Source organism: Sphingopyxis sp. H115 (assembly GCF_001468465.1).
Classification (GTDB): Bacteria; Pseudomonadota; Alphaproteobacteria; order Sphingomonadales; family Sphingomonadaceae; genus Sphingopyxis.
This window is the reverse complement of sequence record NZ_LNSA01000005.1, coordinates 57,452-113,580: the sequence shown is the minus strand read 5'-3', so window position 1 is coordinate 113,580 and position 56,129 is coordinate 57,452. Positions and strand designations below refer to the sequence as shown.

General features: G+C 64.7%; 55 protein-coding genes (2 of these 55 running past the window's edge). 18 read left to right on the top strand and 37 right to left on the bottom strand.

The genetic code is table 11. The annotated features are described in order from the left end of the window. The 4 genes from ATE71_RS05645 to rph form a co-directional block, all read right to left on the bottom strand. Positions 1-824, bottom strand: partial view of a tyrosine recombinase XerC gene (locus ATE71_RS05645; RefSeq protein ID WP_058802503.1) — the 5' portion only. The gene continues 67 nt to the left of window position 1, outside the view; only the first 824 of its 891 coding nucleotides appear in the window; its start codon is at positions 822-824; its stop codon lies beyond the left edge, outside the window. A gap of 110 nt (positions 825-934) precedes the next feature. Then, positions 935-2,080 carry a radical SAM family heme chaperone HemW gene (hemW, locus tag ATE71_RS05640; protein WP_058802502.1) on the bottom strand — a complete coding sequence of 382 codons (1,146 nt, stop codon included), beginning with the start codon at positions 2,078-2,080 and terminating at the stop codon, positions 935-937. 11 nt (positions 2,081-2,091) lie between these two features. After that, on the bottom strand, positions 2,092-2,715 hold the full coding sequence (gene rdgB / locus ATE71_RS05635; RefSeq protein WP_058802501.1) for an RdgB/HAM1 family non-canonical purine NTP pyrophosphatase: 624 nt from the start codon (positions 2,713-2,715) through the stop codon (positions 2,092-2,094). Then, on the bottom strand, positions 2,715-3,431 hold the full coding sequence (rph, locus tag ATE71_RS05630; protein WP_058802500.1) for a ribonuclease PH: 717 nt from the start codon (positions 3,429-3,431) through the stop codon (positions 2,715-2,717). Before rph ends, rdgB begins: the two co-directional genes overlap by 1 nt. Before the next feature lie 102 nt (positions 3,432-3,533). Here rph and hrcA point away from each other — a divergent pair, with 102 nt between their 5' ends. Both hrcA and grpE read left to right on the top strand, forming a co-directional pair. Next, positions 3,534-4,577: a heat-inducible transcriptional repressor HrcA gene (gene hrcA / locus ATE71_RS05625; RefSeq protein WP_058802499.1), complete on the top strand. Its 1,044-nt coding sequence runs from the start codon at positions 3,534-3,536 to the stop codon at positions 4,575-4,577. Positions 4,578-4,581: 4 nt separating this feature from the next. Beyond that, positions 4,582-5,130: a nucleotide exchange factor GrpE gene (grpE, locus tag ATE71_RS05620; protein WP_058802498.1), complete on the top strand. Its 549-nt coding sequence runs from the start codon at positions 4,582-4,584 to the stop codon at positions 5,128-5,130. Positions 5,131-5,236: 106 nt separating this feature from the next. Here grpE and def read toward each other — a convergent pair whose 3' ends face one another. From def to recR, 3 genes are read right to left on the bottom strand one after another with little or no spacing between them, the layout of a single operon-like run. Beyond that, positions 5,237-5,770, bottom strand: coding sequence for a peptide deformylase (gene def / locus ATE71_RS05615; protein WP_058802497.1), 534 nt, complete (start codon positions 5,768-5,770; stop codon positions 5,237-5,239). A gap of 31 nt (positions 5,771-5,801) precedes the next feature. Then, entirely contained in the window at positions 5,802-6,227 is a 426-nt protein-coding gene (locus tag ATE71_RS22025) for a hypothetical protein (protein ID WP_152998655.1), read from the bottom strand. Next, positions 6,224-6,820: a recombination mediator RecR gene (recR, locus tag ATE71_RS05610; RefSeq protein WP_058802496.1), complete on the bottom strand. Its 597-nt coding sequence runs from the start codon at positions 6,818-6,820 to the stop codon at positions 6,224-6,226. Before recR ends, ATE71_RS22025 begins: the two co-directional genes overlap by 4 nt. A 35-nt stretch (positions 6,821-6,855) precedes the next feature. Here recR and fmt point away from each other — a divergent pair, with 35 nt between their 5' ends. Both fmt and truA read left to right on the top strand, forming a co-directional pair. Next, entirely contained in the window at positions 6,856-7,776 is a 921-nt protein-coding gene (gene fmt / locus ATE71_RS05605; protein ID WP_058802495.1) for a methionyl-tRNA formyltransferase, read from the top strand. Between the two features lie 95 nt (positions 7,777-7,871). After that, positions 7,872-8,612 carry a tRNA pseudouridine(38-40) synthase TruA gene (gene truA, locus ATE71_RS05600; protein ID WP_058802494.1) on the top strand — a complete coding sequence of 247 codons (741 nt, stop codon included), beginning with the start codon at positions 7,872-7,874 and terminating at the stop codon, positions 8,610-8,612. A 171-nt stretch (positions 8,613-8,783) separates the two neighbouring features. On the opposite strand, the gene ATE71_RS05595 is transcribed toward truA, so the two are convergent. After that, positions 8,784-9,311 carry a CarD family transcriptional regulator gene (locus ATE71_RS05595; protein WP_058802493.1) on the bottom strand — a complete coding sequence of 176 codons (528 nt, stop codon included), beginning with the start codon at positions 9,309-9,311 and terminating at the stop codon, positions 8,784-8,786. Between the two features lie 314 nt (positions 9,312-9,625). Here ATE71_RS05595 and ATE71_RS05590 point away from each other — a divergent pair, with 314 nt between their 5' ends. After that, positions 9,626-10,444, top strand: a complete 819-nt coding sequence (locus ATE71_RS05590) for an SDR family NAD(P)-dependent oxidoreductase (RefSeq protein WP_058802492.1) — start codon at positions 9,626-9,628, stop codon at positions 10,442-10,444. Positions 10,445-10,512: 68 nt separating this feature from the next. Here ATE71_RS05590 and ATE71_RS05585 read toward each other — a convergent pair whose 3' ends face one another. The 6 genes from ATE71_RS05585 to ATE71_RS05560 form a co-directional block, all read right to left on the bottom strand. Then, a complete protein-coding gene (locus ATE71_RS05585) occupies positions 10,513-11,238 on the bottom strand; it encodes a rhodanese-related sulfurtransferase (protein WP_082665096.1) in 726 nt (241 codons plus the stop codon). 28 nt (positions 11,239-11,266) lie between these two features. Beyond that, positions 11,267-13,282 (bottom strand): GMC family oxidoreductase N-terminal domain-containing protein, encoded by a 2,016-nt coding sequence (locus ATE71_RS05580; protein WP_058802491.1) that lies wholly within the window; start codon positions 13,280-13,282, stop codon positions 11,267-11,269. A gap of 81 nt (positions 13,283-13,363) precedes the next feature. Next, positions 13,364-13,987: a DJ-1/PfpI family protein gene (locus ATE71_RS05575; protein ID WP_058802490.1), complete on the bottom strand. Its 624-nt coding sequence runs from the start codon at positions 13,985-13,987 to the stop codon at positions 13,364-13,366. Between the two features lie 27 nt (positions 13,988-14,014). Then, positions 14,015-14,377, bottom strand: a complete 363-nt coding sequence (locus tag ATE71_RS05570) for a hypothetical protein (RefSeq protein WP_058802489.1) — start codon at positions 14,375-14,377, stop codon at positions 14,015-14,017. A gap of 60 nt (positions 14,378-14,437) precedes the next feature. Next, positions 14,438-15,337, bottom strand: a complete 900-nt coding sequence (dmeF, locus tag ATE71_RS05565; protein WP_058802488.1) for a CDF family Co(II)/Ni(II) efflux transporter DmeF — start codon at positions 15,335-15,337, stop codon at positions 14,438-14,440. A gap of 215 nt (positions 15,338-15,552) precedes the next feature. Continuing rightward, a complete protein-coding gene (locus ATE71_RS05560; RefSeq protein ID WP_058802487.1) occupies positions 15,553-17,646 on the bottom strand; it encodes a malate synthase G in 2,094 nt (697 codons plus the stop codon). A 173-nt stretch (positions 17,647-17,819) separates the two neighbouring features. Between ATE71_RS05560 and ATE71_RS05555 the strand changes: the two genes are divergently transcribed. Further along, entirely contained in the window at positions 17,820-18,119 is a 300-nt protein-coding gene (locus ATE71_RS05555; protein ID WP_058802486.1) for a WYL domain-containing protein, read from the top strand. 11 nt (positions 18,120-18,130) lie between these two features. On the opposite strand, the gene ATE71_RS05550 is transcribed toward ATE71_RS05555, so the two are convergent. Beyond that, positions 18,131-19,276 (bottom strand): GGDEF domain-containing protein, encoded by a 1,146-nt coding sequence (locus ATE71_RS05550; protein WP_235587920.1) that lies wholly within the window; start codon positions 19,274-19,276, stop codon positions 18,131-18,133. Between the two features lie 282 nt (positions 19,277-19,558). Between ATE71_RS05550 and ATE71_RS05545 the strand changes: the two genes are divergently transcribed. The 6 genes from ATE71_RS05545 to ATE71_RS05520 all read left to right on the top strand — a co-directional run bounded on the left by ATE71_RS05545 (position 19,559) and on the right by ATE71_RS05520 (position 25,412). After that, complete coding sequence (locus tag ATE71_RS05545; RefSeq protein WP_058802485.1) at positions 19,559-20,740, top strand: hypothetical protein; 1,182 nt, start codon at positions 19,559-19,561, stop codon at positions 20,738-20,740. A gap of 48 nt (positions 20,741-20,788) precedes the next feature. Next, positions 20,789-22,000, top strand: a complete 1,212-nt coding sequence (locus tag ATE71_RS05540; RefSeq protein ID WP_058802484.1) for a hydrolase — start codon at positions 20,789-20,791, stop codon at positions 21,998-22,000. Then, positions 21,997-22,998, top strand: coding sequence for an arginine N-succinyltransferase (locus ATE71_RS05535; protein ID WP_058802483.1), 1,002 nt, complete (start codon positions 21,997-21,999; stop codon positions 22,996-22,998). The genes ATE71_RS05540 and ATE71_RS05535 overlap by 4 nt, the downstream gene beginning before the upstream one ends. A 3-nt stretch (positions 22,999-23,001) precedes the next feature. Beyond that, a complete protein-coding gene (locus ATE71_RS05530; RefSeq protein WP_058802482.1) occupies positions 23,002-24,252 on the top strand; it encodes an N-succinylarginine dihydrolase in 1,251 nt (416 codons plus the stop codon). 120 nt (positions 24,253-24,372) lie between these two features. Continuing rightward, positions 24,373-24,612 (top strand): hypothetical protein, encoded by a 240-nt coding sequence (locus ATE71_RS05525; protein ID WP_058802554.1) that lies wholly within the window; start codon positions 24,373-24,375, stop codon positions 24,610-24,612. 47 nt (positions 24,613-24,659) lie between these two features. Beyond that, positions 24,660-25,412, top strand: coding sequence for an alpha/beta fold hydrolase (locus ATE71_RS05520; protein WP_058802481.1), 753 nt, complete (start codon positions 24,660-24,662; stop codon positions 25,410-25,412). Here ATE71_RS05520 and ATE71_RS05515 read toward each other — a convergent pair. Genes ATE71_RS05515 through ATE71_RS05505 form a run of 3 tightly spaced genes read right to left on the bottom strand, consistent with a single transcriptional unit; the run spans position 25,366 to position 29,571 of the window. Continuing rightward, on the bottom strand, positions 25,366-26,406 hold the full coding sequence (locus ATE71_RS05515) for an alpha/beta fold hydrolase (RefSeq protein WP_235587919.1): 1,041 nt from the start codon (positions 26,404-26,406) through the stop codon (positions 25,366-25,368). The two genes, ATE71_RS05520 and ATE71_RS05515, sit on opposite strands and share 47 nt — an antisense overlap. A 54-nt stretch (positions 26,407-26,460) precedes the next feature. Next, positions 26,461-28,131 (bottom strand): MFS transporter, encoded by a 1,671-nt coding sequence (locus ATE71_RS05510; protein ID WP_058802480.1) that lies wholly within the window; start codon positions 28,129-28,131, stop codon positions 26,461-26,463. Between the two features lie 60 nt (positions 28,132-28,191). Then, entirely contained in the window at positions 28,192-29,571 is a 1,380-nt protein-coding gene (locus ATE71_RS05505) for a DEAD/DEAH box helicase (RefSeq protein ID WP_058802479.1), read from the bottom strand. A 358-nt stretch (positions 29,572-29,929) separates the two neighbouring features. On the opposite strand from ATE71_RS05505, the gene ATE71_RS05500 reads away from it, so the two are divergent. Further along, entirely contained in the window at positions 29,930-31,402 is a 1,473-nt protein-coding gene (locus tag ATE71_RS05500) for a glycerol kinase (protein WP_058802478.1), read from the top strand. 30 nt (positions 31,403-31,432) lie between these two features. Here the strand turns inward: ATE71_RS05500 and rpmE are convergent, their stop codons facing one another. The 12 genes from rpmE to rpsB form a co-directional block, all read right to left on the bottom strand. After that, on the bottom strand, positions 31,433-31,660 hold the full coding sequence (gene rpmE / locus ATE71_RS05495) for a 50S ribosomal protein L31 (RefSeq protein WP_058802477.1): 228 nt from the start codon (positions 31,658-31,660) through the stop codon (positions 31,433-31,435). Positions 31,661-31,815: 155 nt separating this feature from the next. Then, a complete protein-coding gene (gene fabZ / locus ATE71_RS05490) occupies positions 31,816-32,295 on the bottom strand; it encodes a 3-hydroxyacyl-ACP dehydratase FabZ (protein WP_058802476.1) in 480 nt (159 codons plus the stop codon). Between the two features lie 5 nt (positions 32,296-32,300). Further along, entirely contained in the window at positions 32,301-32,987 is a 687-nt protein-coding gene (locus tag ATE71_RS05485; RefSeq protein WP_058802475.1) for an OmpH family outer membrane protein, read from the bottom strand. After that, positions 32,987-35,680: an outer membrane protein assembly factor BamA gene (bamA, locus tag ATE71_RS05480; protein WP_058802474.1), complete on the bottom strand. Its 2,694-nt coding sequence runs from the start codon at positions 35,678-35,680 to the stop codon at positions 32,987-32,989. The genes ATE71_RS05485 and bamA overlap by 1 nt, the downstream gene beginning before the upstream one ends. 73 nt (positions 35,681-35,753) lie before the next feature. Continuing rightward, positions 35,754-36,887 (bottom strand): RIP metalloprotease RseP, encoded by a 1,134-nt coding sequence (gene rseP / locus ATE71_RS05475; RefSeq protein ID WP_058802473.1) that lies wholly within the window; start codon positions 36,885-36,887, stop codon positions 35,754-35,756. After that, the gene (locus ATE71_RS05470; RefSeq protein WP_058802472.1) at positions 36,880-38,043 is read right to left on the bottom strand and encodes a 1-deoxy-D-xylulose-5-phosphate reductoisomerase; all 1,164 of its coding nucleotides are present in this window, start codon (positions 38,041-38,043) and stop codon (positions 36,880-36,882) included. Before ATE71_RS05470 ends, rseP begins: the two co-directional genes overlap by 8 nt. Before the next feature lies 1 nt (position 38,044). Then, positions 38,045-38,719: a phosphatidate cytidylyltransferase gene (locus ATE71_RS05465; RefSeq protein ID WP_058802471.1), complete on the bottom strand. Its 675-nt coding sequence runs from the start codon at positions 38,717-38,719 to the stop codon at positions 38,045-38,047. Positions 38,720-38,721: 2 nt separating this feature from the next. Next, entirely contained in the window at positions 38,722-39,408 is a 687-nt protein-coding gene (uppS, locus tag ATE71_RS05460) for a polyprenyl diphosphate synthase (RefSeq protein WP_082665095.1), read from the bottom strand. A 118-nt stretch (positions 39,409-39,526) separates the two neighbouring features. Next, positions 39,527-40,081: a ribosome recycling factor gene (gene frr / locus ATE71_RS05455; protein WP_058802470.1), complete on the bottom strand. Its 555-nt coding sequence runs from the start codon at positions 40,079-40,081 to the stop codon at positions 39,527-39,529. A 14-nt stretch (positions 40,082-40,095) separates the two neighbouring features. Then, a complete protein-coding gene (gene pyrH, locus ATE71_RS05450) occupies positions 40,096-40,827 on the bottom strand; it encodes a UMP kinase (RefSeq protein ID WP_058802469.1) in 732 nt (243 codons plus the stop codon). Between the two features lie 114 nt (positions 40,828-40,941). Continuing rightward, positions 40,942-41,868 (bottom strand): translation elongation factor Ts, encoded by a 927-nt coding sequence (gene tsf, locus ATE71_RS05445; protein ID WP_058802468.1) that lies wholly within the window; start codon positions 41,866-41,868, stop codon positions 40,942-40,944. A gap of 136 nt (positions 41,869-42,004) precedes the next feature. Further along, positions 42,005-42,835 (bottom strand): 30S ribosomal protein S2, encoded by an 831-nt coding sequence (gene rpsB, locus ATE71_RS05440; RefSeq protein WP_058802467.1) that lies wholly within the window; start codon positions 42,833-42,835, stop codon positions 42,005-42,007. A 312-nt stretch (positions 42,836-43,147) separates the two neighbouring features. Between rpsB and ATE71_RS05435 the strand changes: the two genes are divergently transcribed. After that, entirely contained in the window at positions 43,148-43,408 is a 261-nt protein-coding gene (locus tag ATE71_RS05435; protein ID WP_058802466.1) for a hypothetical protein, read from the top strand. Here ATE71_RS05435 and ATE71_RS05430 read toward each other — a convergent pair. Both ATE71_RS05430 and ATE71_RS05425 read right to left on the bottom strand, forming a co-directional pair. Next, positions 43,392-44,165 (bottom strand): CDP-alcohol phosphatidyltransferase family protein, encoded by a 774-nt coding sequence (locus tag ATE71_RS05430; RefSeq protein ID WP_058802465.1) that lies wholly within the window; start codon positions 44,163-44,165, stop codon positions 43,392-43,394. The two genes, ATE71_RS05435 and ATE71_RS05430, sit on opposite strands and share 17 nt — an antisense overlap. Positions 44,166-44,167: 2 nt before the next feature. Then, positions 44,168-44,902, bottom strand: a complete 735-nt coding sequence (locus ATE71_RS05425) for a phosphatidylserine decarboxylase (RefSeq protein WP_058802464.1) — start codon at positions 44,900-44,902, stop codon at positions 44,168-44,170. Positions 44,903-45,053: 151 nt separating this feature from the next. Between ATE71_RS05425 and ATE71_RS05420 the strand changes: the two genes are divergently transcribed. Then, a complete protein-coding gene (locus tag ATE71_RS05420; RefSeq protein ID WP_058802463.1) occupies positions 45,054-46,268 on the top strand; it encodes an NADP-dependent isocitrate dehydrogenase in 1,215 nt (404 codons plus the stop codon). 63 nt (positions 46,269-46,331) lie between these two features. After that, complete coding sequence (locus ATE71_RS05415) at positions 46,332-48,113, top strand: cation:proton antiporter (RefSeq protein ID WP_058802462.1); 1,782 nt, start codon at positions 46,332-46,334, stop codon at positions 48,111-48,113. A gap of 3 nt (positions 48,114-48,116) precedes the next feature. Here the strand turns inward: ATE71_RS05415 and ATE71_RS05410 are convergent, their stop codons facing one another. Next, the gene (locus ATE71_RS05410) at positions 48,117-51,005 is read right to left on the bottom strand and encodes a M16 family metallopeptidase (RefSeq protein WP_235587918.1); all 2,889 of its coding nucleotides are present in this window, start codon (positions 51,003-51,005) and stop codon (positions 48,117-48,119) included. 160 nt (positions 51,006-51,165) lie between these two features. Here ATE71_RS05410 and ATE71_RS05405 point away from each other — a divergent pair, with 160 nt between their 5' ends. After that, complete coding sequence (locus tag ATE71_RS05405) at positions 51,166-52,032, top strand: carbon-nitrogen hydrolase family protein (RefSeq protein ID WP_058802460.1); 867 nt, start codon at positions 51,166-51,168, stop codon at positions 52,030-52,032. A 102-nt stretch (positions 52,033-52,134) separates the two neighbouring features. Here ATE71_RS05405 and ATE71_RS05400 read toward each other — a convergent pair whose 3' ends face one another. Then, complete coding sequence (locus ATE71_RS05400) at positions 52,135-52,362, bottom strand: hypothetical protein (RefSeq protein ID WP_058802459.1); 228 nt, start codon at positions 52,360-52,362, stop codon at positions 52,135-52,137. Between the two features lie 174 nt (positions 52,363-52,536). After that, complete coding sequence (locus ATE71_RS05395) at positions 52,537-53,334, bottom strand: NUDIX domain-containing protein (RefSeq protein WP_058802458.1); 798 nt, start codon at positions 53,332-53,334, stop codon at positions 52,537-52,539. A gap of 99 nt (positions 53,335-53,433) precedes the next feature. Here ATE71_RS05395 and ATE71_RS05390 point away from each other — a divergent pair, with 99 nt between their 5' ends. Then, the gene (locus tag ATE71_RS05390) at positions 53,434-54,087 is read left to right on the top strand and encodes a DUF4126 domain-containing protein (RefSeq protein ID WP_058802457.1); all 654 of its coding nucleotides are present in this window, start codon (positions 53,434-53,436) and stop codon (positions 54,085-54,087) included. Between the two features lie 22 nt (positions 54,088-54,109). On the opposite strand, the gene ATE71_RS05385 is transcribed toward ATE71_RS05390, so the two are convergent. Further along, positions 54,110-55,333, bottom strand: a complete 1,224-nt coding sequence (locus ATE71_RS05385) for an NAD(P)/FAD-dependent oxidoreductase (RefSeq protein ID WP_058802456.1) — start codon at positions 55,331-55,333, stop codon at positions 54,110-54,112. A 158-nt stretch (positions 55,334-55,491) separates the two neighbouring features. After that, positions 55,492-56,129, bottom strand: partial view of a DUF2339 domain-containing protein gene (locus ATE71_RS05380; RefSeq protein ID WP_058802455.1) — the 3' portion only. Its footprint extends 2,374 nt past the window's final position; only the last 638 of its 3,012 coding nucleotides appear in the window; the start codon falls outside the window, past its right edge — the gene reads right to left on this strand; its stop codon occupies positions 55,492-55,494.

Here is a 56,129-nt window from a genome sequence, read left to right as displayed (position 1 = left end):
TGCGTCGACGCCAGGCTCGCATGACCGAGCAATTCCTGCAGGCTGCGCAGGTCGGCGCCGCCCGCGAGCAGGTGCGTCGCAAAGCTGTGCCGCAGCGCATGCGGCGTCGTCCGTTCGGGCAGGCCGAGCGCGCGCCGCGCCGATCGCACGCTCGCCCGAACCACGCCCGGCTGGAGCGGGCCGCCGCGCGCGCCGAGGAACAGCGGCGTGTCTTTCGCGATCGGGTAAGGACAGGTGTCGGCATAGCGCGACACCGCTTTCGCCACGGCAGGCAGGACCGGCACGATCCGCGTCTTGGCCCTTTTGCCGGTTACGCGCAGCGTATCGCCGAGCGGCAGCACCGCGCCGGTCAGCGCCAGCGCCTCGCCGATGCGAAGTCCGGCGCCATAGAGCAGCAGCAGCAATGCGAAATCGCGCGCGCCGACCCAGCCCTCGCGCGCATTGTCCTCGACATCCTGCGCCAATTGCAAGGCCTCGGCGGGCGCGACCGGCCGCGGCAGGCCCTTCTTCACCCGCGGCCCGCGCATCTGCGGCACGCTGGCGTTCGACCCGCCGGTGAAACGCAGGAAGCCGCGCAGCGCCGAAAGCTCGCGCGCCGCCGACGCATTGCCCAATCCCTCGGCGCGCCGCGCGGCCAGATAGGCGCGCAGGTCGTTCGGGGTCAGGCCGTTCATCATCCGCGCATCGACCGCGCCGCCGCGATGGCGCGACAGGAAGGCGCAAAACCGCTCTGCGGTCGCGATATAGGCGCGGCGCGTATGCTCCGACCGGCGCTTTTCATGCGCCAGATGGGCATCCCAGTTGCGGATCAAGTCTTGCGCCAAATCACGTCCCCATTCCCGTTCGCATCGAGCGAAGCCGAGATGCCCATAGGTGCCGCGCGAGGTCGAGGGGTGTGTCGACTTCGCTCGCCACGAACGGGGCGAGAGAGAGCCTAGCCGGTCCGCACCACCTCGGAAAGGATCGAGTCGAGCAGCAATATGCCGTCGTCGGTCACGGCAAGCCGGTCGCCGTCGTGCCGTATCAGCCCCTGTCCCGCCAGTCGCGCCACCGCATCGGCATCGACAAACGCCGCGCGCTCCAGCGCGCTCCGCGCCTCGATCCGCGCAAGGTCGACTCCCTCGGTCAGCCGCAGCCCCATCAGCAGCGCCTCGGTCGCGCGTTCGTGCGGCGGCAGGTCGGTCTCGACCTTCAGCCCATGGCCGTTGCGTGTCACAGCCGCGACGAAATTCTCGGGCTTCTTGTGTCGTTCGGTCGCCTGCGCGAGCCGCCGCCCATGCGCGCCGGGGCCGACACCCGCATAATCGGCATAGCGCCAATAGGCGAGATTGTGCCGGCTTTCCTGTCCGATGCGCGCATGGTTCGACACTTCGTAGCGCGGCAGGCCCGCGGCGTGCGTCATCGCCTGCGTCGCGTCGAACAGGTCGGCGGCCGCATCGCCATCGGGGATAACGAGATCGCCTTTGGCCGCCAGCGTCGCAAAACGCGTCCCGGGCTCGATGGTGAGTTGGTAGAGCGAGAGATGGTCGGTGCCGAACGCCAGCGCGCCCGAAAGTTCGGCTTCCCATACGGCGAGCGTCTGGCCGGGCCGCGCATAGATCAGGTCGAAGCTGACGCGTGCGAAATGCGCCTGCGCGGTCGATATCGCGCGGCGCGCCTCGTCCTCGCTGTGCGCACGTCCCAGAAATTCAAGCACTTGCGAATCGAAGCTCTGGACGCCGATTGAAACGCGATTGACCCCCGCGGCGGCAAGATCGGCGAAATTGGCAACTTCGACCGAGTTGGGGTTCGCTTCCAGCGTAATCTCGACATCGTCGGCGAGCCCCCACAATGCGTCGGCCTCGGCGATCACTGCCGCGACGGTTGCCGGCGGCATCAGGCTCGGCGTCCCGCCCCCGAAGAAGATCGAGCCCACCGCGCGCCCCGGCAGCAATGCGGCTTCATGCCGCAAATCCGCCAGCAACGCCGCGCGCCAGACCTCCTGATCGACGCTGTCACGTACATGGCTATTGAAGTCGCAATAGGGGCATTTGCTGACGCAAAAGGGCCAGTGGACATAGAGGGCGAGCGCTTCGGCCATGCGGGCGTTCGCTAGAAGGCTCCCGCCACCAGCTTGGCGAAAGCATCTGCGCGGTGGCTGATCGCATGCTTTTCCGCGGGGTCGATTTCCGCGAAGGTCAATGATTTACCAGAGGGAATGAAGACGGGATCGTAACCGAATCCCAGCTTGCCGCGCGGCGGCCAAGTCAGGCTGCCCTCCGCGGCCCCTTCGTAAACATCGGCATGGCCGTCGGGCCATGCGAGTGCCAGCGTACACACGAAGCGTGCGCTGCGGTCGACATCCGGGCCCTGTTCGGCAAGCAGCCCTTCGACCTTGCCCATCGCCATATACCAGTCGCGGCCCGGATTGCCTTCGAACCACTGCCGCTCGGCCCAGTCGGCGGTGTAGACCCCCGGCCGGCCACCGAGCGCCGCAACCTCCAGCCCGCTGTCATCGGCGAGCGCGGGGAGCCCCGCCGCCGACGCGCTCGCATGCGCCTTCAAGAGCGCATTCTCGCGAAATGTCTTGCCCGTCTCCTCGGGCTCGGCGAGCCCGAGGTCGCCCGCCGACACCGGCTCGATCCCATAGGGTTCGATCAGCGCGCGAATCTCGCGCACCTTGCCCGCATTGTGGCTGGCGATGACGAGCTTGCCGGGGGCGAGCCTGCGCGTCATCAGCGTCCGGTGGCCTTGTCCTGCGCCGCGAAAATCTCGCCGCAGCCAATGCGCGCGAGGCGGAGCAGACGAAGCAGGCCCTCCTCGTCATAGGTCGCGCCCTCGGCACTTGCCTGCACTTCGACGATCTGGCCCTTGCCGGTCAGCACGAAATTGCCGTCGGCCTCGGCGGTTGAATCCTCGTCGTAATCGAGGTCGAGCACCGGCGTGCCCCGATAGATGCCGCACGAGATCGCTCCAACCTTGTCCTCGATCGGGTCCTCGGCCAGCGTCTTCGCCGCGAGCAGCTTGTCGACCGCGAGCCGCATCGCGACCCACGCGCCCGAAATCGACGCAGTGCGCGTGCCGCCGTCGGCTTGGATCACGTCGCAGTCGATGATGATCTGGCGCTCGCCGAGCTTCTTCATATCGACGACGGCGCGCAAGGAGCGGCCGATAAGTCGCTGGATTTCCTGCGTACGGCCCGACTGCTTGCCTTTCGCTGCCTCGCGGCTGCCACGCGTATGCGTCGCGCGGGGCAGCATGCCATATTCGGCCGTCACCCAGCCCGCGCCCTTGCCGCGCATCCACGACGGCACCTTCTCGTCGACGCTCGCGGTCACCAGCACCTTCGTATTGCCAAAGCTGACGAGCACGCTGCCTTCGGCGTGGATGGTGAATTCGGTTTCGATGGCGATGGGACGCATCTGGTCGGGCGCGCGGCCGGAAGGGCGCATATCGGGATTCTCCTGTAATGTGTGCGGCGCGCTTAGCCGCGCGGACCCGGCTTGGCCAGAGCATAGCTTGCCCCCGCCGCTTGCCATCCCTAAATCCCTCGCATGACCACGCCGCCGATCACCGAACTCACCACGCGCGCGCGCGATGTGTTCCGGCTGGTCGTCGATGCCTATCTGGAGACCGGACAGCCGGTCGGGTCGCGCACCTTGTCAAAGCTCGCGACGCTCAACCTCTCGCCCGCGTCGATCCGCAATGTGATGCAGGACCTTGAGGAATATGGCCTGCTCGCCAGCCCGCACACCAGCGCCGGACGCCTCCCGACCGAACAGGGGTTGCGCCTCTTCGTTGACGGGATGATGCAAGTTGCCGAGCCAAGCGCCGAGGACCGCGCGCAGATCGAGGCGAGCCTGTCCGAAGGCGGCCCGATCGAAAGCGCGCTCGCGCAGGCGACCTCGGCGCTGTCGGGCCTGTCGGCATGCGCCGGCCTTGTCCTCGTCCCCAAGCATGAGCGGGTATTGAAGCAACTCGCCTTCGTGCCTCTGTCGGCGAACCAGTCGCTCGTCGTACTTGTCGCCGGCGACGGAACAGTTGAGAATCGCGTGATCGAGATTCCCGCCGGACTCAATCCCTCGGCGCTCGTCGAGGCGGGCAATTATATCTCCTCGATGCTGTCGGGCTTGACGCTCACCGAAGCGATGGCGCGAGTGCGACGCGAGATCGAGGACGAGCGGATCGCGATCGACCGCGCCGCGCAGGACCTCGTCAGCCGCGGCCTCGCCATCTGGTCGTCGGACGGCGCCGACCGCCCCGTGCTGATCGTGCGCGGACAGGCGAATTTGCTAGACGACAGCGCGGTCGGCGACCTCGACCGCGTGCGGCAACTGCTCGACGAACTCGAGACGAAACAGGATATCGCGCAATTGCTCGACAGCGCGCGCGAAGGCAGCGCAACCCGGATTTTCATCGGGTCAGAGAATAAATTATTCTCGCTTTCGGGCTCGTCCGTGATAGCGGCGCCCTATCGCGGCGCGGACGGGCGCGTGGTCGGTGTCGTGGGGGTAATCGGCCCGACGCGCTTGAACTATGCCCGGATCGTTCCCATGGTGGATTTCACCGCACAATCGCTCTCAAGACTGATACGATAGGTTTATGACGAATATCGAAAATGATACGCCCGTCGAGGACGGCGCGACCGAAGACACCGCCGCCGAAACCCCGGCGACCGAGACACAGGACGAAACGGCGAAGCTTGCCGAACAGCTGGCCGCCTTGCAGCAGGACCTGCTCTATGCGCGCGCCGAGACGCAGAATGTCACGCGACGCAAGGACAAGGAAATTGCCGACGCGCACACCTATGCCGCGACGAAATTCGCGCGCGACATATTGTCAGTCGCCGACAATCTCGGCCGCGCGCTCGCCGCACTCAGCGACGAACAGCGCGCCGACGAGGGGATCAAGCCGCTGATCACCGGACTCGAGGCGACCGAACGCGAGCTGCTGAGCGTCTTCGAACGCAACGGCATCACGCGCATCGCCGCGATCGGCCTGCCGCTCGACCCGAACCAACATCAGGCGATGCTCGAAATCCCAAGCGACAAGGAACCCGGCACGATCGTGCAGGAGATGCAGGCGGGCTATATGATGAAGGATCGCCTGCTGCGCCCCGCGATGGTGGGGGTTGCGAAGAAGGCCGAATAATCGATTAGCGCTCCCCGGCGAAAGCCGGGGCCCATGGGACTAATCGAACATAGGTTGAGACATTATGGGCCCCGGCCTTCGCCGGGGTTCACATTTTGGCGAGCCCTCAAGCCGCTTTCCGTAGCTTGGCCAATTTCTTCAGCACCATCTCGCGCTTCAGCCGCGACAGATGATCGATGAAGAGAATGCCTTCCAGATGGTCGTGCTCGTGCTGGATGCACGTCGCCATCAGGCCCGTCATGCGTTCCCGATGCGGTTTGCCGTCCTCGTCCTGCCAGTCGACGGTGACTTCGGCGGGACGCGTCACATCGGCATATTGCTCGGGGACCGACAGGCAGCCCTCCTGATAGACGCTATGCTCCTCGCTCTCGTCGGAGAAGACGGGGTTGATGAAGACGCGCGGGGTGCGGATCACCTTCTTGCCCTCTTCGTCGTCGGGATCGGGTTCCTGCAGGTCGATGACAAGAATGCGTTTCGGCACCCCGACCTGGATCGCGGCGAGCCCGATGCCGGGCGCGTCGTACATCGTCTCGAACATGTCGGCGACCAGCGTCTTGAGCTCTGCGTCGAACGTCTCGACGGGCTTGGAAATGACGCGCAGCCGGGGATCGGGGGTCTCAATGATGGGTAAGATGGCCATGGGGTGCAGGTATGGTCGCGGGGGGCCGGGGTCAAGGGGGCCCGATATTGCCGCCACAGTGATAGAGATTCAGCTTTCTCGTTTTCAGATCGTAAGTTCCGAACACCATGCGGTATTTCCGATCATCATTGTCGGCCGATCCGGGCGGATAATCTGAATAGCTTCTCCGTCCGCTGCGGAACTCTCCGAAATTCGCTTCACGTAGATCAACTTCGATGAGCGAACGATCATAACCGGTCGGCCTAGACATCCTATCTTCTTTGAGGGCACGAGCGTTTTCTTCGTCCGAGAATTCGGGATGATAGAAGTAGCGTCGTTCCCACCCGTCCAGATCACCGACGCATGGTACTTGTTGAAGAACCGTCTCGACACGATCCATCTCATCGCTAGTAGGTTTGATTTCTGCCGATGCGCAGCCCGTTAGGCACAGGAAAGTGATGAGCCAAAGGCGGATCACCCCACCGGCCGCCGCGCCCTGAGTGCCTGTGCCAGCGTCCCCTCGTCGAGATAATCGAGCTCTCCGCCCACCGGCAGGCCATGCGCCAGTTGGGTCAGCCGCACCGGATAGCCCTCAAGCCGCTCGGCGAGATAGTGCGCCGTCGTCTGGCCCTCCAGCGTCGCATTCATCGCGAGCACGACCTCGTCGATCCCGCCCGCGGCGACACGCGCGACGAGCGCGTCGATGGTGAGATCCTGCGGGCGCACGCCCTCGAGCGCCGACAGCCGCCCGCCGAGCACATGATATTTGCCGGGAAAGAGCCGCGACTTGTCGAGCGCCCAGAGATCCGACACCTCCTCGACGACGCACAGGCTGCGCGCATCGCGGCGCGGGTCGGCGCAGATCGCGCACGGGTCCTGCGTGTCGACATTGCCGCAGATGGTGCAGGTGACGAGCCGTTCGGACACCGTCTGGAGCGCTGCGAGCAGCGGCGCGAACGCGCTCTCGCGCTTCTTCATCAGATGCAGCACCGCGCGCCGCGCGGAACGCGGACCGAGCCCCGGCAGGCGGGCGAGTTGCTGGACGAGCGCTTCAATCTCTTGCGATGCCATGACGGATGGTCTTAAGCGGCGCACGAGAAATGACAATGCGCATCGCCTTCATGGGAACGCCGCCCTTTGCGGTGCCGACGCTCGCCGCGCTCCACGCGGCGGGGCACGACATCGTGGCCGTCTATAGCCAGCCCCCCCGCCCCGCGCAGCGCGGCAAGAAGTTGCAGAAAAGCCCGGTGCAGGTTTGGGCCGAGGAGCATGGCCTGCCCGTCCGCACGCCGCGCAGCCTGAAAAGCGAGGAAGCGCAGGCGGAATTTGCTGCGCTCGATCTCGATGTCGCAGTCGTCGCCGCCTATGGGCTGATCCTGCCGCAGGCGGTGCTCGACGCTCCACGCGAGGGGTGCCTGAACGTCCATGGATCGATCCTGCCGCGCTGGCGCGGCGCAGCGCCGGTTCAGCGCGCGATCCTCGCGGGCGACGCCGAAACGGGCGTGACGATCATGCAGATGGATGCCGGGCTCGACACCGGTGCGATGCGGCTGGTCGAGAAGACGCCGGTCGCGCGCAAGAGTGCGGGCGCCTTGACGGACGAACTCGCCGAGATGGGCGCGCTGATGATGGTGAGGACGCTGAGCGAGCTCCACGCTTTCATCCCCGAAGCGCAGCCCGACGACGGCGTCACCTATGCCGCAAAGATCGACAAGAGCGAGGCGCGGCTCGATTTCCTGACCAGCGCGGTGCAGGTCGAACGGCAGGTACGCGCCTTCAATCCGGTCCCGGGAGCCTTTTTCGAACTCGACGGCGAGCGTTACAAGATCCTCGCCGCCGAGGTCGTGCATCCCGCCGACACCGTCGCCGGCGCCACGCCCGGGCTGACGCTCGACGACGCGCTCACCATCGCCTGCAACCCCGGCGCGATCCGCGCGACGCGCGTCCAGCGCGCCGGCAAGCCTGCGATGGACGCCGCCGAACTGCTGCGCGGCCGTGCGATCGCCAAAGGTACGCGCCTCGCCTGACTTCCGTTCGTGTCGAGCGAAGTCGAGACACGCGAAGGCGTGCATTGCCGATGGGCATCTCGACTTCGCTCGATGCGAACGGCTAAGGGGCGGCGATGACAAGATTTGCCCTCACCATCGAATATGACGGCCGCCCGTTCATGGGCTGGCAGCGGCAGGCGCACGGCCCGAGCGTCCAGCAGGCGATCGAGGAAGCGATCCACCGCTTTACCGCCGAGGAGGTGCAGGTGCTGAGCGCGGGCCGCACCGACGCCGGCGTCCATGCGATCGCGATGCGCGCGCATGTCGACATCGAAAAGCCGCTGACACCGTTCAAGCTCACCGAGGCACTAAACGCGCAGCTGCGCCCGGCGCCGGTCGCCATCATCGGGTGCGAGGTCGTTGCCGACGACTGGCACGCGCGCTTTGCCTGCACCGGGCGCAGTTACGAATATCGCATCGTCAACCGCCGCGCGCCGCTGACATGGGACAGGGGCCTGTCGTGGCAGGTTGCCAAGCCGCTCGACGTCGACGCGATGCACGCGGCAGCGCAGCAACTGATCGGCCTCCACGATTTCACCACCTTCCGCTCGGCGCATTGCCAGTCGCAAAGCCCGGTGAAGACGCTCGACAAGCTGATTATCAGCCGCCACGGCGAAGAGGTGATCGTCGAAGCCGCGGCGCGCAGCTTCCTGCATCATCAGGTGCGGTCGATGGTCGGTTGCCTCGTGCTCGTCGGTTACGGAAAATGGTCGGCGCGCGACTTGAAGGCGGCGCTCGACGCCGCCGACCGCAACGCCTTGGGGCTGAACGCGCCGCCCGACGGGCTCTATTTCGTGGGTGCAACCTATCCGTAGTATTCCCCACACTTCGTCACGCTGGACTTGATCCGGGGTCCACAATTTCAACGCCGTGATGGATGCCGGATCAAGTCCGGCATGACGAAAGAGAATTGGCGGACACCGAAGCGGCCCAAGAAAAAAGGGCGGCCCTTGCGGACCGCCCCTTTGTCTGTCGCTATGCGAAGCTTACACCTTTTCGGCGTAATAAAGCGGTGCATGCTCGTTGAGGATCTGGAGGATCTTCGCCTGCGCCGTCTTTTCGTCGCTTTCTTCCATCGCCGCGAGTTCGCGCGCGAGGCGGCTCGACGCCGCTTCGAAGATCTGGCGCTCCGAATAGCTCTGTTCGGGCTGATCGTCGGCGCGGAACAGGTCGCGGGTCACTTCGGCGATCGACACGAGGTCGCCCGAATTGATTTTCGCTTCATATTCCTGCGCGCGGCGCGACCACATGGTGCGCTTCACCTTCGGCTTGGTGGTCAGGACCTGCAGCGCTTCCTTCAGCGTCTTGTCCGACGACAGCTTGCGCATGCCCACGCCTTCGGCCTTGTTCGTCGGCACGCGAAGCGTCATCTTTTCCTTTTCGAAGCGCAGGACATAAAGTTCGAGCTGCATGCCGGCGATTTCCGACCGCTGCAGTTCAATGACGCGCCCCACGCCATGTTTGGGATAAACGACATAATCACCGACTTCGAACAAGAGCGTGTTCACGGACATGCAAATTCCTTTTCTTGTACCTTGACCCTAATCTGAAAGTGCGACAACACCACTGCATCCCGCCCTCCAAGGGGAGGTGGATTACCATTCGGTCGGCGCTAGCCAGTCAGAGTGACAAGGGATATGGCTCCATCGGAACGTCGAAAAGTGCCCCAGCCCAGTGACGGGAAGAGGCAAAAAACCGACGTGTTGTTAGCAATTATAACAGATTCGCAACAAAATTACCACCCCCGCGCCAAAATCCGCGGGTTGGTGCCTTGACGGCCCCTTGCACCCGTTTCAAGTTGAAACGAAACGACAGATGGGGAGCCGAAATGGAAAATCAAATCTGGTGGATCACGGGGGCCTCTTCGGGCATCGGAGCAGCGTTGGCACGCGCGCTGGGCGCACGTGGCGCAAAGCTGATTCTGTCGGGGCGCAATGTCGCGGCACTCGAAGAGGTCGCCGCCGCCTGCAGCACCGAAACGCTGATCCTGCCGTTCGAGGCGACCGACTATGCCGCCCTTCCCACGATCACCGACCAGGCCTGGGCGTGGCAGGGCCGGATCGACGGCCTCGTCAACAATGCCGGCATCTCGCAGCGCAGCCTTGCGGTCGAGACCGATTTTTCGGTGTACCAGCAGATCATCGCGGTCGACCTGCTCGCCCCCATCGCTCTCACCCAACAATTGCTGCCGCGCATGGTCGGCGCGGGCGGCGGGCAGATTATCGCTATCTCGAGCGTTGCGGGCATCGCGGGCGTGCCGCTGCGCAGCGCCTATTCGGCGGCAAAGCATGGCATCATCGGCTATCATGACGCGGTGCGTGCCGAGAATGAGCATCTCGGCCTGAAAGTGCTCGTGGTCGCGCCGGGATCGGTGCGTACCAATGTCAGCCGCAATGCGCTCAACGCCGACGGCAGCACACGCGGGGAAAGCGACGCGGCGATCGACAACGGCCTATCGCCCGACGATGCCGCAGCGCGGATGCTCACCGCCGTCGATTCCGGCGTCCGCGAGCTGGTGGTGGCCGAGGGCGCCGAGGCCGCGATCGCGGCGATGCGTCGCGGCGATCCCGACGCGCTGTTCGACCGGATGAGCGCGATGGTGCAGGCGGGCTATGCCCGACAGATGAACGCAACAACGGCGAGCTGAACGGGCGGTTTCGTTCGATAGCGCCCTATCCGTTCCGCGGCCACCGGCCCGGATGACGGAACGCGCGCTTATTCCTTCTCGCCCATTTCGACGAGCCCGTGCCCGACGCTCACCCGTTCGTCGAAGACGAAGCAACCGCCGTGCCAGCGGCTCTGCTCGGCGGGCACCTGCTCAAGATAGGCGAGGATGCCGCCCCGCAAATGCACCACATCCTCGACACCTTGATGGCGCAGAAAGGCGGTCGATTTTTCGCAGCGGATGCCGCCGGTGCAGAACATCGCGACGCGCTTGCCCGCGAAGCGATCGGCATTGGCGCGCCACCAGTCGGGGAAGTCGCCGAAGCTCTTCGTTTGGGGATCGATCGCGCCCGCGAAGCTGCCATAGCTAACCTCGAACCCGTTGCGCGTGTCGATGAGTATGGTGTCCGGATCATCGACCAAGGCGTTCCAGTCGGCGGGATCGACATAAGGTGCCGCGTCGCGCGCGGGGTCGAGCCCCGGCACCTTCATCGTGACGATCTCTTTCTTCAGACGCACCTTCATCCGCTGAAACGGCATCGCGGCGGCGGTCGAATATTTGACGTCGAGTTCGGCGCAGTCGGGAAGGCGACGGATATGATCGAGGATGGCCGCGATCCCGGCCTCGGTCCCGGCGATGGTGCCATTGATCCCTTCGCGCGCGAGAAGCAGCGTGCCCTTGATCCCCTCTGCCGCGCACAGGTCGAGCAAGGGCTGACGCAGCGCGGCGGGGTTGTCGAACGACGCGAAACGATAAAGGGCGGCAACCTGAAACATGCGCGCGCCACATAGGCGCGATTGAGGCTCAGCGAAAGGGATCGTGCCGCCCGGTCGCATATTGCGCCATCGCCATCGTCGTCCATTGCGCGTTGACGCGGATGCAGCTCGGAAAGACGCTCGCGTCGGTGACGAACACATTGGTCGTTTCATGGACGCGGCAATCGAGGTCGACGACCCCGTGCTGCGGATCCTCGTTCATCGCATTGCCGCCGTGCGGGTGGCTGCTCGACAGGGTGACATCATCCTGTTCGCGGATTGCGTCACGGAAAAAGGCATCGACATCCATGCCCGGCGTGACCTTTTGCCCTTTGGCCAGCGCGGGATAGCATTCGAGCGCGCCGGCGGCGAAATGGACCTTGGTCAGCGTCGCCATCGCGCGGCGCAGCATCGGCAGGTCGTCCTGCACATCGAGCCGGAAATTGAGCTTGCCATCCTTCACGCGACCGCGCCGGTCGGCGGGGAACAGGATGCCCGCCGAATGGACGCGGCCGAAATTTTTCATTCGCGCCGCATGATCGCCGAACCAGCCCGGCATCAGCGAGGCCATCGACATCGGTGGCTGAAAATGGCTTTCGAGCAGGAAGTCGCCGCAATCGACATAGCTCGACATCTGGTCTTCGTCCCACGCGTTGCCGCCGATGCCATCGGGCATCAGCGCGACGACCGGCGAGGCAACGTTGAGCGAGACCTGATAGCCGGTGCCGTCGATATCGCTGCGGTCGAGCAGTTTCGACGAGGCGATCGTCCCTGCCGCAACGACCACGCCGACACGCGCACGCACGAGCGCCTTTGACCCATCGGGCAGGATCAGCTTCACCGCCTCGGCCTCGCGCCGGCCATCGTAGGCGGTCTGCCAGACGATGCGGTCTGCCTTTGTATTCGGCAGGATGCGCGCGCCATGATCGCGGCACGCATCGGGCAGATAGGTCTGCGCGATCCCCATCCGCCGGCCATAAGCACAGCCCGAATTGCAATAGCCGCAATAGGCGCAGGCGTTGACCGTGTTCGGCGGCCCGAAATTCTTGGCGAACCAGTCGGTGACGGCACGGCGTTCGCGCGGATCGCTCGACGCCGCGGCATAGGCGCGCCACCCTTCGATCAGATGCGGGCCATTGTGACGGCCGCTGCGCGGTTCGATCGGCGCAATGCCCAGCCGAGCCTGCACCGCGTCGTAGCTCGCGTGAAAGGCGGCGGCGTCGACCGGGGCGCCGATGCTGGCCCATTTGGCGAGCACGTCCTGCGCGTCGGGGTGGGTGCGCCCCGCTTCATTGACGCGCAGACATATCCCGTTGTTGATCGTCGACGACCCGCCGACGCAGCGTCCCTGAAACACCACGAAATCGCGGTTGGTCGAGGTTTGCAACGCGCCATGCTTGTAAAGATTGGCGACCATGTCGAGTTCGTGATGCGTGATGGCGTGGCTGGGGTAGAAGGGGCCCGCCTCGACGATCAGAACCTTATAACCCCGCGCCGCGATATTATGGGCCGCGACGCCCCCGCCCGCACCCGATCCGATGACGATCACGTCATATTCGGCAGCGAGGCTGTTGGCATCGAGGATGTGCGCCGGGTCGATCTCGCGCCCGAGTACCGGCGTCAAGGGGACGTCATAATTGCCGCGCTGGCGAAATTTTGGCAGCGTGAAGCCGATCTGGCGATGCACCGGATTGGCGGTGTTGGCGTCCTGGTCGCCGGGCTCGAGCCCCGGCTGCCAATGACCATAGTAGCAGGCGTAGATGATGCCGCGCAGCCGGGCCATGTCCTGAAACAGGTCGATCTGGCTGTTCTGGAGCCGGTCGCGGAGCTTGTCGGCTCGTCCCGCGACATCGTCCTCGGTAAAGAAGGGTCCGCCGAGCACGACTTCGGTCGCGGTCAGCGACAGGCGAATCTCGTCCAGCTTCGTGCCGCCGACCTTGGCGAACAGGTCGCAGACATTGGTCACGACCTGATCGGGCGTGATCGCCATGTCGGCGCCGTGGAATAGCGCCTCGGTCAGCGCCTTCAAAAATCTGAGCTGCCCGAAATTGAACGGTGCCGTCATCGCCCTGCCCCCAGTTTGCGTATGTTGCAAAATGCCGGATTATGGCACGACGGAACAAGCTGTATTGTATGGTATCGCCAGTTATGCGGAACGGGCGGCCGCCTCGACCGGCAGGAAGGGCCGCACCGCCGCCATCGCGCGGCCGACGTATTCCGCCTTTTCGCCGACGGGAGCGACATAATGGAGGGCTTCTTCCGCCTCCACCGTGCCAGCGAGCCGCGCGATGATCCACGTCGCAAGATATTGCGACGCCAGGCAGCCGCCGGCGGTCGCGACATTGCCGTGTGCGACGAAGGGCGCGTCGAGCACCTCCACCCCCGCCTCGATCACCCAGGGCTTGGTGGTGAGGTCGGTGCAGGCCGGCAAGTCGCCCACCAGCCCGAGCTTCGCGAGCAGCAGCGTGCCGGAACATTGCGCACCGACAAGCTGGCGCGCGGGGTCGAGCCGGATGCGGCCGAGCATCAGCGGGTCGGCCGCGATCTCGCGCGTTTTGACACCGCTGCCGATGATCACCGCATCGGCCTTGGCAGCGAAATCGAGCGGTTGCTGGCGCTCGATCGTCACGCCGTTCATCGATGTCACCTGCGGTGTCGGCGAGGTGATATGCGCTTCCCAGCCCTGCCCCCGCAAACGGTTGAGGATCGCTGCAGCGACGAACGAATCGAGTTCGTTGAAGCCGTCAAAGGTCAGCACCGCAATCTGCACGTCGAAACTCCTGTAAACCAAGGCCGGCTATACCGCGCCTTCGAAACCATCCTCAAGCCAGCGCGAGCGCGCCGCATCGTCGCGTGGACACGCGAGAAAGCGGCCCCATGCCCCGCTTTCATGCGCGTCGATGCCGAGTTCCCATACGCAGAAGGTGGGCCGCACGACACCCGGTTTCGACGGATAGCCCGGATCGAAGGGCGCAAAGGCGGGCATGTTGCCCTCGCGATACCAGACCGCCTCCCACAGCTCGTTCAATCCGCGCCATACCGAGACGAGCAGGAAATAGAGCTTTAGCGCCACGCCGCCCACATCGATACGCGCATGATATCGGGCTCTTTTCGGGTAATGGCGATAGACGGGATCGACGGCGGCGAACGTGGCGGGCACTCCATTTTGTACCCTTTATGTTCTAGTCCCTTTTGCCCGCGCGGCAATCCCTGTCGTCGATCAGCGCAGCGCGATCGTCAGATGCGCGACCGTCACGATATCCTTCAGCCGGTCGCGCAACTCCTCGCACGACACCTCGCCTTTTACCTCGACGATCGCCGCGCGCGCTTCGGGGCCGACGCGCCAGACATGGAGATCGGTCAGCGTCGCGCCGGTCGATTCGACACGCGTGCGGATCGCCGCGGCGGCTTCGTCATCATTCGCGTCGAGCAGGATCGCCGCCGTATCCCGCATCAGTCCCCACGACCAGCGCGCGATGACGATCGCGCCGACGATACCCATCGCGGGGTCCATCCAGTGCCAGCCGAGATAGCGCCCCGCGAGCAGCGCCCCGATTGCGAGCAGCGAGGTCAGCGCGTCGGCGAGTACATGGAAATAGGCCGAACGGAGATTGTTATCGTGACCGTGGTGATGATGGGCGTGGTCATGGTCGTGCCCGTGATAGTGATGACCACCCATCAGCAGCAGCGCGCTGACGATATTGACCGCGAGCCCGAGTATGGCGACGAGCGTCGCGCTCGCAAAATCGACGCGCACGGGATCGATCAGGCGCAGGAAGGATTCGACCGCGATCCCGATCGCGAAGATGCCGAGGATCAGCGCCGAGGCGAAGCCCATGAGGTCGCCGACCTTGCCGGTGCCGAAGCTGTAGCGCGGGTCGTGGCGATGCTTCTTCGCATAGCGATAGGCGAGCGCTGCGAGGCCGAGCGCCCCCGCGTGCGTTGCCATATGAAAGCCGTCGGCGAGCAGCGCCATCGAACCCGTCCAGTAACCCGCCGCAATCTCGCCTACCATCATCACCGCGGTGAGCGCGACGACCCACAGGGTGCGTTTGGCATTCTCGTCGTGCGAGGAACCGAGGAAGTCGTGCAAATGCTGGGTGGGCGGGGATTCGGACATGCACCCTATCTATTTCGCATCGCGGCTTATTCGACAAGATGCGGCGGAGGGATGAACTGCCGGACGGCTGCTTAGGGGTGGGAAGCGGCCGTTCGTTCCGCCGCCTCGTCACCCCGGACTTGATCCGGGGTCCACGACTTCGACGCTGCGATGGATCCCGGATCAAGTCCGGGATGACGAAGAACAAGTGTCCGCTTCCGGTCGAAAGCCGCCGTTCAGGCCGCCTTCTTCATCTGCCGATATTTGTGCAGCAGTGGTTCGGTATAACCCGACGGTTGCGCAACGCCTTCGAAGATCAGCGCCCGCGCCGCGCGATAAGCGATGCCGCCCGGCGCCAGCTTTTCGTAGAGCGGATCACCGGCGTTCTGCGCATCGACCTTCACCGCCATGCGCGCCAGCGCGGCGTCGATCTGCGCCTCGGTGCAGACGCCGTGGAGCAGCCAGTTGGCGAGCGCCTGCGAGCTGATGCGCAGCGTCGCGCGGTCTTCCATCAAGCCGACATCGTCGATGTCGGGCACCTTCGAGCAGCCGACGCCCTGATCGATCCAGCGCACGACATAGCCAAGGATGCCCTGGCAATTATTGTCGAGCTCGCGGGTGATTTCCGCCTCGCTCCAGTTGCGCCCGGTGGCGACGGGGATGGCGAGCAGGCGATCGAGCGACGGCACCGCCTCGCCCGCGATGTCCTTTTGTCGCGCGAACACGTCGACCTGATGATAGTGGAGCGCATGCAGCGTCGCGGCGGTTGGCGACGGCACCCACGCGGTGTTCGCGCCCGATTTCGGATGGCCGATCTTCGCGTCGAGCATCGCTTTCATCAGGTCGGGCATGGCCCACATGCCCTTGCCGATCTGCGCCTTGCCGCTGAGGCCGCAGGCGAGCCCGATGCGGACGTTGCGATCCTCGTAACTCGCGATCCAGTCCGATGCCTTCATTTCGCCCTTCGGGATCATCGGTCCCGCGCGCATCGAGGTGTGGATTTCGTCGCCGGTGCGGTCGAGGAAGCCGGTGTTGATGAAGACGATGCGGTCCTTCACCGCGTGGATGCAGGCGGCGAGGTTCGCGCTGGTACGGCGTTCCTCGTCCATCACGCCGACCTTGATCGTATGGCGCGACAGGCCCAGCATATCCTCGACCGCGTCGAACAGGCGGTTCGTAAAGCCGCACTCTTCCGGCCCATGCTGTTTGGGCTTCACAATATAGATGCTGCCCGCACGGCTGTTGGTGAGCGTGCCGAGTCCCTGGAGATCGTGGAGCGAGCACAGGCTGGTGATGACGGCGTCGCACAGGCCTTCGGGTGCTTCGGCACCGTTCGGCAGCCGGATCATCGGCGTCGTCATCAGATGGCCGACGTTGCGCACGAACATCACGCTGCGGCCATGGAGCGTGAAGGCGTCGCCCGATGGCGAGGTCCATTCGCGGTCGGTCTCCATCGCACGGGTGACGGTCGCCCCGCCCTTGGCGAAGCGTTCGACAAGGTCGCCGCGCATCAGGCCGAGCCAGTTGGTGTAGCCGAGCGTCTTGTCCTCGCCGTCGACGGCGGCAACCGAATCCTCGAGGTCGATGATCGTCGTCAACGCGGCCTCAAGCAGGATATCGGCGATGCCCGCAGGATCGGCCTTGCCGATCGCACTCGAAGAATCGATCACCAATTCGATATGCAGGCCGTTGTGGCGGAGCAATATTCCGCCGGGCTTGCTTCCGACCCATTGCGCCGGATCGGCGAGGGTCAATTGCCCGCCCTGCCAATCGGCCCAGCTTCCCGTCGCGAGCGGCACCGTTTCGTCGAGGAAAGCCTTGGCGCGCGCGATCACCGCCGCGCCGCGGTCGGTGTCGTAGCCACCGGGCTTCGCCGGCGGCGCGTCGAGCGCGTCGGTGCCGTAAAAGGCATCGTAGAGGCTGCCCCAGCGCGCATTGGCGGCATTGAGCGCAAAGCGCGCGTTCAATGCCGGCACGACGAGTTGCGGTCCCGCCATCGTTGCGATCTCGGGATCAACATTTTGCGTGCCGACCTGAAACGGCGCGGGTTCGGGGACGAGATAGCCGATTTCGCGAAGGAAGGCCTGATAGGCAGCGGGGTCATGCGCCTGCCCCTCGCGGCCCTTGTGCCAGGCGTCGATCTGCGCCTGCAGATCCTCGCGTTTCGCCAGCAAGGCAGCATTTTCGGGCGCAAATTTGCCGAGCAGGTCCGCGAAGTCGCTCCAGAATTTGGCAACCTCGAGCCCCGTGCCAGGCAGCGCGCGCTGCTCGATAAAATCGGCCAGTCGCGAATCGACGGACAGGCCGGAGCGATCGAGAAATTCGGTCATCTAAACACCCTCTGGTCGGCGCGGCTGCGCCAGTGGATCCGGGGAGGAAAGGGCCGCCGCGCTATGCCGCGATTGGTTTTAATTGGCAATGGGTCCTTTCCAATCGTGGAGGTATACAATATGCTGCAACGCACAACATAATAATCCACTCCCCAAGAACGATCCTGGACACCATGGACGACACACGATTGAAACTGATGGAAGCCATCGCGCGCAAGCGGAGGGTAACCGCCCATTATAACGGCCAGGTGCTGACGCTGGCGCCGCACCTGCTGTTCGAACGCCATGGCGACCTGTTTATCAGCGCGCTGAATCTGAACAAGAATTGGCGGTCGGATGAGGATCCGCGGCTGGGCCACTTCAAGCTCGGCGGGCTTGCATCGATCGAACTGACCGAAGAGACGTTTGATCCGCTGCCCGGCTTTGAACCCGCAGCCCCCCGCGAAGAAGATACTCCGCTCCTCGCCGTGTGACCGCGGCTAAATCAGGCAGCACCGACGGCGGGCGCCGAAGCGAGCTCGCCAAGCGCGACGCGCACGCAGTTTCGGCCGCCGGATTTGGCGCGATATAGGGCGGCGTCGGCCCGGCGCGACAGTTCAAACAGTGAATCGTCCACGCCGCGCTGGGCAATGCCGAACGACGCGGTGAAGCCGCGGTCGATTCCGAGTACCGGGAGTTGCGCCGCAGCAAAGGCAGCCCGCACGGTTTCGGCATAGGCGCGCCCTTCCGACAACAAGCCGCCGGGGATGAGGACGGCGAATTCTTCGCCGCCGATACGCCCCACGATCGCGCCCGGTGGCGCGGCTTCGACCAGCATCGCCGCGAAATGGGCGATCACCCCGTCACCCGCCGCGTGGCCGAAGTTGTCGTTGATCGCCTTGAAATGATCGAGATCCGCAGCGACCAGCACGGCAGCATCGCCGCCGTGGAGCAGCGCCTGTTCGGCATGATGTTCGAAACCGCGCCGGTTGAGCACGCCCGAAAGCGCGTCGGTTTCCGAATGCGCGATCATTTCGGCGGTCGAATCGCGCATCATCACCAGCAACAGGACAAGCGCGATCGCCATCAGGGTTACGACACTTCCGCTTTGCGAAATCGCTGCATAAGTCGTCGCCATATAGCCCTGCGGGGCGCTCGCCGTACCGACGAGCGCCGCGATGAAAGGCTTGGCGACATAGATCGCCGCAGCAATCGCCTGCAACGCGATAAGCAACAGGTCGAGCGGCTGCCGGCGCCGGGATCGCCAGATGACAAACCCCAGCAAGGCCTGCATCGCGACATAGGGAAGCTGGTAAAGACTCAGCCGCAGGGTCGAACCGTAAGTCAGGCTGAAAATCACCGGCACCGCGAGGATCGTGAGCACCCATATCGCCGCCATCGCCCGCCAGGGCGGCGGGGCGCGATAATAATGTGCGACGCCGACCAGCGCAAAGCTGAGCGCGAGCAGAAATGTCAGGAAGATGCCGATGCCGACGGGCGTCGGATCGTCCTGCCATGTCAATATGAATTCCAGGCCGACATAGATGATCCCCATGCCGTAACCGAGAGCAAGCCACCACGCGCCGCGGGCCGTACGGTTGGTTGCGGCGACCACGGCAAAGGCGACGGCAAAAACGCCGGCCACAGACATGTTAATGCCAAGCACGAAGGCTGCAGTCATCGACCCACTCGTCATCGGTGAGAGAAGCGTAACGATTATGTCCCGAACTTTTGGTTAATGTTTTGCGATTCGGGACAATTTTCGCGCGTCCTTACCTGATTCCCGCACGCGGAACAGTGATTTACCGTATCGACGACGCGGGATTTTCCTGCAGGCGTTGCCCCGGACGGCGGCCATGCTATGCACTCTTCATTGCTTTCGACAAGGACATCGACCGTGCTGCGACGCGCCCTTTCGTGGCTGGCCCTTTTGTTGGCAAGCCTTCCGCATCTTGCCCCCGCGCAGGTCCCGCAAGATCGGGCGCGCATCGCGATCCTGGGCGTCGATCATGCCGCGCAGCTCGTCGCTGAAAAGGACCAGCCTGGGATGCTCGCGGCCTGGTTGGATCTCGTAAGGCCAGCCGCCGTCTGCATCGAGCGGCCGCCCGAACAGGCATCACGGCAGGACTATTACGAATTCACCTATGAGGTGCAGGGAATCATCCTGCCCTGGGCGGCCAGCAACCCCGCCGAGATTTGCCCGATCGACTGGATGCCGCCGCTGGACGACCAGTTACTCGGCTTCGGGGTCGACCTCGACGCGCCGCCCGAAATCCGCAAGCCACAGGGTTTTCAGGGCTTTCTGGCCTTTCCCGACCGCAAGATCCTCGACTGGAATTTTTTCGCCGCAGACGATCCCGCGACGCTCGCGCCGCCGCTGAAATGGGCGGCAGACCCCGCACCGCGCGCCGATCGCGACCTTCCGCGCCGGCTCTATCTCTATCGCACGTTCATGCAAGCGCAGCGCATCCGGGCGATCGCGCACAAACATAAAGGCGAGACGATGGTCGTCGTCGTCGGCTATTTCCACAAGGGCGACATCGAAGCGATTCTGGAAAATGATCCGGCGATCGAGTTGGTGCCCGCAGCGCGTCTGGGCAGCCCCGACGCCGCCGCGGTCCAAGCCGCCACGACCGCCGAGCATCGCGCGGCAATCCTGTCGTTCAACCTGCTGGGGATGCAGGCAGCCACCGGCGTCGTGAACTGGGGCTGGATCGATCGCATACTCGCCGAATTCACCGGCGCCGATGCCTCGCCCGAAGCGCAGCTGTTTCGGACGCGCTACGGCGTCCTGACGGGCAGGATGGGGCTCGCGGATGCGGCTCGCGCCTATCAGGCAATCGCCGACGACGCGCGAAGCGCAAAACCCTTCAGCTGGAACGGAGTCAAGGATCGGGCCCGGATCGATTCCTTTTTCGATCCTTTCGGCAATCTCGACGTGCATGAACGCGCCCGGGTCGAACTGGCGCGGACATTGTTTGCGCAAGGCAAGGATGCGCGGGCGCAGCGAACGCTCGACACACTCGCCGCGACACTATCGCCGCGCAAAGCCTTGCAGCTTCAAGGTTATACGCCGCTCCTCAAACCAGCGGGCCCGGTCGCGAAGACGCCGTAGCATCGTCGGGGGTGGCAAAAGGGCGGCCGCCGCGTCTATAGCCGGTGCATGACATCCATCACGACCGCCGAAACGCCCGCGCTCGAGCGCGCCGCCGACGCGCCAATGCTGCGCCAGGTCGAGCAATGGGCGGCGGTCAACAGCGGCACCGGCAATCTTGCAGGGCTCAGGACCGTCGCAGGCCAGCTCGCCGATGCCTTCGCCGCACTGCCCGGCGACATACGGCTCGTGACCCCCGATCCGGTCGAGAGCGTCGATGCCGCAGGACAGATCAGGACGACGCAGCGCGGCGACCATCTCCACCTTCGTGTGCGGCCCGAAGCGCCCGTACAGCTGCTGCTGACCGGGCATATGGACACGGTGTTTGCCGCCGACCATCCGTTCCAGACGCTCAAATGGCTCGAACCCGGCGTCCTCAATGGTCCAGGCACTGCCGACATGAAGGCTGGCATTTCGGTGATCCTCGCGTCGCTGACCGCGCTAGAGGCCTCGCCGCTCGCCTCGCGCCTCGGCTATGATGTGATGATCAACAGCGACGAGGAAACGGGCAGCCATGCCTCCGCCGGGCTGATCGCCGAACTCGCGAAAGGCAAGACCGCCGCGCTGACCTATGAACCCGCGCTGCCCGACGGCACGCTGGCTGGGGCACGGCCGGGAAGCGGCAATTTCTCGGTGATCGTCCACGGGCTCTCGGCGCACGCGGGGCGCAATCCCGACGACGGACGCAACGCCTTGCTAGCGGCCGCCGACCTTGCGCTGCGGCTCGCCGCACTCAAATCGCCGGCGCTGAAGGTCAATCCGGCGAAGATCGACGGCGGCGGACCGAACAACGTCGTGCCCGACAGCGCGATCCTGCGTGTGAACATGCGCCCCGCGACCCCCGAAGCGATGATCGAGGCCGAAGCGGCGCTGCGCACTGCTGTCGCCACCATCTCGCGCGAACATGACGTGCATTGCCATATCCACGGCAATTTCAACCGCCCGCCGAAGCCGCTCGACGCCGCCGCGACACGGCTGTTCGAGCTTGTCCGCGATTGTGGCGCCGCGCTCGGCCTCCCGCCGATCAACTGGAACGCCACCGGCGGCGTATGCGACGGCAACAATATCGCAGCCTGCGGCGTCCCGGTGGTCGATACGATGGGTCCGCGCGGCGGCGCCATCCATTCTGCGGACGAATTTCTGATCGTCGACAGCCTCGCCGAACGCGCGCAGCTGTCGACACTCACCATGATAAGAATAGCGGAACGGGGGACTGTGTGAATTATGTGATCCGGGCGGCCAAGCCGGGCGACCTGCAGAGCATCTATGAAATGGCGAAGCTGACCGGTGGCGGCTTCACTAACCTGCCCCCCGACAAAAAGGCGCTGCGCGCCAAGCTCGAACGCGCCGAAGCTAGCTTCGCTTCGGAAAAGGAATATCCCGCCGACGAGCTGTACCTGATGGTGCTCGAGGATCTCGACAGCGGCGAAGTACGCGGCACCTGTCAGATTTTTGGGCAGGTCGGCCAGCGCTGGCCCTTCTACTCATACCGTATCGGCACCGACAGCAAGCATAGCGAGCAGCTCGGCCGCACCTTTCACGCACAGGTGCTGATGCTCAGCAACGACCTCAACGGCGCGAGCGAAGTCGGCGGACTGTTCCTGCACCCAGCGGCGCGCGCCGGCGGGCTCGGGCTGTTGCTTGCGCGGTCGCGTTATTTGTTCATCGCGCGCCACCGTGCACGTTTCGGCGACCGCATCCTCGCCGAGCTGCGCGGGGTGATCGACGAGGCGGGCGGATCGCCCTTCTGGGACGGGGTCGCCGGCAAATTCTTCGGGATGAATTTCCAGGAAGCCGATCAGTTCAATGCGGTCCACGGCAACCAGTTCATCGCCGACCTGATGCCGAAGCATCCCGTCTATATCGCGATGCTCGGCGAACATGCGCGCAGTGTGATCGGCGTCCCCCACCCGACCGGCCGCGCCGCGATGCGGATGCTGGAAAACGAAGGCTTTGCGTTCGAAAATTACGTCGACATCTTCGACGGCGGCCCGACGATGACCGCGCGCACCGACCAGGTCGCGAGCATCCGCGATGCGAAACATGTCGAGGTGACGGGCGTGGGCGAGGGTGGCGAGGACGCCTTGATCGCGACCGGGCGGCTCGCCGATTTCCGCTGCTGTTTCGGCAAGATCGGCGCTGACGGGACGATCGATGCCGACGCCGCCCGCATCCTTGGCGTCGGCAAGGGCGATGCGATCAGCTGGATCGGACGCTAGGCCATGCTCACCGAAATCAATTTCGACGGAATCATTGGCCCCAGCCACAATTATGCAGGGCTCAGCCGCGGCAATATCGCGTCGGCGAGCCATGCCGGCGACGTGTCGCAGCCGCGCGCTGCGGCGCTGCAGGGCATCGAAAAGATGCGCCACAACCTCGCGCTTGGCCTACCGCAAGGCTTTTTCATGCCGCTCGATCGGCCCGATGCGAAATGGCTCGAAACGCTCGGCACGACGTTGGACGACGCCGAGGGTCATTTGCGCGCGCAGGCCTGGTCGGCATCGTCGATGTGGGCGGCGAACGCGGCGACCGTCTCCCCCGCCCCCGACAGCACCGACGGCAAATGCCACCTGACCGTCGCCAACCTGGTAACCATGCCGCACCGAAGCCACGAATGGCCGGGAACGCTGGCGCAGCTTCGCCTCGCCTTTGCGCATTCCGCCTTTGCGGTGCACCCACCGATCCCTGCACCCTTTGGCGACGAGGGGGCGGCGAACCATATGCGGCTGTGCAGCGGACACGACACAGCTGGCGTCGAAATCTTCGTCTTTGGGTTAAGCGGTGGCCGCTTCCCGGCACGCCAGCATCTCGACGCATCGAAAGCGATCGCGAGGCTGCACCGGCTCGACCCGGCGCGGACGCTGTTCATCCGTCAGTCGGACACCGCGATCCAGGGCGGGGCTTTCCATAACGACGTCGTCGCGGTCGCGAACGAACATGTGCTGTTCACTCACGAAACCGCATTCGAGGACCGTGAAGCCGCCCATGCCGCGATCCGTGCGGCTTTTCCCCCGGTCGAGATCGTCGAAGTGCCAGCGGCGGCCGTCAGCCTGCCCGACGCGATCAAATCCTATCTCTTCAACGCCCAACTCGTCACCCTGCCCGGCGGCGACGGCATGGGATTGGTCCTCCCGACCGAAGCGCGGGACACGCCCGCGGTTTGGAACTGGCTCGAGGGAATGATCGCAGGCAACGGCCCGATTCGTCGCCTGCTGCCGGTCGATGTGCGCCAGTCGATGGCGAATGGCGGCGGCCCTGCCTGCCTGCGGCTGCGCGTCGTTGCCGACCCCGCGACAGTCGATCCGCGCTTCATGGCCGACGCGGCGAAACTCGACCGGATCGCCGCCGTGGTGGCAAAGCATTGGCCCGAGGCGATCGCGCCCGGCGACATCGCTTCGGCGGCGCTGGCGTCAGACGTTCGCGCGGCGCGCATCGCGCTGCTCGAAGCGATGGGTCTGAGCGAGTTGGGTTGAGGCGGAATATCGACCGGCCGCCTTCCCTAATTTGTCGGATTAACTTACAATTTACCATGAACCCGGCGCGCCGAATCCCGCTTTTGCGCCAGTGGCATGACGCTTGCTTGAGGTCTGGTGATGCTGAAAAAGATCGGACGCCTGTTCGTCATCAAGACCCGGTTCGAGGCTTGCCTCATCATCTATGCGCTGGCGGTCGGCGCGATGGCGCGCGGTGCAGCCTATATCCATGAATATCCGGGAACGGGCGGCAAATTGCTGCTCCTCGCCTGCACCGGTTCGGTATTCCTTGCCGGCGCCAAAATCTTCGACTGCCTTCGCTACGAGCAGGCCGAGGCCATAGCAAAACAGGCGGACTGAGCCGCATCGGTCTTTCGCCCGTCATCGCGATATGCGAAGGCACGTCCATGAGCAGGATCAGCGGCCGGCCGGCCATCAGCACCGAGCATGTCTATGGCCTGTCGCTGCGGGTTGCGCGCTGGCGTGAGGGCACATCCGGCACGCCGCTGCTGTTCCTCAACGGGATCGGCGCCGACATCGCCGCCGCCGCCCCGCTGCTTGCCCGGATGCACGGACGCGAGGTGTGGACGCTCGATATGCCCGGTGTCGGCGGGTCGCCCGACGCGCTCCTCCCCTATGGCGCGCCGACGATCGCCGCCGTCGTGATGGAAATCGCCGACCGGCTGGGCCACAAGCGGGTCGACCTTGCCGGGTTCAGTTGGGGGGGCGCGCTGGCGCAGCAGATCGCGATCCAGTTTCCAGGCCGCGTGCGTCGCCTGGTCTTGATGGCGACGACCCCCGTCATGGGCGCGCCGGGCATCGGCTGGGCGGCGATGTTCGACGATGACATGCTGGCGAGCGGTCTGAAGATCCAGACCGCTACGCCGCTCGGCATCGCCTATCAGAGCGCGGCAATGGCGGGTTGGACAAGCATCGGCTTGCTGGCGGGGCTCAAGACCATGCCAGTGCTGGTGCTGGCGGGCGAGCAGGATGGCGTGATGCCCGTTTGCTATGCCCGGATGCTGGCCGAACAGATCGACGGGGCACTGCTTGAGGTGCTGCCGGGCTCGCACCTTTTCCCCTTTACCCACGCCGCTGCGGTCGCCGATCGGATCAGCGCGTTTCTGGACCGACCGGCGTCGGCGCAAGCCGCCGCGTAAGGAAATCGGCGATCGCCGCAGCCGTCGCATCGGGCGCTTCCTCCATCGGCAGATGGCCGATGCCGGGCAACAGGACGACCTCCGACCCCGCGATGCGTTCGTTGAAACTCTTTGCCGCCGTCGGGTTGATCAGGCGGTCCTTGTCGCCGAACAGAATCAGCGTCGGCGCCTCGATCTCTCCGACGCGCGCGGCCATCGCGGGTTCGCGGTCCATCCGCGCGCGCAGCACCGTCGCTTCGCGGTTGCCGGGAAAGCGCAGCAATTCCCAATAGCGATCGATCATCGCGTCATCGACGATCGCCTGCCTTGCGACCGACCCGCGCAGCGATTCCTCGACCAGCGCGCGCGGCGTGATCTGGGTCGCGAGCCAGCGACCAAAGCGATATTCGAGTATGCGGAATCCGATATTCGACGGTGGTGCCTTTTCGCCCTTGCGCAGCGGCATGCCCGCGGCGTCGAGCAGCAGCAGGGCATCGACGCGGTCGGGCTGCGCCAGCGCGTAGCGCCAGGCGACCCAGCCGCCCATCGAATTGCCGCCGAGGATAAAATGGTCGAGTCCGGTTTTTGCCGCAACGACATCGACCGCGGCCATCATTCCCGCCGCGCTGTAATCCTTGTCGGGCGTGCCGCCGGTCAGCCCGTGCCCAGGCAGGTCCAGCGTGACGACCCGATATGTCGCGCCCAACCGCTTTACCAGCGGTTCCCAAGTGTGAAGACTGCTGTTCGATCCGTGCAGCAGGACGATCGCAGGCCCGTCGCGCTTGCCCTGATCGCGGTAATGGATGCGCTGGCCAGCGGGCCCCGCAGCAAAGGCAGCATCGGGACCGCCATATTTGGCGACCATCTCGTCGCGGTCGGTATCCGCGGTTCGGAGAGCGAGGAACGCGACGAGGATCGTGAGCAGCAGGCCGAGCGGGATCAGGACTCGCTTGCGACGGAGCAGCGGGCGCCGCGGTGGCGGCGGATCGAATTCATCGTCGTCGGTAATCATCATGCCCCCTCAAGGCTGGCCCAACCCTAGCGCACGGCCCCGCCCCGTCAATCCATCCTAATGATGGATCGAGCGGCGGAAGGTTTCGGGCAGGAAGAGCAGTCCGATGATGAGCGTGATGACCGCCACGGCGACCGGATACCACAAGCCATAATAGATGTTGCCCGTCGCTGCGACCATCGCAAAGGCAGTCGTCGGCAGGAAACCACCGAACCAGCCGTTGCCGATATGATACGGCAACGACATCGCGGTATATCGGATGCGGCTCGGGAACAGCTCGACGAGCAACGCCGCGATCGGGCCGTAGACCATCGTCACCAGCAGCACGAGGTAGAAGAGGATCGCGACGACGAGCGGCTTGTTGATTTCGGCCGGATCGGCCTTTGCCGGATAGCCGGCGTCGGCCAGCGCGCGTTCGAGGTCGGAACGGAAGCCCGCGATCGCATCGGCGCGATCGTCCTCGGCAATCCGCCAGGGATCGGGGGCGGCGAGGACGCGCGATCCGATGCGCACGCGGGCCGGATCGCCCGTGATGCGTTCGCGCGTGAAAGCGGTATAGCTGGCGCCGGCCTTTGCCAGCGTCGACTTGATGATGTCGCAGCCGGTGCTTTCGAACTTGTTGCCCCCGATCGGATCGAACTGGAACGCGCAGGAGCCCGGATCGGCCGCCATGATCACGGCGGCATTCTGCTGTGCCTTCGCCATCGCGGGGTTCGCGGCGGCGGTCAGCATCTGGAACGCCGGGAAATAGCTGATCGCTGCCAGCGCGCAGCCCGCAAGAATGATGGGCTTGCGCCCGACCTTATCGCTGAGCCAGCCGAAGAAGATGAAAAAGGGCGTACCGAGCGCGAGTGCGATCGCGATCAATATGTTCGCGGTCGCGCCGTCGACCTTCAGCGTCTTTTCGAGGAAGAAGAGCGCGTAGAATTGCCCCGAATACCAAACCACGGCCTGCCCGGCGACCGCACCGAACAGCGCGATCAACACCCATTTGAGGTTCGCCCAGCGGCCGAAGGCTTCGGTCAGCGGCGCCTTCGAGGTCGCGCCTTCCTCCTTCATCTGTTTGAAGACAGGGCTTTCCTCGAGCTGGAGGCGGATCCACAGCGAAACACCGAGCAGGATGATCGAAATGAGAAAGGGAATGCGCCAGCCCCAGTCGGTGAAGGCGGTTTCGCCGAGGACCGAGCGGATCAGGATCACAACGCCGAGCGCGGCGAACAGGCCAAGCGTCGCGGTCGTCTGGATGAAACTGGTGAAAAGCCCACGTTTGCCCTCGGGCGCATGTTCGGCGACGTAGGTTGCCGCGCCGCCATATTCCCCGCCGAGCGCGAGCCCCTGCACAAGGCGGAGCAATACGAGGATGATCGGCGCCGCGACGCCGATCGAGGCATAGCTTGGAAGGACGCCGACGAGGAAGGTCGATGCCCCCATCAGCCCCATGGTGACCAGAAACGTATTTTTGCGCCCGACAAGGTCGCCGATGCGCCCGAACACGAGCGCGCCGAACGGTCTTACCGCAAAACCCGCCGCGAAAGCCCCGAGCGCGAAAATGAAACCGGTGGTTTCGTTGACGCCCGAGAAAAATTGCGCCGAGATGACGGTCGCGAGCAGGCCGTAGAGGTAGAAATCATACCATTCGAACACCGTGCCGAGCGACGATGCCAGGATGACCTTGCGTTCGCTCTGCCGGGTAACGATGGGCGCTGCAGCCTCGACTTGTTCGCTCATCCGCTACCCCTTCGCCCTTTATCGTGTCGGGCCAAGGGTCTAGCGAATGGGCGGGATGCGTCAACCGACGCGCTTGACCGCTCCCTTGTGCGCGCCGACGCTTTTATTGCGCGGGCGGAATCGGCGCTTGCGCTGGCCTTCGGCGCCCTCACCCGCCGCGCCGTCGCGGCGCGGCCCGCGTTCGCCCTGCGGCTTGCCGTTCCCGCGGCCGCGATTGGCTTCCTGCCGCTGGCGATTGGGATCGCGGCCCTTGCTGCCCGTATCGCGCGGCGGCGCCACGGGCTTGGGCAGGTTGCGCACCAATTCGTTGAAGCCTTCGGGCAGCGGCATCGGTTCGGACTTGGTCCGGGTGACGCGTTCGATGTCGCGCAGATAGGTGCGCTCGTCGGGAGCGACAAAGCTGATCGCGATGCCCTCGGCGCCGGCGCGCGCGGTACGGCCGATTCGGTGGACATATTGTTCGGGGACGTTCGGAATCTCGAAGTTGATCACATGGCTGACCCCGGACACGTCGATGCCGCGCGCGGCGATGTCGGTCGCGACGAGCAGGCGCACCTGCCCCGAGCGGAAGGCCTGGAGCGCGGTGGTGCGCTGCGCCTGGCTCTTGTTGCCATGGATCGCAAAGGCTTCGATGCCCGCGCCCTTCAAATGGCGCACAACGCGGTCGGCACCATGCTTGGTACGGGTGAAGATCAGCGCGCGGTCGATATCCGATGTCTTGATGACATGATGGAGCAGCGCCTGCTTTTCCTTCTGTTCGACGAAGGTCGTGAACTGGCGGATCTTTTCGGCGGTCGTTGCCTGCGGCGCGACCGACACGGTCACCGGATCCTCGAGGAACTGTTCGGCGAGGTGCGCGATTTCCTTCGGCATCGTCGCCGAGAAGAACAGGTTTTGGCGGCGCGACGGCAGCAGCTTGGCGACGCGGCGCAGCGAATGGATGAAGCCCATGTCCATCATCTGGTCGGCTTCGTCGAGGACGAAGATTTCGACATCGTCGAGGCGCAGCGCGCGCTGGTCGATCAGGTCGAGCAGGCGGCCCGGCGTGGCAACGAGGATTTCAACGCCCTGCGCCAGCTCGCGGATCTGCTTGTTGATCGGCACGCCGCCGAACACGGTGGTGACGCGCAGCTTGGTAAAGCGGCCATAGTCGCGGCAGCTCTGCGCGATCTGCGCGGCAAGTTCGCGCGTCGGCGCGAGCACGAGCATCCGGCAGCTGCGTGGATTGGTCTTGTGCGGATAAGTGATCAGGTGGTGGATCGAGGGCAGCGAGAAACCGGCGGTCTTGCCGGTGCCCGTCTGCGCGATCCCGCAAAGGTCGCGGCCCTTCATCAGCGGCGGGATCGCCTGCGTCTGGATCGGGGTCGGGACGGTATAATCCTTGGCGGCAAGCGCGCGATTGATGTCGGCGTGCAGGCCAAAGTCGTTAAAAGTCGTCATAAATTACTCACATAGGGCGACGCGCAGGCGCATCCGTTCGCATCGAACGGACGGCGCACGGGCCGCGGGTTCGAAACGACCCGCGTGAAAGGGTGCCTCTGGGGACAAAGCGCTGGTCCGGCTCGTCCCGCGCCTGAAATCGGGCGGGAAAATCACGCTGCCGGGTGTTGCGGCGGATAGGTCCGCCATGCTGCGCTGCACAACATATGGCATGGGTTGCGCGGTTTTGCAAGATAATTGCTTGCCCACCTATTCCCGTTCGCCCTGAGCTTGTCGAAGGGCCGATCTTTCTTCATGAATTGAAACAGAAGAACGGTGCTTCGACCAGCTCAGCACGAACGGATGAGGGGATAGTGCTTTGACAGAGAAGATCATCGTCATCGACGAGGGCACGACGTCGACCCGAACGATGCTGTTCGCCGCCGACGGGACGCCGCTGGGCAGCGCGCAGCGGGAGTTCAAGCAGCATTATCCGGGGCCGGGACTGGTCGAGCACGACGCCGCCGAAATCTGGGACGCCACGCTCGCCTGCACCCGCGCCATGATCAAAAAGGCGGGCGGCGCCGAGCGTGTCGCGGCGATCGGGATCACCAACCAGCGCGAGACGATCGTGTTCTGGGATCGCACCACCGGCGAACCGCTGGCGCCTGCGATCGTGTGGCAGGACCGCCGCACCGCCGAGGATTGCGCGGCGTTGAAAGACGCGGGGCATGAGGCGGCGGTGCAGACAACGACCGGGTTGCTGCTCGATCCCTATTTTTCCGGGAGCAAGATCGGCTGGGCGCTGAAGCATTGGCCGCAGTTGCGCGAGGCGGGCGAGCGGCTGGCGGTCGGAACGATCGAATCCTATCTGGTCTATCGCCTGACCGGCGGGGTGCATGTGAGCGACGCGACCAATGCATCGCGTACCTTGCTGATGGACATCAACGGCAAGGGCTGCTGGGATGGCGAGCTCTGCGATCTGCTCGGCGTGCCGATGGGCCTGCTGCCCGAGATCACCGGCTGCACGACGACGGTCGGCACCACCGATCCCGACTTGTTCGGCGGCGCCATCCCGATCTGCGGCATGGCGGGCGACCAGCAGGCGGCGACGATCGGCCAGGCATGCCTGTGGGCCGGGCAGACCAAGGCGACCTTCGGCACCGGTGCCTTCATCCTGTCGGCAAGCGGCACGGTACGACCGCAATCGGCGAACCGTCTGCTCGCAACCGTGCTCGTGCAGGAAGGCGACGTCCGCTCCTATGCGCTCGAAGGATCGGTGTTCGTCGCGGGCAGCCTGATCAAATGGCTGCGCGACGGGCTCGGCCTGCTCGCGAGCGCGGGCGAGAGCGAGGGGCTGGCACGCTCGGTCGGCGACAACGGCGGCGTCTACCTGGTTCCCGCGCTATCGGGGCTCGGCGCGCCGCACTGGCGGCCTGACGCGCTCGCCGCGCTGTCGGGCCTCAGCTTCGCGAGCGGCAAGGCCCATGTCGCGCGTGCGGCGCTGGAGGCACAGGCCTATCAGGCGCACGACCTCAAATCGGCATTTGCCGCCGACGGGGTCGACTGGGCGGAACTCCGCATCGACGGCGGCATGGCGGCGAACGACTGGATGGCGCAGGACCTGGCCGACATGCTCGACCTGACCGTCGAACGACCCGATTTTGTCGAAAGCACCGCGCTCGGCGCCGCAATGCTCGCCGCGACCGGCGCCGGCTTCTATCCCGACCTTGCGAGCGCGGCGACGGCGATGCGCGGCACCGCGACGCGCTTCACGCCCGCGCTGGGTGCAGATAAACGCAAAACGCGCCTTGCCGGGTGGCAAAGCGCGCTTGCAAAGGTTTTGGGCTGATCCCCGCCTTCGCGGGGGCAAGCGAGCGAATTAACGCTTGAGGGTAAGACCGCCGAAACGCTTGTTGAACTTCGCAACCTGACCGCCCGCGTCGAGCATGCGGCCCGTGCCGCCGGTCCACGCCGGGTGCGCGGTGGGGTCGATTTCGAGCGTCATCACGTCGCCCTCTTTGCCCCAGGTCGAGCGCGTCTGATATTCGGTGCCGTCGGTCATCTTGACCGTGATCATGTGATAGTCGGGGTGAACGTCTTTTTTCATCTCTTGGCTCCTGTGCCACTGGTTACCGACCAGCGGCTGAGTCTGTGCGTCCGAGAACGCGAAGTGGCGCCCTTAGTGGGCTGGCTAGAAAAATGCAACTCCCCTGCTTCGTGACCCCGGACTTGATCTGGGGTTACGAAGCGGAGACGTGTCACTTAGTCGCTCGGCGGATCGGCGATCATCGCGGTGAACTGGCATTCGGTCGCGAGCTGGCCGTCCAGCATCGCCTTGCCCTCGAACTTGCAGATATTCCGCTTTGCCTGAAGGATGGTGACGTGCAGGTCGAGCAGGACGCCGGGTTCGACGGGCTTGCGGAATTTCACCCCGTCGATGCCCATGAAATAAACGAGCTTGCCCGACCCGCCGAGACCCAGCGATTCGATCGCAAGGATGCCGCCAGCCTGCGCCAGCGCCTCGACGATAAGCACGCCGGGCATGATCGGCCGGCCAGGGAAATGACCTTGAAAAAAGGGCTCGTTCATCGTCACCGCCTTGACCGCGTGGATCGAGGTGTCCTTCACCATCGATTCCACCCGGTCGACGAGCAGCATCGGATAACGGTGCGGCAGCAGCGTGAGTATCCGGCGAATGTCCACCAGGCCCAGCGCCCCTGCCCCGTTTTCCCCGTCCGTCATGGAGTTTAGCGCGTGGTCGGCGCGGTGCCGGTGGCCGGTGCCGCCGGTGTCGCGGCGCGCGCCGCATTGGCAGCCGCCTGATTCTTCTGCTGCATCAGCTGGCCGGGCTGATAGCCGGCGGGCGGAACGATCTGGACGTTCGGCACGAGCGTATTCAGTTCGGCGACGATCGCGTCGGTGATGTCGACGTTCTTTTCGGCGGCCAGAACGATCTGGGGATTATAGCTGAGCAGCAGGTCGACCTTGCGCTTGGTCATGCCGGCCTTGACCGCTTCGTCGAGGCGCACGCTGATCTGGTCGATCGCATAGGTCCGCGCGATATCGAAAGGCTGCGACAGCTGGCTGAGTTCGCGCTGCGCCGCGGCCGACTTGTCCTGAAAAGCCTTGATCGCGGCATCGACCGCCGCCTGGTTGCGCGGAGTTTTCTTCGCTTCCTCATTGGCCTTCGCGCGCAGAACGTTCAGTTCGGCTTCCAGCGTCTGGCTGCGCGTTTCGACCTGGTCGATCTGCGCCTTGTACGTGGTGCCGATCTGGGTCAAAGCCGTCTTGAAAGCGTTCGACTGGGCGACCGCGGCTTCGAGGTCGGCGACCGCCGAACCCTTCGTCGATTGGGCGGCGACCGGGGCAGCGAACATCGGCGAAACCGACACGGCGGCAACGGCGAGGGCCGAGGCGACAAATATTTTCTTCATCAGAATTGGGTTCCTACATTGAATGAGAAGCGTTTGGTATCATCGCCCTCTTCTTTGCGAAGGGCGTAAGCGAAGTCGATCCGGAAAGGACCGAACGGAGAGTTCCAGTTGACCCCGGCGCCGATCGACACGCGCGGCATCCAGGTATCGCCGAAGAAGCGCTCCTCGAACGGCGGCAGATTCGACGTCGTCCCCTCGAACGCCGCGCACGAGTTGTACGCGCCGCCCGGGATCGACGGCGTGTTGGCGTTGTTGTCGTGATCGATCAGGCTTTGCTGGGCAAAGTTGACGCTGCCCGTGGTCGCGTTGCGGCACAGATTCTTGGTCAGGCCGTCCGACGGGTCGAGGAAGTTGGCGAGCGTGGTGAGCGTGGGACGCTTCACGCTGAACACCGACCCGACATCGAGGAAGATCGACGGCCGCAACCCCAATTCCTTAGCGCCGGTGCCCAGCGGAATGTCGAGCTCGAGCCGGCCCAGATAATAGGCCCGGCCGCCGAGCGCGTCGTCGATCTGCCCGCGATCGCCATCGGTGTCGGTAATGACGATGGGGTTGGTGGGATCGGTATTGTCGACGCCGTAGCGGATGACGCGCGGACCGACGCCGCGAATGTCAAAGCCGCGCATCTGCGGTTCGCCGAGGAAGAAGCGATCGGTGAGACGGACCTTGTCGCTGGTCGGCGTCGGGCGGCCGCCGAACGGGTAGATATAGCCGCCTTCGGCCGACAGGTTCAGGATGAATCGGCTGCCGAGGTTGAAATGCTTCGATGCGTTGAGGCGCGTGCGGACATATTTGACGCTGCCGCCGAGACCCGCGAAATCCTGGCTGAGCGACAGCGACTGGCCGCGGGTCGGACGCAGGCGGTTGTCGCGGTCGTCATAGGCAAGCGTATAGCCGACCAGCGACGTGGTGCGCGTGCCGATCGCGTCGCAAAGATAGCGGCCCGCGACGAAGGGATCGCACTCGCCGCCGAAATAATAAAGGTCGCGGTCCAGTGTCACATCATCGTAATTCAGGCTGTAACGCGCAAAGAAGGACATGAACTCGGTCAGCGGCACACCGGCGTTGAGCTGGAAGCCGGTCGTGACCTGCTGGAACGTCGTGCGGCGATCGTTGTTGATGAAGTTGAACGAATTGAGGTCGCGGCGATAGACGCTGCCGCCGACCGAGATGTTGCGGTCGAACAGATAGGGTTCGGTAAAGCCGAGTTCGATCGATTTCGAATAGCTCGAATAATTGACCGACGCCTGAAGTTGCTGGCCAAGGCCGCGGAAATTGCGCTGGCGGATCGATGCCTGGAGCAGGAAATTCTCGATCGACGAGAAACCGGCGGACAGCGACAACTCGCCGGTCGGCTTTTCCTCGACATTGGTTTCGAGGACGATGCGGTCGGGCGCGCTGCCTTCCTTGCGCTCGATTTCCAGATTCTCCTGGAAGTAACCGAGGCTGTTCAGGCGGTTTTCGGTGCGCTTGATGCCAAAGCTGTTGAAGGCATCGCCTTCGTTCAGGCGGAATTCGCGGCGCACAACCTTGTCGTGGGTCAGCGTATTGCCGTTGACGTCGATGCGTTCGACATAGGTCCGCGGGCTTTCGCCGACGTTGAAGGTGATCTGCATCGTCCGCGTATCGGCGTCGCGGCGGAATTCGGGGTTGATGTCCGCGAACGCATAGCCAAACAGGCCCGCGGTCTCGCTGAGGCTCTCGACCGTGTCTTCGACCAGCTTGGCATCGTACCAGTCGCCGGTCTTCATGGGCAGCAACTTCTTCAGCATCTCGGGCTGGAAGTCGCGCAGCTCGCTCTTCACGTCGACGTCGCCGAACTTGTAGCGTTCGCCTTCTTCGACGACATAGGTGATGATGAAATCCTGCTTATTGCTGGTAAGCTCGGCGACCGCCGAGATCACGCGGAAATCGGCATAGCCGTTCTGCAGGTAGAACAGGCGCAGCTTCTGCTGGTCATAGGCCAGGCGATCGGGATCGTAGCTGGTGTTCGACGACAGGATCGTCAGCAGACCCGACTCCTTGGTCGCCATCTCGTCCTTGAGGTCGCCGTCGCTGAACTTCTCGTTGCCGATGATGTTGATCTGGCGGACCTTCGATTTCGGACCTTCGTTGATTTCGAAGACGACATCGACGCGATTCTGGTCGAGCGAGACCATTTTCGGTTCGACCGTCGCGGCGAAGCGGCCCTGCCGCTTGTACAGTTCGATGATGCGCGCGACGTCCGCGCGAACTTTCGAACGGGTGAATATCTGGCGCGGGGCAAGTTTAATCTCGGGCCGGATCTTGTCTTCCTTCAGGCGCTTATTACCTTCAAGGATGACACGGTTGATCACCGGATTTTCGGTGACCTGGATTTGCAGCGCGCCCGCATTGTCGGTGATCTGGAAATCCTTGAACAACTCGGTCGAGGCCAGATCCTTGAGCGCCTGGTCAAGCGTGGCGCGGTCGTAGGTCTGACCGACGCGCAAACGCAGGTACGACAGGATCGTCTGCGCCTCGAGCCGCTGGTTGCCGACGACGGTGATCGACTGGATGGTCGTTGCCGTCGGCGCGGCTTCGGGCGCGGGAGCCGGGACGGTTGGCGGCGCAACCTGCTGCGCCATCACCGGCGCGCTGAGCATCGTACCTGCCATGAGGAAGGCCGACAGCTGGGTCCGCGCCGAGAATTTGTGTGAAGCCACGCTGTTCATCCCGAAAAAATAACTCAAAAGCGACAAACCCGCCTGACCGCGGGTTCGCGCGCCACTCCCTGCCCCAGACTCGCTAGCCAATCAAGCGGGCGATCCCGTCCCAAACCCCAATTGAGCCCAAATCGTTGAAAGTCACGACCAGCATCAGCGTGACGATCGCCGCAAAACCGAATCGGAACGCCCATTCCTGCGCCTCGGGAGGCGCAGGACGCCGCCGGATCGCCTCATAGGCGTAAAAGGCCAGATGACCGCCATCGAGCATCGGCAATGGCAAGAGGTTGATGAACCCCAGATTGATGGAGATGAGCGCGATGAAGAATATGAGCGACGCCAGCCCCAGTGTCGCCGCCTGACCGGAAATCTCGGCAATCTTGACCGGGCCGTTCATGTCCTTGATCGAGCGGCGCCCGGTCAGGAACTGCGCCAGCACCTCGCCCGTCTGGCGGACGATCTGCCATGTTTGGTGCAGCCCGACCGCCGGGGCTTCGAGGATCGACACCTTTTCAAGCTTCTGCGGCGGCGGCGCCAGGCCGATGATCGCGCGTTGATGCTCCTTGCCGAACGGATCCTTTTCGGTGACCAGCCGCGGAGCGAGCGTCACCGTCCGCTCGCTCCCCGCGCGCAGTACGCGCAGTTGCATCACCTCGCCCGGGCGGTGCGCGACCGCCATCGGTATGTCGCTAAAGGTTTCGATCGCGCGGCCGTCGATCGAAACGATGCGGTCGCCCTCGCGCAGCCCGGCGGTCTCGGCGGCCGATCCCGCCGAGATGGCGCCGGCGACCGGCGGGGTCACGACCTTGCCGCCGACCCACGCAAACCCGGCGAGGATCAAGATAGCGAACAGGAAATTAGTGATCGGCCCCGCGGCAACGATCGCCGCGCGCTTCCACACGGGCTGCGCGGGGAAAGTGTGCGAGCGTTCTTCGGCGGGCAAGGATTGCCATTCGGCATCGGGCTGGCTCACCGCATCGCGGTCGCCCGCGAACTGGACATAGCCGCCGAGCGGCAACCACCCGATCTTCCATTCGGTGCCCCGCTTGTCGGTCCAGCCGAGGATGCGGCGGCCGAAACCGATCGAGAAGGTATCGGCCTTCACCCCGCACCAGCGCCCGACGATATAATGGCCATATTCGTGCACGAACACGAGCGGCCCCAGCACCAGCAGGAAAGCAAGGATGGTGAAGCCGAAGCCCGGGGTTTCAAGCATGTTCGTACTGGTCCACAAAATGCTGCGCAGCCGCACGCGCTGCCGCATCGACGCTGAATATGTCCTGAAGCGATGACGGAGGCGCAGGTTCCGCGGCGTCGATCACCCGACGCACCGTATCGACGATCGCAGGGAAGGAAATGCGGCCCGCAAGAAAGGCGGCGACCGCCACCTCGTTCGCCGCGTTGAGCTGCGCGGGCCGCGCGCCGCCCTCGGCAATCGCGGTGCGGCAGAGCGCGGTCGCGGGAAAGCGCACCTCGTCGGGCGCCTCGAAATCGAGCCGCGATATGGTCGCGAGATCGAGCGGAGCGCATGGCGTCGCCATCCGCTGCGGCCACGCCAAGGCCGACGCGATCGGGATGCGCATGTCGGGCGAGCCGAGCTGCGCCAGCGTCGAGCAGTCGATATATTCGACAAGGCTGTGGATCACCGACTGCGGATGAACGAGGATTTCGATGCGGTCGAGCCCGACGGGGAAAAGATGATGCGCCTCAATGAGTTCGAGGCCCTTGTTCATCATCGTTGCCGAATCGACGCTGATCTTGGCGCCCATCGACCAGTTCGGATGCGCGACGGCCTGCGCCGGGGTGACGAGCGCCATGTCGGCGACGCTCATCGTGCGCAACGGTCCGCCACTCGCGGTCAGGATGATCCGCCGCACCTGGTCGATGCGCCCGCCGGCAAGGCATTGGAAGATCGCATTATGCTCGCTGTCGACCGGCAGAATCGTCGCACCTGAGCGCCGCGCGGCAGCGGTCATCAGTTCGCCTGCCGAAACGAGCGCTTCCTTGTTCGCGAGCGCAACGTCGGTGCCGGCTTCGAGCGCCGCCATCGTCGGGGCGAGGCCCGCGGTGCCGACGATCGCCGCCATTACGAGGTCGGCCGGACGCTTCGCCGCTTCGACCAGTGCATCGACGCCGGCGGCGGCCTCGATACCGGTGCCCGCCAGAGCTTCGACAAGCTCGGGGAAGCGGCTTTCGTCAGCGATCACCGCGACGCCAGGGCGGAATTCCCTTGCGAGCGCCGCCAGTTCGGCGACGTCGCTGTTCGCGGTCAACACGCCGATTTCCCACGCCTCGCCGTCGCGGCGCACAAGGTCGACGGTCGATTGCCCAACCGATCCCGTGGCGCCGAAAAGCGAAAGGCGGCGCGTCATGTCAGCCGGCCGCCCGCACGGCGATCTGCCCGGCGAAAGCCAGCGCGCCGAGCAGCAGCGCGACCGGCAGAACGCCATCGACGCGGTCGAACAGCCCGCCATGGCCGGGGATGAGCTTGCCCGAATCCTTGACCCCGGCGCGGCGCTTCATCCAGCTTTGCGCAAGGTCGCCCATTTGCGCGAGCAGCCCCATGAACAGGCCGATCCACAACGGCACGCCGACGATGCCGGCGCGGTCGCCGATCGTCGCGCTGGCAATCAGCGCCGCAACCATGCCACCGATCAGGCCCGACCAGGTTTTCGACGGGCTGATCTTCGGCGCGAGGCGCGCGCCGCCAAAGGCGCGGCCCGCAAAATAGGCGCCGATATCGGTCGCCCAGACCATGCCGAAGACCCATAGCGCGGCGGTTATGCCCAGATGGTCGCGAACGAACCACAGTCCCGCTCCCGCACCCAGAACGAGGATCGGACCAAGGATATTCAGGGCGGCCTTACCTCCGCTGCCCACCGCCATCGCGCGCACGAGCGCGAACCATTCGACGAGGACCAGCGCGCCGCCGACGAGCAGAAGCAACCCAAAGGCGAGACCGCCGAACCACAGCGCCGTCCCCGCGATCGCGAACAGCACGATCGCCGAACCGATCCGCACCCACAGGTCCGATTTACCCGCCGCCATAGTCAAAGTCCCCCATAGCGGCGATCGCGCCGCGCAAATTGATCGAGCGCCGCCTTCAGGTCGGCCGGGGTGAAATCCGGCCACAGCTTGTCGGTGAAATAAAGTTCGGCATATGCCGACTGCCACAGCAGGAAATTCGACAGCCGCACTTCGCCCGAGGTGCGGATGAGCAGGTCGAGCGGCGGCATGTCGGCGGTGTCGAGGTTCGCTTCGATCGCCTCGGCGGTAATGTCGCCCTGCGCCGCGGCAGCGGACGCCGCACGCACCAGTTCGTCCTGCGCGCCATAGTTGAGCGCAACGGCAAGCGTCGTGCGCTTGTTCCCCGCGGTGCGTTCGAGTGCATTGTCGATGAGGGCAACGACATCGGGCGCGAGCGCGCGCCAGTTGCCGATGACCTTCAGCTTCACGTCGTTCGCGGCGAATTCGTCGAGATCGGACAAGATGAAGCGCTTCATCAGCCCCATCAGGTCGCTGACCTCTTCTTCGGGCCGCTTCCAGTTTTCGGAACTGAAGGCGTAAAGCGTCATCGCCTCCAGCCCAAGGTCGCCCGCCGCCCGGACGATCGTGCGCACCGCCTCGACCCCCGCCTTGTGGCCGGCAACGCGCGGCAACAGGCGTTTTTTCGCCCAGCGGCCGTTGCCATCCATGATGATGGCCACATGGCGCGCGCCGTGATCGGAAATGGTCACAAAAAGCCTCAGAACCCGTTCGTGTCGAGCGAAGTCGAAACACGTGAAGTAGGGCGCAAACTCGGCGTGTCTCGACTTCGCTCGACACGAACGGGAAAGGGGGTCGTGCCAGGCAGCACTAGCCCAGGATTTCCTTTTCCTTGGCGGTCGCAGCGGCATCGATTTCGGCGATCGTCGCATCGGTCAGCTTCTGGACCTCGGTTTCCGACCGCTTGCGCTCATCCTCGCCGATTTCCTTCTTATTCTCGTCGGCCTTCAGATTGTCCATGCCGTCGCGGCGGACGTTCCGCACCGCAACGCGAGCCTTTTCAGCATATTGGCCGGCCAGCTTCGACAGTTCCTTGCGGCGTTCCTGCGTCATTTCGGGGATCGGCAGGCGCAGCATCTGGCCGTCGACGATCGGGTTGAGGCCGAGCCCCGCCGAACGGATCGCCTTGTCGACCGGGCCGACGTTCGACTTGTCCCACACCTGCACCGACAGCATGCGCGGTTCGGGGGCGCTGACCGAGGCGACCTGGTTCAGCGGCATGTGGCTGCCGTAAACCTCGACCGTTACCGGATCGAGCAGCGCGGTGTGCGCGCGGCCGGTGCGCAGACCCGCAAGGTCGCTCTTCAGCGATTCGACCGCGCCGTGCATGCGACGTTCGAGGTCGGCCTTGTCATATTTCGCCATCTGTATTTCCTCTCTTATGCGTTGCCGGCGGCGTCGCTGACGACGGTCGAAACGCCCTCGCCCGCCAGGACGCGCGCCAGATTGCCGGGTTCGCGAATGTTAAACACCACGATCGGGATATGGTTGTCGCGGCACAGCGCCACTGCGCTGGCGTCCATCACCTTCAGATTGTCGGCGAGCACGCGGTCATAGCCGAGCGTGTCATAGCGGACCGCCTTGGGGTCCTTCTTGGGGTCGGCGTTATAGACACCGTCGACGCTGGTGCCCTTGAGCAGCGCGTCGCATTTCATCTCGGCGGCGCGCAGCGCGGCACCGCTGTCAGTGGTAAAATAGGGGGCGCCGACACCGGCGGCGAAGATCACGACGCGGCCTTTTTCGAGGTGGCGTTCGGCGCGGCGGCGGATCACCGGCTCGCACACCTTGTCCATCTCGATTGCCGACTGGACGCGTGTCTGGACGCCGAGTTGCTCGAGCGCATTCTGCATCGCCAGCGCGTTCATCACCGTCGCGAGCATGCCCATATAGTCGGCCTGCGCGCGGTCCATCCCCTTGGCAGCGCCCGCCATGCCGCGAAAGATGTTCCCGCCGCCGATGACAAGGCAGATTTCAAGGCCGCGATCCTTGGCTTCCTTGACCTCTGCCGCCATGCTCGCGACCGTTTCGGGGTCGATGCCGAAGGGGGTCGACCCCATCAGCGCCTCGCCCGACAGCTTGAGCAATATGCGTTTCATGCCGGGCAATGCCATGTCGGGGGAACCTCTTGCAAACTCTATATACGCGAATGGCGCGCACCCTAGTGAAGGCGCGCGCCATTGCCAAGCGGACTGCGGCGCCGCGGCGCAGCAATCCGATACTTCTTCTTAGACGCCAGCGGCGGCCGCGACTTCCGCCGCGAAGTCGCTTTCTTCCTTCTCGATGCCTTCACCGAGCTGGAAACGGACGAAGCCCTTGAGCGTGATCGTCGCGCCGACATCCTTGCCGGCGGCGGCGACGACTTCGGCGACCGCGGTCTTGCCATCCATCACGAACAGCTGCGACAGCAGCGCATTTTCCTTGCGATACTTGGCGATCGCGCCGTCGACCATCTTCGAAACGATTTCGGCGGGCTTGCCCGACTGAGCAGCCTTTTCCTCGGCGATCGCGCGTTCGCGCGCGACGAGGTCGGCGTCGAGATCATCGCCGTTCAGCGCCAGCGGGTTCGCGGCCGCGACGTGCATCGCGAGCTGCTTGCCCAGCGGTTCGAGAACATCGGCGCCGGCGGTCGATTCGAGCGCGACGAGCACGCCGATCTTGCCCATTCCGGGAGCGACGGCGTTGTGGACATAGCCGGTCACCACGCCCGACGCGACCGACAGGATCGCAGCGCGGCGCAGCGACTGGTTCTCACCGATCGTCGCGATGTTGCTGGTCAGCTTTTCGGCGACGGTGCCGCCGCTCGGATAGCCGGCGGCGCCCAGCGCCTCAATATCGGTGATGCCGCCGGCGAGCGCGACCTGGGTCACGTCGCGGACGAATTCCTGGAACTGCTCGTTCTTGCCGACGAAGTCGGTTTCGCTGTTCACTTCGACGACAGCGCCGCGCGCGCCGTCGGTGGCGACGCCGACCAGACCTTCGGCGGCGACGCGGCCAGCCTTCTTGGCAGCGGCGGCGAGGCCCTTGGTGCGGAGCCAGTCGATCGACGCTTCGATATCACCGTTGTTTTCGGCGAGCGCCTTTTTGCAGTCCATCATGCCTGCGCCCGTGCGGTCGCGCAGTTCCTTGACGAGAGCGGCCGTGATTTCAGCCATGCGATGTTCCTTTCCAAAAGCAGCAGGCTCGCGTTGCGCCCGCTGTCCGCCGCGCGCATGGCGGCGTGATAAGTCAAAGTGATGACCGGGACGGCGCGGGTTTATCGCCGCACCGTCCCGTCATGCCAATGGACGCCTATGCGTCGCTCTGACGTTCGGTTTCCGCGGCAGCTTCGGCGGGGACCTGTTCGTCCTCGGTCACCGGAGCGGCGGCTTCCTCAAGCGCCGGCTCGGCGGTCGGTTCGACGGCGGCACCCAGATCTTCGCCGCGGTTCGCACGGGCCTGCTGGCCGCCACGGGTCGCCGCCTGGGCGACCGCGTCGCAATAGAGGCGGATGGCGCGCGCGGCGTCATCGTTCGCCGGGACGGGGAAGGCGATGCCGTCGGGCGAGACGTTCGAGTCGAGGATCGCGACGACGGGGATACCAAGGACATTGGCTTCCTTGATCGCCAGCTCTTCCTTGTTCGCGTCGATCACGAACATCACGTCGGGAATGCCGCCCATGTCGCGGATCCCGCCAAGGCTGAGCTCCAGCTTGTCGCGCTCGCGCGTCTTGTTGAGCACTTCCTTCTTGGTGAGGCCCGAGGTGTCGCCGGCGAGCTGCTCTTCGAGCGTCTTGAGGCGCTTGATCGAGTTCGAGATCGTCTTCCAGTTGGTGAGCATGCCGCCCAGCCAGCGGTGGTTGACGAAATGCTGCCCCGACGCGCGAGCCGCGTCGGCGATCGGGCCCTGCGCCTGGCGCTTGGTGCCCACGAACAGCACCTTGCCGCCGGCGGCCGAGGTCGAAGCGATGAAGTCGAGCGCGCGCGCGAAGAGCGGCACGGTCTGCGACAGGTCGAGAATGTGGATGCCGTTGCGCGCACCGAAGATATACGGCTTCATGCGCGGGTTCCAGCGGTGGGTCTGGTGGCCGAAGTGGGCGCCAGCCTCGATAAGATTCTGCATCGTGACGACAGGTGCCGCCATAGTCTTTCTCCTTCCGGTTGGTCCTCTGGAAAGCAAGAACCGGGATCCGCAAGCGGATGATCCCGGCACCGGTTATGTGCGCCTTCCATGTGGAATGGGCGGGCCGTTAGCGGGCCTTCGCATCAAAAGCAAGGGGTTTGCCGCCGGGCTTGCCATCGATGCCGGCGACGACCGCGCCTCAATTCGGCGACAAAGCGACTCGGTTCGTCGCAAATGACTTGAGAACAAAGCGGGAACACGGAACAAAAAGCCCACGAAAACCGTCGCTGGTTAACAAAAGCTTTCGCACAAGAAAGCCGAAAGGACAAGATCATGGTTCAGGTCGCTGCCGCCCTCCTCTTTGCCCTCGCCGCCGGGCTGGGTATCACCGTGATTCTGGGCATGCTCAAGAATAACGAAAATGCGATTCTCTCGGCCTTGCTCGGCGAGGGAGCCTTTCCTGCCGACACCGCGCCGCAATCCGGTCCCGCGCCTCAGAAACTGACGCTGCGCCATTCGCCGGCGCGCCGCGATGCCCCGCGCCGCGTTCGCGTTTCCTCCCCTCTACAACCGGCGCTCAGCCGCGCCGCCTGACCTTTGCATAGCTTGCTAGCCCAAAGGGCAAGGTTGCGGCATAGAGTGCGCAGACCGCAAGCAGGGTTAGCCACGGCGCGGTGACAAGCGCAGCGCCGAGAAGGCCGACCCCCGCCAGGGCAAACAGCCGCCACGACCGGCGCAGCCGGATCGACGCCCAGCTATAGGTTGGGATTGCCGAGATCATCAGCATCGCAATACCCAGCGCCCAAGGCATCACGACATACCATTCGCGAAACAGGTCGTTGCCCGTCGTCAGCCATAGATAGATGGGCACGAACGACATGCCGGCGCCCGCCGGCGCAGGAATGCCGGTGTTGAAGCCCGCCGACTTGTGCGGCTGAAACTCGGCATCCATGCGCGAATTAAAGCGCGCAAGGCGAAGCGCACAGCACACCGCGAGCGCGAGTGCAGCGGTCCAGCCGAATTTCGGCGCTTCGTCGAGCGACCAGAAGAACAGGATCATCGCCGGCGCCACGCCAAAGGCGATGACGTCGGAAAGCGAATCCAGCTCGGCGCCAAATTTGCTTTGCGCGCGCAGCAGGCGCGCGATGCGCCCGTCCATTCCGTCGAGCACGCCCGCGACGATGATCATCGTGATCGCGGCCGCCCACTCGCCATCGATCGCGAAACGAACCCCAGTCAGCCCTGAACACAACGCCAGCAATGTGATCGCATTGGGTGCAAAGGCGCGCAGCGGAATGCCGCCAATGCGACGATGCTCGGCGTCGCGCGGAACCAGGCCGTCTTCCGCCATCCTTACTGCCCGATGCCTTCGATCGTCGCAGCAATGCCGATCCGCGCGATCACCGTCTCGCCCGCCAGCGTGCGCTGCCCGAGCAGCACCTGCGGCGTCGTGCCGGCGGGCAGAAAGACGTCGACCCGGCTGCCGAAGCGAATGAGGCCGACACGCTGGCCGGTGGTGAGTTCGTTGCCCATGGTCACGAACGGCATGATGCGCCGCGCCACGAGGCCCGCGATCTGCGTGAAACCGATGCGGACGCCATCGGGACGCTCGACAACAAAATGCTGGCGCTCATTTTCTTCGCTCGCCTTGTCGAGGTCGGCGTTCACGAACTTGCCCGGGATGTAGACAAGCTTGCGCAGCACCCCGGCGATCGGCGTCCGGTTGATATGGACGTCGAACACGCTCATGAAAATCGACACGCGCAGCATCGGCGCCGCGCCCAGCCCGTCGGCTCCGGCGATTTCGGGCGGCGGCGGGACCTCCGCGATCTGGGTGATCAAGCCATCGGCGGGCGCGACGATCAGGTCGGTACCGACCGGCGTCACGCGTACCGGATCGCGAAAGAAGCTGGCGACCCAGATGGTCACGCCGAGCATCAGCCAGCCGAGGATTTCCCAGCCGAGCAGCCAGAAACAGAGCGTCACAATTCCGGCGATCAGCAGGAACTTGCGTCCCTCGGGATGAACCGAGGGCCATTGCCATTTGATGCCGCCGCCGGGCCGGTTCGATGATATGATATTGGACATGACCAGTCTTCTAGGGTGCCGCTTCTATACTGACAATGGATAAGGCTACCCGATCGTTGCCCGCGCGAAAACGACGGGGCGGTTGATCAATCGCCCCGCTTTGCCTAAGGCCCGCTGCAACTCCGACTCCCCAAGGAAAAAGGCTGAAAGCATGGGCAAGATCAAGGTAGCCAACCCGGTCGTCGAACTCGACGGCGACGAAATGACCCGGATCATCTGGCAGTGGATCCGCGAACGGCTAATCCTCCCCTATCTTGATGTCGACCTTCATTATTACGACCTCGGCATCGAGGAACGCGACCGCACCGACGACAAGATCACCGTCGAAGCCGCGAACGCGATCAAGAAATATGGCGTCGGCGTCAAATGCGCGACGATCACCCCCGACGAGGCGCGCGTCGAAGAATTCGGCCTGAAAAAGATGTGGAAGTCGCCGAACGGCACCATCCGCAACATCCTGGGCGGCGTGGTGTTCCGCGAACCGATCGTGATGCGCAACGTCCCGCGCCTCGTCCCCGGCTGGACCGACCCGATCGTCGTCGGCCGCCACGCCTTCGGCGACCAGTATAAGGCGACCGATTTCCGCGTCCCCGGCCCCGGCAAGCTGCGCCTGGTGTTCGAGGGCGAGGACGGCACGCTGATTGACGAGGAAGTGTTCCAATTCCCCTCGGCCGGCGTCGCGATGGGCATGTACAATCTCGATGATTCGATCCGCGACTTCGCGCGCGCCAGCCTGAACTATGGTCTCGCCCGCGAATGGCCGGTATATCTGTCGACCAAGAACACGATCCTGAAAGCCTATGACGGGCGCTTCAAGGACATCTTCGAGGAGGTGTTCCAGGCCGAATTCAAGGCGAAGTTCGACGCAGTCGGCATTGTTTACGAACATCGCCTGATCGACGATATGGTCGCCTCGGCGCTCAAATGGTCGGGCAAGTTCGTCTGGGCGTGCAAGAATTACGACGGCGACGTTCAATCGGACACGGTGGCGCAAGGCTTTGGCTCGCTCGGCCTGATGACCAGCGTCCTGATGACCCCCGATGGCCAGACGGTCGAATCGGAAGCCGCGCACGGCACCGTCACGCGCCACTATCGCATGCACCAGCAGGGCAAGGCGACCTCGACCAACCCGATCGCGTCGATCTTTGCGTGGACCGGCGGCCTCAAGCATCGCGGCAAGCTCGACGATAATGCCGCGCTGGTGAAATTTGCCGACGATCTCGAAAAGGTCTGCGTCGCGACGGTCGAGAGCGGCAAGATGACCAAGGATCTCGCGTTGCTGATCGGTCCTGACCAGAATTGGCTGACCACCGAGGGCTTTTTCGAGGCGATCGTTGAAAATCTCGACAAGAAGATGGGCGCTTAACAAGCAAATTCGTTGAGATAGCTCTCTAGCCAATCGGGGCCGGCCTGCATAAGGTCGGCCCTTATGGTATCCGAAACAGAAACCTCCGCTATCGGCAACGCGCTCGTGGTTCTCGGCGCGGCGGGCGTCGTCATCCCCGCCTTCGCGCGGTTCCGCATCTCGCCGGTGATCGGCTTCATCCTCGTCGGGCTGCTCGTCGGCCCGTCCGGGCTCGGCATGCTGGCCGCGGACTACCCTTGGCTGAAACATGTCACGATCGCCTCGACTGAGGATATCGCGCTGTTCGCCGAATTCGGCATCGTCTTGCTCCTCTTTTCGATCGGGCTGGAACTTTCGTTCCGGCGCTTGTGGCAGCTTCGCAAGCTGGTTTTTGGGATCGGCGCCGCCGAATTGCTGCTTGGCGGCGCAATCCTGGGGTCGGCGATCCTGTTGTTCCGCGACCAGCCGCTCGCGTCCGCCTACGGCCTTGGCATCGCGCTCGCTCTGTCCTCGACCGCGCTCGTGCTCCCGATCGCAGGAACCAAGTCGGCTGTTGGCCGCGCCTCCTTCTCGATGCTGCTGTTCGAAGATCTGGCGCTCGTCCCGATCATCTTCATCCTCGCCGCACTCTCCCCCGCCGCCTCCGGCGACAGCGCCGAACTGCTGCTGACGACGCTGTGGCAGGGCGCGCTCGTCGTCGCAGCGCTCGCGATCGGCGGCTGGTTCCTGCTCCCGAAAATCTTCGCGCAGGCGGCACGCGCGAAGGATCCCGAGCTGTTCCTTGCGGCGAGCCTGCTCGTCGTCATCGTCGCCGCGCTGGCGACCGCCGCGGTCGGCCTGTCACCGATCGTCGGCGCGCTGCTCGCCGGGTTGATGATCGCGGAAACCGAATATCATGAGGAAGTCGAAGCGATCACCGCGCCCTTCAAGGGCCTTGCGCTCGGTGTGTTCCTGATCAGCGTCGGCATGGGGCTCAACCTCCAGACGATCGCGAGCCAATGGCCTTCGCTTGTCATGGCGGTCGTCGGCGTCGTGCTGGTCAAGGCCGTGGTCACTGCGGCGCTCCTGCGCTTTGCGGGCGCGGCGCGGCGCGGCACTGCGGCCGAGGTCGGCCTGCTCATGTCGAGCCCGTCCGAAACCACATTGATCGTACTTGCGACTGCCCTGCAGGCGCAGCTCATCAGCCGCGATACCGCCGAATTCTGGCAGCTCGTCACCGCGATCGGCCTGACGATCACGCCGCTGCTGGCGCGGGTCGGTCACGACATCGCGCGGCGGATCGAAATGCGTTCGGGAGATGCGCAGGAGGACGAAACGCCCGAGGGGCGCACGGTGATCGTCGGTTTCGGGCGCGTCGGGCACACCGTCGCCGAATTGCTGCGCGAACATGGCCGTCCCTATGTGGCGGTCGATGCCGACATAGATACGGTCGCGGCGGCGCGGCGCGCTGGTTTCAGCGTACGCTTCGCCGACGTTGCGCGGCCGGGCAGCCTCGACAAGCTCGGCATCGAGCATGCCCAGGCCATCGTACTCACCATGGACGATCCGGTGCAGCAGCTTCGCATGACCCGCCAGCTGCGGCAGAAATATCCGGCCTTGCCGATCATCAGCCGCGCGCGAGACGCCGACCATGCCGGTGCGCTCTATCAGGCGGGGGCAAGCGATGCGGTGCCTGAAACGCTCGAAAGCTCGCTGCAACTGGCGGAAGCGGTGCTGATCGACCTTGGCGTCGCGATGGGACCGGTCATCGCGTCGATTCACGACGTCCGCGCAAAGATGCGGCACGACATCATGGCGAAGGGCAAGCTGGATCAGGAACCGCGCATCCGTCGCACCCGCAGACCCGTTGCAGGCAGCGACGGCTAGCGTCTACTGGCCGCCCGCAGCGGCCGTTACCGCCAATTCCGGCCGCGCCGACGCCCTTCCCAGCGCCGACGCGTCGGCCAGCGTCATGCCTTTAGGCAGGATCGCCAGCGACCACTGGCGGTCGGGCGTCAGATATTGGCGCGCCAGCCGCTGGATATCGGCGGGCGTTACGCCGCTGATGTCCTTCCCGATCGACAAGGCCGCCTCCGTCACCCTGGGGTCGCGTGTCGCGCCTTCGAGCAGAAGCATCCAATAGGCATTGCCCGTCGTCGCCCGCGCGACCTGTTCGAAGATCGGACCGGCATTGCGCGCCAGTTCATCGGCGCCCACCGGGTTCGCGACGAGGTCCGCCGCGATCTCGCGTGCGGTGGCATAGAAGCGGTCGATATCCTTCGGCGCGAGCAGGCTTCCGACGAGCAGATAGCCGCCGCTGTTATCGAACCCCGTGGGCCAATGGCTGTCGACGATGGGGCCATAGCTGGCGCCCTGTTCGGCCCGCAGCCGGTCGAAAAGCCGGTCGTTGAAGATCGCCGCCAATATCTCCATCCCGCGCGCGTCGCGCGAATTGGCGGTGCCTGCACCCGTCGGCCACGCGGTCATCGCGGCGGCCTGTCCCTTGTCGCCACGGTGATAGGCCACAGCAGGGGTGACATTATGCTCCGCAAAGGCGACCGCCTGCCCCGACGGCGGCGCAATCGGCTTGCGCGCCGGCAGCGCGCCGATGGTTTCGGACAAAATTTTCCGATAATCGACCGAAGAGAGATCCCCGAACAGCTGGACCTCAATCGGTCCCGACGCCAGCCGCGGCTCCCAGAAAGCGCGGAAAGCGGCAGGCGTCAGAGCGCTGATCTCTGCCTTATCGGGCGCGGTCCAGCGCGCGTCATTGTTCGTCAGCCACCCCTTCAGGTCGCGGTCGATCACCGCATTGGGTGTCGCGTCGTTGAGGTCGTAGCCCGTCAGATAGCCGACGCGGAGCCGTTCGACCGCGGTCGCGTCCCACCGCGGAAAGGCGAGCTTCGCGGCAATCAGCTTCATCTGGTCGGCCAGGTCGGCAGGCTTGCTTTCCGCCGAAAATTCAAAGGCATCGTCTTCGACCGAAAAGTTCATCTGGATCTGCCGCCCATTGGTGATCTGTTCTATCTCGCGCAGCCCCCACGGCCCGATGCCGCTGGCATTGAGCGCATAGTCGCCCGTCCACAACAGGTTTGGCGCATCCGCCGCGACGCTGCGATTGCCGGTGCCGAAGCGGACGTTGACGCGGACCTTCCCCGGTTCGATCCGGTTATCGGAAATCAAGGCCGTTACGCCATTGGCGAACTCGATCCGTTCGGCCATCAACCCCGCCGTAGCGTTCGTCGACACGATCGTGCCCGGCTTGCCGATCGGCGGAAGCTGGCTCCAGTCGGCGGTCAGGGCGGCCAGCCGGTCGTCGCGAACCTTCGCCGGCGCGGCCAGCGCCGCGAGCAAGGCACCCTCGCCGCCCGCGATGGGGGTCGGCGTCGTCAGCACGATGCGCGAAACCGGCGCGCTGAAAATCGCCTTGCTGATGTCGAGCATGACCTGTGGCGTGGCCGAAGCCCGGATCGCGGCGAACATGTCGACCTGGCCCTGCGGCGTCGATACGACCTCGTTTATGTCCACTGAGCGGACCAGGTCGTCCGCCAGCCGCGCGCCCGGTTCGTTGCGCGCATTTTCCAGCTCCTTGCGCAGCGCGACTTCGACCTCGTTCGCCTCACGATCGATATCGGCCTGCGAAGGCGCCGTCGTCACCGCATCGGCGATGACGCCGCGAACGTCCGCCAGCGCGACTTTCCAGTCGCCGATCGGCGAGATGACGGCGGAGGTCACATCGGCGCTGCGGCTGATATATTCCTGCGAAACACCGGCGAGTAAATAGCTGCCGCCCTCGCGCGCCCGGTTTTCAAGGCGCCGGTTGACGAGCGCCTGCGCCAGATATTCCAGATAGAGTCGCCGGGTATTTTCAATCGTATCGACGCGCTTTTTCCATGGACGGATCATGGCAAGCGTGATCGACACCGGCTGGTTGGGTTCGACAATGACCGTCGCCACCTGCGCCTTCGGGTCGGGTTTGCCGAAATCCGGCTGTTGAGGCGCGGGGCCTTCGGCTTTCCAGTCGCCATAATATTTCGCCACGAGCCGCTCGAATTCGGCGGGATCGCCATCGCCCGAGATGACGACGACGGCACGGTCGGGACGATACCAGCGATCGTGAAACGCCTTTACCGTATCGGCCCGCGCCGCCGCGAGCGATTCATTCGTCCCGATCGGCGAACGATCGCCGAGCAACTGGCCGGCGAACAGATGCGCCGTCGTGCGGTCACCGATGCGTTTTTGCGGACCGTCGGATTCGCGCAGTTCGGACATCACGACCCCACGTTCGGCGGTCACAGCGGCTTCGGAAATGCGTGGTTCGCGCACCATGCCCGCCAGCAATTTCATGCTCTCGTCGAGGTTGGCAGGCGTGACGCTGGGGAGGTCCAGCTGGTAGACCGTCTGCGTCGGAGTTGTCTGCGCGTTCGAATCGCTGCCGAACGTGACGCCGAAACGTTGCCAGATGCGCTTCGCCTCGCCGTCGGGAATATGGACCGAGCCGCGAAAGGTCAGATGTTCGAGAAGATGCGCATAGCCGCGTTCCCGATCGGTCTCGAACATCGAGCCCACGTCCATCCGCACACGGATCGACACCTGACCCGGCGGAACACCATTGTTTCGCACTGCATAGCGGACGCCATTGGGCAATACGCCGAATTTCCACGCCTTGTCGCGCGGAATGTCACTGCCGGCATAGAGCCAGTCGCCATTTCGGGCGTCGCTTTGCGCGGCAGGCGGCGCGCGGTCCTGCGCTTGGGCGGCAACGGCCGCGAGCGACAAAATCGCGGCGGCTCCGGCAAAAAGAAAGGATCGGGCGGGACAGGACGACGCGCATGCGGGGAGATGGAACATGGCTTATCTTATCGCGTTCGAACCTTGCTGGCCACTGAACTGTCGCGCGGCGCTTGTCCTCGGCGCGGCAGGCGCTTAGCCAGACGCGATGGACAGCATAGCCGGATCGTCGCCCTCTTCCCCGCGCGCTGCACTGGTGCAGATGACGAGCGGCATCGATCCCGCCGCCAATCTGGCAATCATCGACCGTGCGATGGCCGACGCGGCCGCCGGCGGCGCGGCCATGGCGTTCCTGCCCGAAATGTCCCTGCTGCTCGATCGCGACCGCGCGCGCTCGGCCGCGCACATCGCCCGCGAGGCCGACAGCCCCTGGCCTGCCGCGCTGCAAGCGCTGGCGCAAAAGCACCGACTGTGGCTCCATTCGGGATCGATACCGCTGCTGGCGGACGACGGCGAACGGCGGGTCAACCGCAGCCATGTCATCGCCGCCGACGGCAGCATCCGTGCCCGTTACGACAAAATCCACATGTTCGACGTCACGCTGCCGTCAGGCGAGAACTGGCAGGAGTCCGCCGCCTATGCCGGCGGAGCGTCGATCGACGTCATCGACACGCCGCTAGGACGGCTTGGCCTCACCATCTGTTACGACCTGCGATTTCCCGAATTGTTCCGCGCGCTCGTTGAGAGTGGCGCGACGATCATCGCCGTTCCAGCCGCCTTCACCGTCTCGACAGGCGAGGCACACTGGCATGTGCTCCTGCGCGCCCGCGCCATCGAGACCGGATGCCATATCGTCGCCGCAGCGCAGGCGGGAGCCCATGCCGACGGACGACAGACCTACGGCCACAGCCTCGCCGTCGATCCCTGGGGCAGCGTGCTTGCCGACGCCGGCCCCGTCGCGGGCGACAGCGGCTATCGCGTCCTCCTGGCGCCGGTCGATCCGGTCCCGCGCGATCGTGCCCGCCAATCGATCCCGCTGGCCCGATCGCGCGCCGTCCGGAATATCGCGCTTTAGGATCAGGCCTTAAGCACATCGGGCCCGGACTCATGGGCCAGACGCACAAAAGGCCCCGAGCATAGCTCGGAGCCCTTTGGTATCAGTCTCGATCAGCCGAAATTACGGGCTGGTCGGGGTGTCGTCGTTGTTGTCCGACGCGATGATGATGCCGCCGATGATGGCCGCGAGAGCGAGAACAGCGATGATCCAGCTGGTGCTGCCTTCGAGTTCGCTCTGGCCGTCAACAGTCGAAACTGCACTGGCTGCAGGAGCCGCCGACGCCGCCACGGGCGCCACAACCATCGAGGTCGCTGCGAGGGAGATCGCAGCCTTCTTAAGCAGGTTCATCTTATTCTCCGTCCACTGGATAGTCTTGTCGAATCACATCGGAGAATAGTCCCCGATCTGCTTCTGCATCGCCCTCTTAGGCACAGCAGTTCGCAATTGCAACGACGTTTTGCCTAACAGCGTAAATCTTAGCAATTTGCAAACAGACAAAAAAGTTGCGCGATCGAACCCATTTCAACCCCGCCGAACGCGGTCGAAAGACTCCCTTGTGACAGGGTATCCGAGGTGCCCTGGAATGCAGAGCCACGACTGGCCGTCACGCTCCTCGATCCATGGCGTGATCAGATCGACCGGGAACCGCGAAGAATATTCGGAAAAGGCCGGAAAATCAGCACTAAGGGCAAGCCGTTCGAGGTTGCGACGGGTCGGAAAGATCACCGATACCTCGCCGCGATCCGCCATCGACAGCGTTTCTTCCGCGCTCGCCCAGAAGATATGGCTGTGTTCGGCCTCTTCGACCGTCAGTTCATGACTGTGCGGCGGCGCCGCGACGGCATAGAAGCGCGTATCGAATGTACGCGCTTCCTTGAAATTCGGGCACCAGCGCGCGAACGGCACAAGCGTTTCAATCGCGATTCGGTCACCGCGTGCCGCGAGCAGGTCGGACAATAGTTCGCCCGCAAGCAGTGCCCGCCGCATGTCGGCCGCATCGTCTTCCTTCAGTCCGGGCCAGCCGACCGCCAGCCCCGTTTCCTCCAGCGTCTCGCGCAGCGCGGCGACACGCGCCGCTCCGTCGGCCTCGTCGAGCGCGGGCGCATGGCGGCGTGCGACCAGATAATCGTCGGGGTCGACGCGCCCCCCCGGGAAAACGACCGCCCCCGCGGCGAAGGCCATCGCGGCCGACCTTTTGACCATCAGGATTTCGTCGGGGCCACCGCTATCCGACGGGCGCATGATGACGAGGGTCGCCGCAGGAACAGCCCCATCGGGCAAAACGGCGGGCGAAGCGGACGGCGGATCGGCGCGTGTCATGGGCTGGCGATAACCCTGCCGCGAAGCCTTGTCATCCCGGCATTGCCGGACGGCGCGGGCGGGTGCAAGATACCGCCAAGACAGGACGGGAGCAGGATATTGGGAATCATCGAGATTCTGGGTGTCGCCGGCAGCCTCAGCCTCCTCGCCGGGTGGCGGCTTTACCTCACGATATTGGCGTCGGGCACCGCGATGCATTTCGGCTGGCTGCCGCTTCCCGAACATCTTGCCGCGTTGCAGGTGCTGGCGAGCCCGTGGGTGCTCGGGGTTGCGGCGGTCGGCACGCTGGCGGAGTTTTTCGCAGACAAGGTCGCGTGGGTCGATTCGGCGTGGGACATGATCCACAGCATCGTCCGGCCGCTCGGCGGCGCGCTCCTCGCGCTTGCGCTGGTCGATTCATCCGACCCGGCCTGGCAGGTCGTCACCTTCCTTCTCGGTGGCGGCGGCGCGTTGCTCAGCCATGGCGCGAAAGCGACAACGCGCGCGGTCGTCAACGTCAGCCCCGAACCGTTCAGCAATGCGGCGGTATCGACCGGCGAAGACGTCGCGACCGGCGGCCTGCTTGCGCTTGCCATCGCCTACCCGCCGCTCGCGATCGTCATTGCAATAGTGATGGCGATCGCCGCCGTCGTTGTAATCGTCGCACTGCGCCGCCTGCTTCGCAACATCAAGGCGGCGTTGAAAGGCGCAATGGGGGATGGCCCCGCCCTACCGGACACCTCGCCGCGCGCGCCCGATCGTCCCGCCGCATAAAGGACCCGGTCCTGCAGAAAGGTCAGGCGGGGAGTAAGGCCTTGAGCGGCGTCTCGGTGTCTGCAAGTTGCTCGGCGGTTGCGCGCAGTCCTGCGGTAACGATCATGCGACCTTGGACATAGTCCTTGGTCGCGTTGACGCAGTCGATCGCGATGACCTTGCCCGCTTTCAGGTAGACGACCGAGAAGCTGCGCGTCGCGGGGTCCCCGCGCAGCACTGCCTGGTCATGGCCGTTCGAAAGGCCTGCGGTCTGAAGCTTGAGGTCATATTGGTTCGACCAGAACCAGGGGATCGCATGATAGGGCGCTTCGTCGCCAACGATGGCCTTGGCGACGACATTCGCCTGATCATTGGCATTCTGCACAGATTCGAGCCGGATCTCGGCGCCCTCGGCAAAATCATTCACATGCAAAGCGCAGTCGCCGATCGCATAGACGTCGGGCAGGCTGGTCTTGCAAAGGCGATCGACACGAACGCCGTTGGCGCAATCCGCGCCAGCCGCAATGAGCGGTTCGACCGCGGGAACGATACCGATACCGACGATGACGAGATCGGCGGGGATCACCTCGCCATCGGACAGGCGCACACCGGTCGCATGCGCCTCTCCCTCGATCGCGTCGACACAGACGCCGAGGCGGAGGTCGACGCCATGCTCGCGATGCTCCTTCTCGTAAAAGCGCGACAGGTCGACACCGGCAACGCGCGCCAACACGCGGTCGAGCGCCTCCAGCAGCACGACCTTCTTGCCCGCCTTGTTGAGCACCGCCGCGGCTTCGAGCCCGATATAGCCGCCGCCGATCACGACGACCTGCCCTGCGGTTTCCGATGCCGCCTTCATCGCATCGGCGTCGGCGCGCGTCCTCACGCCCTGCACGCCGGGCAGGTTCCCGCCGGGGATCGGCAGCATGCGCGGATGGCCGCCGGTCGCCCAGACGAGCTTGCCATAGCCGATCGTCTCGCCGCCGTCGGTGGTGACTCGATGCGCCGCCGGATCGACCGACACGACACGCTTGCCCAGCAGCATCGTGACCTCGCGCTCGTCCCAATATTTGGCGGGACGCAGCTGGATGCGCTCAAACTCCTTTTCGCCCGCGAAATATTCTTTCGACAGCGGCGGGCGTTCGTAAGGAAGTTCGGGCTCTTCGCCGACGATCGCGATGCTTCCCGTGAATTTCTGCGTGCGCAGCATGACCGCAACCTGCGCCCCGCCATGTCCCGCACCCACAATCACCACGTCGAACTGCATCGCTTTCGTCTCCTGCGGCCTCCCGTGACGCGGCCCTTGCACGCGGGTGCAAGCGAGGCAAGCCGCTGCTTGTTTGACGGGACGAAAGAAAAGCTGCGGGTCAGGACAGACCCGACGGCATCACTGTTCCGAAACTCCGAATATTTACCGCCATGGCATCAGCTGTCCGGGTCGGACGGAACGGACGCCGGCGGCGCGAGCTGGCGGCTGTAGAGCCAGCCGATCCCGATCAGGCTGAAACCGAGCGCCACGAAGGAGCCGATGCGAAGCAGCCCTTCGAGCCCCGAGGCATCGAACAGGAATACCTTGCCGGCGGCGGCGAGCATCAGGACGAGCGAAGCGATGCGCCAGTCGCGCCGCTGCGCACGGATGCCCCAGAGCAGGAAGCCGATCGCGAGCAACAGGATCAGCAGCGAGCGCAGGATATTCTCCGCCGGCGCGACCCCGGGCTCGACAAGCAGGCTGCCGTGAAAAAGGTGGCGCAGGCTCGCCCATGCGAACAGCGCGACAAGCAGCATCGTCACGATCTGGAGGACGCGGTCGGCATGCTCTACCCATGGGCCCGAGAGCCGCGCGATCAGCCACGCGCCGAGCCATGGCAAGAGGAACAGCGGTGCAAGCAGGTTGAGCAAAGGCAGGCCGCCGACCGCCTGTTCGCTCCACAATGGATTGTGGAGGACAAGACTGTAGAGGACAGCGTGCGCGGTCCCGGCGACCGCCAACGCCAGCGCACCGATGCGCAAGTCACGGCGCCACAGCAGCCAAGCGGCACCGATCAGCAACGCGTCCCATACAA

Coding starts and splice junctions, on each gene's coding strand:
- hemW (WP_058802502.1), bottom strand. CDS start 2,080: ATGGCCGAAGCGCTCGCCCTCTATGTCCACTGGCCCTTTTGCGTCAGC.
- rdgB (WP_058802501.1), bottom strand. CDS start 2,715: ATGACGCGCAGGCTCGCCCCCGGCAAGCTCGTCATCGCCAGCCACAAT.
- rph (WP_058802500.1), bottom strand. CDS start 3,431: ATGCGCCCTTCCGGCCGCGCGCCCGACCAGATGCGTCCCATCGCCATC.
- hrcA (WP_058802499.1), top strand. CDS start 3,534: ATGACCACGCCGCCGATCACCGAACTCACCACGCGCGCGCGCGATGTG.
- grpE (WP_058802498.1), top strand. CDS start 4,582: ATGACGAATATCGAAAATGATACGCCCGTCGAGGACGGCGCGACCGAA.
- def (WP_058802497.1), bottom strand. CDS start 5,770: ATGGCCATCTTACCCATCATTGAGACCCCCGATCCCCGGCTGCGCGTC.
- recR (WP_058802496.1), bottom strand. CDS start 6,820: ATGGCATCGCAAGAGATTGAAGCGCTCGTCCAGCAACTCGCCCGCCTG.
- fmt (WP_058802495.1), top strand. CDS start 6,856: ATGCGCATCGCCTTCATGGGAACGCCGCCCTTTGCGGTGCCGACGCTC.
- truA (WP_058802494.1), top strand. CDS start 7,872: ATGACAAGATTTGCCCTCACCATCGAATATGACGGCCGCCCGTTCATG.
- ATE71_RS05595 (WP_058802493.1), bottom strand. CDS start 9,311: ATGTCCGTGAACACGCTCTTGTTCGAAGTCGGTGATTATGTCGTTTAT.
- ATE71_RS05590 (WP_058802492.1), top strand. CDS start 9,626: ATGGAAAATCAAATCTGGTGGATCACGGGGGCCTCTTCGGGCATCGGA.
- ATE71_RS05585 (WP_082665096.1), bottom strand. CDS start 11,238: ATGTTTCAGGTTGCCGCCCTTTATCGTTTCGCGTCGTTCGACAACCCC.
- ATE71_RS05580 (WP_058802491.1), bottom strand. CDS start 13,282: ATGACGGCACCGTTCAATTTCGGGCAGCTCAGATTTTTGAAGGCGCTG.
- dmeF (WP_058802488.1), bottom strand. CDS start 15,337: ATGTCCGAATCCCCGCCCACCCAGCATTTGCACGACTTCCTCGGTTCC.
- ATE71_RS05560 (WP_058802487.1), bottom strand. CDS start 17,646: ATGACCGAATTTCTCGATCGCTCCGGCCTGTCCGTCGATTCGCGACTG.
- ATE71_RS05555 (WP_058802486.1), top strand. CDS start 17,820: ATGGACGACACACGATTGAAACTGATGGAAGCCATCGCGCGCAAGCGG.
- ATE71_RS05550 (WP_235587920.1), bottom strand. CDS start 19,276: ATGTCTGTGGCCGGCGTTTTTGCCGTCGCCTTTGCCGTGGTCGCCGCA.
- ATE71_RS05540 (WP_058802484.1), top strand. CDS start 20,789: ATGACATCCATCACGACCGCCGAAACGCCCGCGCTCGAGCGCGCCGCC.
- ATE71_RS05530 (WP_058802482.1), top strand. CDS start 23,002: ATGCTCACCGAAATCAATTTCGACGGAATCATTGGCCCCAGCCACAAT.
- ATE71_RS05525 (WP_058802554.1), top strand. CDS start 24,373: ATGCTGAAAAAGATCGGACGCCTGTTCGTCATCAAGACCCGGTTCGAG.
- ATE71_RS05520 (WP_058802481.1), top strand. CDS start 24,660: ATGAGCAGGATCAGCGGCCGGCCGGCCATCAGCACCGAGCATGTCTAT.
- ATE71_RS05515 (WP_235587919.1), bottom strand. CDS start 26,406: ATGATGATTACCGACGACGATGAATTCGATCCGCCGCCACCGCGGCGC.
- ATE71_RS05510 (WP_058802480.1), bottom strand. CDS start 28,131: ATGAGCGAACAAGTCGAGGCTGCAGCGCCCATCGTTACCCGGCAGAGC.
- ATE71_RS05505 (WP_058802479.1), bottom strand. CDS start 29,571: ATGACGACTTTTAACGACTTTGGCCTGCACGCCGACATCAATCGCGCG.
- rpmE (WP_058802477.1), bottom strand. CDS start 31,660: ATGAAAAAAGACGTTCACCCCGACTATCACATGATCACGGTCAAGATG.
- fabZ (WP_058802476.1), bottom strand. CDS start 32,295: ATGACGGACGGGGAAAACGGGGCAGGGGCGCTGGGCCTGGTGGACATT.
- ATE71_RS05485 (WP_058802475.1), bottom strand. CDS start 32,987: ATGAAGAAAATATTTGTCGCCTCGGCCCTCGCCGTTGCCGCCGTGTCG.
- bamA (WP_058802474.1), bottom strand. CDS start 35,680: ATGAACAGCGTGGCTTCACACAAATTCTCGGCGCGGACCCAGCTGTCG.
- rseP (WP_058802473.1), bottom strand. CDS start 36,887: ATGCTTGAAACCCCGGGCTTCGGCTTCACCATCCTTGCTTTCCTGCTG.
- ATE71_RS05470 (WP_058802472.1), bottom strand. CDS start 38,043: ATGACGCGCCGCCTTTCGCTTTTCGGCGCCACGGGATCGGTTGGGCAA.
- ATE71_RS05465 (WP_058802471.1), bottom strand. CDS start 38,719: ATGGCGGCGGGTAAATCGGACCTGTGGGTGCGGATCGGTTCGGCGATC.
- frr (WP_058802470.1), bottom strand. CDS start 40,081: ATGGCGAAATATGACAAGGCCGACCTCGAACGTCGCATGCACGGCGCG.
- pyrH (WP_058802469.1), bottom strand. CDS start 40,827: ATGGCATTGCCCGGCATGAAACGCATATTGCTCAAGCTGTCGGGCGAG.
- tsf (WP_058802468.1), bottom strand. CDS start 41,868: ATGGCTGAAATCACGGCCGCTCTCGTCAAGGAACTGCGCGACCGCACG.
- rpsB (WP_058802467.1), bottom strand. CDS start 42,835: ATGGCGGCACCTGTCGTCACGATGCAGAATCTTATCGAGGCTGGCGCC.
- ATE71_RS05435 (WP_058802466.1), top strand. CDS start 43,148: ATGGTTCAGGTCGCTGCCGCCCTCCTCTTTGCCCTCGCCGCCGGGCTG.
- ATE71_RS05430 (WP_058802465.1), bottom strand. CDS start 44,165: ATGGCGGAAGACGGCCTGGTTCCGCGCGACGCCGAGCATCGTCGCATT.
- ATE71_RS05425 (WP_058802464.1), bottom strand. CDS start 44,902: ATGTCCAATATCATATCATCGAACCGGCCCGGCGGCGGCATCAAATGG.
- ATE71_RS05420 (WP_058802463.1), top strand. CDS start 45,054: ATGGGCAAGATCAAGGTAGCCAACCCGGTCGTCGAACTCGACGGCGAC.
- ATE71_RS05415 (WP_058802462.1), top strand. CDS start 46,332: ATGGTATCCGAAACAGAAACCTCCGCTATCGGCAACGCGCTCGTGGTT.
- ATE71_RS05405 (WP_058802460.1), top strand. CDS start 51,166: ATGGACAGCATAGCCGGATCGTCGCCCTCTTCCCCGCGCGCTGCACTG.
- ATE71_RS05400 (WP_058802459.1), bottom strand. CDS start 52,362: ATGAACCTGCTTAAGAAGGCTGCGATCTCCCTCGCAGCGACCTCGATG.
- ATE71_RS05395 (WP_058802458.1), bottom strand. CDS start 53,334: ATGACACGCGCCGATCCGCCGTCCGCTTCGCCCGCCGTTTTGCCCGAT.
- ATE71_RS05385 (WP_058802456.1), bottom strand. CDS start 55,333: ATGCAGTTCGACGTGGTGATTGTGGGTGCGGGACATGGCGGGGCGCAG.